The organism is Streptomyces sp. NPDC096040, from assembly GCF_040303265.1.
Taxonomy (GTDB): domain Bacteria; phylum Actinomycetota; class Actinomycetes; order Streptomycetales; family Streptomycetaceae; genus Streptomyces.
This window is the reverse complement of record NZ_JBEOTA010000015.1, coordinates 167,739-224,086: the sequence shown is the minus strand read 5'-3', so window position 1 is coordinate 224,086 and position 56,348 is coordinate 167,739. Positions and strand designations below refer to the sequence as shown.

General features: G+C 70.0%; 51 protein-coding genes, 9 tRNA genes, 3 pseudogenes and 1 riboswitch (1 of these 64 only partly in view). Of the genes and pseudogenes, 29 read left to right on the top strand and 34 right to left on the bottom strand.

From position 1 onward, the window contains the following. Together ABTY98_RS22540 and ABTY98_RS22535 are read right to left on the bottom strand one after the other, a co-directional pair. Positions 1-251: the 5' portion of an AfsR/SARP family transcriptional regulator gene (locus ABTY98_RS22540; protein ID WP_352222700.1), read on the bottom strand. 3,046 nt of this gene lie to the left of the window's left edge; the window shows 251 of its 3,297 coding nt (coding positions 1-251); its start codon is at positions 249-251; its stop codon lies off the left edge, out of view. A gap of 234 nt (positions 252-485) precedes the next feature. Beyond that, positions 486-2,564 carry an asparagine synthase-related protein gene (locus ABTY98_RS22535; protein ID WP_352222699.1) on the bottom strand — a complete coding sequence of 693 codons (2,079 nt, stop codon included), beginning with the start codon at positions 2,562-2,564 and terminating at the stop codon, positions 486-488. Positions 2,565-3,302: 738 nt separating this feature from the next. On the opposite strand from ABTY98_RS22535, the gene ABTY98_RS22530 reads away from it, so the two are divergent. The 4 genes and pseudogenes from ABTY98_RS22530 to ABTY98_RS22515 form a co-directional block, all read left to right on the top strand. After that, positions 3,303-4,727 (top strand): NsdA family TPR-like regulatory protein, encoded by a 1,425-nt coding sequence (locus tag ABTY98_RS22530; RefSeq protein WP_352222697.1) that lies wholly within the window; start codon positions 3,303-3,305, stop codon positions 4,725-4,727. Positions 4,728-4,802: 75 nt separating this feature from the next. Continuing rightward, complete coding sequence (gene lhgD / locus ABTY98_RS22525) at positions 4,803-6,023, top strand: L-2-hydroxyglutarate dehydrogenase (RefSeq protein WP_502994313.1); 1,221 nt, start codon at positions 4,803-4,805, stop codon at positions 6,021-6,023. A 55-nt stretch (positions 6,024-6,078) separates the two neighbouring features. After that, positions 6,079-6,960: a tRNA (guanosine(46)-N7)-methyltransferase TrmB gene (trmB, locus tag ABTY98_RS22520; RefSeq protein ID WP_352222695.1), complete on the top strand. Its 882-nt coding sequence runs from the start codon at positions 6,079-6,081 to the stop codon at positions 6,958-6,960. Between the two features lie 10 nt (positions 6,961-6,970). Continuing rightward, a pseudogene (locus ABTY98_RS22515) lies at positions 6,971-8,302 on the top strand (PrsW family intramembrane metalloprotease); the annotation flags it as partial. Between the two features lie 243 nt (positions 8,303-8,545). On the opposite strand, the gene ABTY98_RS22510 reads toward ABTY98_RS22515, so the two are convergent. From ABTY98_RS22510 to ABTY98_RS22490, 5 genes are all read right to left on the bottom strand, one after another. Then, positions 8,546-9,508 (bottom strand): aldo/keto reductase, encoded by a 963-nt coding sequence (locus tag ABTY98_RS22510; protein WP_352222693.1) that lies wholly within the window; start codon positions 9,506-9,508, stop codon positions 8,546-8,548. Positions 9,509-9,664: 156 nt separating this feature from the next. Then, entirely contained in the window at positions 9,665-10,705 is a 1,041-nt protein-coding gene (locus ABTY98_RS22505) for a M23 family metallopeptidase (RefSeq protein WP_352222692.1), read from the bottom strand. 8 nt (positions 10,706-10,713) lie between these two features. Continuing rightward, positions 10,714-10,872, bottom strand: a riboswitch (cyclic di-AMP (ydaO/yuaA leader). Between the two features lie 245 nt (positions 10,873-11,117). Continuing rightward, positions 11,118-12,227, bottom strand: a complete 1,110-nt coding sequence (locus ABTY98_RS22500; RefSeq protein WP_502994306.1) for a PP2C family protein-serine/threonine phosphatase — start codon at positions 12,225-12,227, stop codon at positions 11,118-11,120. Positions 12,228-12,407: 180 nt separating this feature from the next. Then, positions 12,408-12,481 (bottom strand) — tRNA-Met (locus ABTY98_RS22495). A gap of 56 nt (positions 12,482-12,537) precedes the next feature. Then, positions 12,538-13,668, bottom strand: coding sequence for a dihydrofolate reductase family protein (locus tag ABTY98_RS22490; protein ID WP_352222690.1), 1,131 nt, complete (start codon positions 13,666-13,668; stop codon positions 12,538-12,540). 76 nt (positions 13,669-13,744) lie between these two features. On the opposite strand from ABTY98_RS22490, the gene ABTY98_RS22485 reads away from it, so the two are divergent. Both ABTY98_RS22485 and ABTY98_RS22480 read left to right on the top strand, forming a co-directional pair. After that, a complete protein-coding gene (locus tag ABTY98_RS22485) occupies positions 13,745-14,272 on the top strand; it encodes a MarR family winged helix-turn-helix transcriptional regulator (RefSeq protein WP_352222689.1) in 528 nt (175 codons plus the stop codon). A 148-nt stretch (positions 14,273-14,420) separates the two neighbouring features. Next, entirely contained in the window at positions 14,421-15,062 is a 642-nt protein-coding gene (locus ABTY98_RS22480; protein WP_352222688.1) for a GTP cyclohydrolase II, read from the top strand. Positions 15,063-15,212: 150 nt separating this feature from the next. Here ABTY98_RS22480 and ABTY98_RS22475 read toward each other — a convergent pair whose 3' ends face one another. Beyond that, positions 15,213-17,018: an alkaline phosphatase family protein gene (locus ABTY98_RS22475; RefSeq protein WP_352222687.1), complete on the bottom strand. Its 1,806-nt coding sequence runs from the start codon at positions 17,016-17,018 to the stop codon at positions 15,213-15,215. Between the two features lie 132 nt (positions 17,019-17,150). Next, positions 17,151-17,297, bottom strand: a pseudogene (locus ABTY98_RS22470) (LysR family transcriptional regulator); the annotation flags it as partial. Positions 17,298-17,371: 74 nt separating this feature from the next. On the opposite strand from ABTY98_RS22470, the gene ABTY98_RS22465 reads away from it, so the two are divergent. Continuing rightward, entirely contained in the window at positions 17,372-17,533 is a 162-nt protein-coding gene (locus tag ABTY98_RS22465) for a hypothetical protein (RefSeq protein WP_352222686.1), read from the top strand. Positions 17,534-17,634: 101 nt separating this feature from the next. On the opposite strand, the gene ABTY98_RS22460 is transcribed toward ABTY98_RS22465, so the two are convergent. The 3 genes from ABTY98_RS22460 to ABTY98_RS22450 are packed head-to-tail and all read right to left on the bottom strand — an operon-like array spanning position 17,635 to position 19,237. Then, complete coding sequence (locus tag ABTY98_RS22460) at positions 17,635-18,489, bottom strand: helix-turn-helix domain-containing protein (RefSeq protein WP_352222685.1); 855 nt, start codon at positions 18,487-18,489, stop codon at positions 17,635-17,637. A 6-nt stretch (positions 18,490-18,495) separates the two neighbouring features. After that, the gene (locus ABTY98_RS22455) at positions 18,496-19,011 is read right to left on the bottom strand and encodes a DUF6879 family protein (protein ID WP_352222684.1); all 516 of its coding nucleotides are present in this window, start codon (positions 19,009-19,011) and stop codon (positions 18,496-18,498) included. Beyond that, positions 18,986-19,237, bottom strand: coding sequence for a hypothetical protein (locus tag ABTY98_RS22450; RefSeq protein WP_352222683.1), 252 nt, complete (start codon positions 19,235-19,237; stop codon positions 18,986-18,988). The genes ABTY98_RS22455 and ABTY98_RS22450 overlap by 26 nt, the downstream gene beginning before the upstream one ends. Before the next feature lie 227 nt (positions 19,238-19,464). On the opposite strand from ABTY98_RS22450, the gene ABTY98_RS22445 reads away from it, so the two are divergent. The 3 genes from ABTY98_RS22445 to ABTY98_RS22435 all read left to right on the top strand — a co-directional run bounded on the left by ABTY98_RS22445 (position 19,465) and on the right by ABTY98_RS22435 (position 21,232). Next, a complete protein-coding gene (locus ABTY98_RS22445) occupies positions 19,465-19,860 on the top strand; it encodes a DUF6415 family natural product biosynthesis protein (RefSeq protein ID WP_352222682.1) in 396 nt (131 codons plus the stop codon). 139 nt (positions 19,861-19,999) lie between these two features. Continuing rightward, positions 20,000-20,500 (top strand): glycine-rich domain-containing protein, encoded by a 501-nt coding sequence (locus ABTY98_RS22440; protein WP_352222681.1) that lies wholly within the window; start codon positions 20,000-20,002, stop codon positions 20,498-20,500. Positions 20,501-20,578: 78 nt separating this feature from the next. Further along, positions 20,579-21,232, top strand: coding sequence for a class I SAM-dependent methyltransferase (locus tag ABTY98_RS22435; RefSeq protein ID WP_352222680.1), 654 nt, complete (start codon positions 20,579-20,581; stop codon positions 21,230-21,232). A gap of 161 nt (positions 21,233-21,393) precedes the next feature. Here the strand turns inward: ABTY98_RS22435 and ABTY98_RS22430 are convergent. The 7 genes and pseudogenes from ABTY98_RS22430 to ABTY98_RS22400 all read right to left on the bottom strand — a co-directional run bounded on the left by ABTY98_RS22430 (position 21,394) and on the right by ABTY98_RS22400 (position 27,601). Next, positions 21,394-21,466, bottom strand: a tRNA-Lys gene (locus ABTY98_RS22430). Between the two features lie 109 nt (positions 21,467-21,575). Beyond that, complete coding sequence (locus ABTY98_RS22425; protein WP_352222679.1) at positions 21,576-23,090, bottom strand: amino acid permease; 1,515 nt, start codon at positions 23,088-23,090, stop codon at positions 21,576-21,578. A 48-nt stretch (positions 23,091-23,138) separates the two neighbouring features. Then, entirely contained in the window at positions 23,139-23,381 is a 243-nt protein-coding gene (locus ABTY98_RS22420) for a hypothetical protein (RefSeq protein WP_352222722.1), read from the bottom strand. Positions 23,382-23,544: 163 nt separating this feature from the next. Beyond that, a pseudogene (locus tag ABTY98_RS22415) lies at positions 23,545-24,078 on the bottom strand (FG-GAP repeat domain-containing protein); the annotation flags it as partial. Positions 24,079-24,132: 54 nt separating this feature from the next. After that, positions 24,133-26,361 carry a DEAD/DEAH box helicase gene (locus tag ABTY98_RS22410; protein WP_352222678.1) on the bottom strand — a complete coding sequence of 743 codons (2,229 nt, stop codon included), beginning with the start codon at positions 26,359-26,361 and terminating at the stop codon, positions 24,133-24,135. A 241-nt stretch (positions 26,362-26,602) separates the two neighbouring features. Continuing rightward, entirely contained in the window at positions 26,603-27,127 is a 525-nt protein-coding gene (locus ABTY98_RS22405; protein WP_352222677.1) for a hypothetical protein, read from the bottom strand. Positions 27,128-27,247: 120 nt separating this feature from the next. Continuing rightward, positions 27,248-27,601 carry a metallopeptidase family protein gene (locus ABTY98_RS22400; protein WP_352222676.1) on the bottom strand — a complete coding sequence of 118 codons (354 nt, stop codon included), beginning with the start codon at positions 27,599-27,601 and terminating at the stop codon, positions 27,248-27,250. Between the two features lie 149 nt (positions 27,602-27,750). On the opposite strand from ABTY98_RS22400, the gene ABTY98_RS22395 reads away from it, so the two are divergent. The 8 genes from ABTY98_RS22395 to ABTY98_RS22360 all read left to right on the top strand — a co-directional run bounded on the left by ABTY98_RS22395 (position 27,751) and on the right by ABTY98_RS22360 (position 35,070). Beyond that, a complete protein-coding gene (locus ABTY98_RS22395) occupies positions 27,751-29,331 on the top strand; it encodes a metallophosphoesterase family protein (RefSeq protein WP_352222675.1) in 1,581 nt (526 codons plus the stop codon). A gap of 80 nt (positions 29,332-29,411) precedes the next feature. Beyond that, a tRNA-Glu gene (locus ABTY98_RS22390) sits at positions 29,412-29,484 on the top strand. A gap of 37 nt (positions 29,485-29,521) precedes the next feature. Then, positions 29,522-29,596, top strand: a tRNA-Asp gene (locus ABTY98_RS22385). Positions 29,597-29,620: 24 nt separating this feature from the next. Next, positions 29,621-29,694: transfer RNA gene (locus ABTY98_RS22380), tRNA-Phe, on the top strand. A 134-nt stretch (positions 29,695-29,828) separates the two neighbouring features. Beyond that, a complete protein-coding gene (locus ABTY98_RS22375; protein ID WP_352222674.1) occupies positions 29,829-30,236 on the top strand; it encodes a hypothetical protein in 408 nt (135 codons plus the stop codon). A gap of 74 nt (positions 30,237-30,310) precedes the next feature. Beyond that, positions 30,311-34,255 (top strand): ATP-dependent RNA helicase HrpA, encoded by a 3,945-nt coding sequence (hrpA, locus tag ABTY98_RS22370; RefSeq protein WP_352222673.1) that lies wholly within the window; start codon positions 30,311-30,313, stop codon positions 34,253-34,255. A 93-nt stretch (positions 34,256-34,348) separates the two neighbouring features. Beyond that, a tRNA-Asp gene (locus ABTY98_RS22365) sits at positions 34,349-34,423 on the top strand. 455 nt (positions 34,424-34,878) lie between these two features. Next, positions 34,879-35,070, top strand: a complete 192-nt coding sequence (locus ABTY98_RS22360; RefSeq protein WP_352222672.1) for a DUF6274 family protein — start codon at positions 34,879-34,881, stop codon at positions 35,068-35,070. A 514-nt stretch (positions 35,071-35,584) separates the two neighbouring features. On the opposite strand, the gene bldC is transcribed toward ABTY98_RS22360, so the two are convergent. Then, positions 35,585-35,791 (bottom strand): developmental transcriptional regulator BldC, encoded by a 207-nt coding sequence (gene bldC, locus ABTY98_RS22355; protein ID WP_003949541.1) that lies wholly within the window; start codon positions 35,789-35,791, stop codon positions 35,585-35,587. 619 nt (positions 35,792-36,410) lie between these two features. Continuing rightward, positions 36,411-37,253 carry a DUF8083 family protein gene (locus ABTY98_RS22350; protein ID WP_352222671.1) on the bottom strand — a complete coding sequence of 281 codons (843 nt, stop codon included), beginning with the start codon at positions 37,251-37,253 and terminating at the stop codon, positions 36,411-36,413. Between the two features lie 247 nt (positions 37,254-37,500). Here ABTY98_RS22350 and ABTY98_RS22345 point away from each other — a divergent pair, with 247 nt between their 5' ends. Both ABTY98_RS22345 and ABTY98_RS22340 read left to right on the top strand, forming a co-directional pair. Next, positions 37,501-38,592 carry a Leu/Phe/Val dehydrogenase gene (locus ABTY98_RS22345; protein ID WP_352222670.1) on the top strand — a complete coding sequence of 364 codons (1,092 nt, stop codon included), beginning with the start codon at positions 37,501-37,503 and terminating at the stop codon, positions 38,590-38,592. Between the two features lie 300 nt (positions 38,593-38,892). Then, the gene (locus ABTY98_RS22340) at positions 38,893-39,153 is read left to right on the top strand and encodes a DUF3073 domain-containing protein (protein ID WP_352222669.1); all 261 of its coding nucleotides are present in this window, start codon (positions 38,893-38,895) and stop codon (positions 39,151-39,153) included. A gap of 142 nt (positions 39,154-39,295) precedes the next feature. Here ABTY98_RS22340 and purM read toward each other — a convergent pair whose 3' ends face one another. The 6 genes from purM to ABTY98_RS22310 form a co-directional block, all read right to left on the bottom strand. After that, positions 39,296-40,384 carry a phosphoribosylformylglycinamidine cyclo-ligase gene (gene purM, locus ABTY98_RS22335; RefSeq protein ID WP_352222668.1) on the bottom strand — a complete coding sequence of 363 codons (1,089 nt, stop codon included), beginning with the start codon at positions 40,382-40,384 and terminating at the stop codon, positions 39,296-39,298. Positions 40,385-40,427: 43 nt separating this feature from the next. After that, complete coding sequence (gene purF / locus ABTY98_RS22330) at positions 40,428-41,957, bottom strand: amidophosphoribosyltransferase (RefSeq protein WP_352222667.1); 1,530 nt, start codon at positions 41,955-41,957, stop codon at positions 40,428-40,430. Between the two features lie 221 nt (positions 41,958-42,178). Then, positions 42,179-42,604, bottom strand: coding sequence for an META domain-containing protein (locus ABTY98_RS22325; RefSeq protein ID WP_352222666.1), 426 nt, complete (start codon positions 42,602-42,604; stop codon positions 42,179-42,181). A gap of 66 nt (positions 42,605-42,670) precedes the next feature. Beyond that, on the bottom strand, positions 42,671-43,468 hold the full coding sequence (locus ABTY98_RS22320; protein ID WP_352222665.1) for a maleylpyruvate isomerase family mycothiol-dependent enzyme: 798 nt from the start codon (positions 43,466-43,468) through the stop codon (positions 42,671-42,673). Positions 43,469-43,482: 14 nt separating this feature from the next. Beyond that, entirely contained in the window at positions 43,483-45,504 is a 2,022-nt protein-coding gene (locus ABTY98_RS22315; protein ID WP_352222664.1) for a caspase, EACC1-associated type, read from the bottom strand. After that, the gene (locus ABTY98_RS22310) at positions 45,501-45,878 is read right to left on the bottom strand and encodes an effector-associated constant component EACC1 (protein ID WP_352222663.1); all 378 of its coding nucleotides are present in this window, start codon (positions 45,876-45,878) and stop codon (positions 45,501-45,503) included. The genes ABTY98_RS22315 and ABTY98_RS22310 overlap by 4 nt, the downstream gene beginning before the upstream one ends. 29 nt (positions 45,879-45,907) lie before the next feature. Here ABTY98_RS22310 and ABTY98_RS22305 point away from each other — a divergent pair, with 29 nt between their 5' ends. Then, the gene (locus tag ABTY98_RS22305; RefSeq protein ID WP_352222662.1) at positions 45,908-46,192 is read left to right on the top strand and encodes a hypothetical protein; all 285 of its coding nucleotides are present in this window, start codon (positions 45,908-45,910) and stop codon (positions 46,190-46,192) included. Positions 46,193-46,232: 40 nt separating this feature from the next. Here the strand turns inward: ABTY98_RS22305 and ABTY98_RS22300 are convergent, their stop codons facing one another. The 7 genes from ABTY98_RS22300 to purS all read right to left on the bottom strand — a co-directional run bounded on the left by ABTY98_RS22300 (position 46,233) and on the right by purS (position 51,424). Then, complete coding sequence (locus ABTY98_RS22300) at positions 46,233-46,745, bottom strand: GNAT family N-acetyltransferase (protein ID WP_352222661.1); 513 nt, start codon at positions 46,743-46,745, stop codon at positions 46,233-46,235. 11 nt (positions 46,746-46,756) lie between these two features. Next, positions 46,757-47,353 carry a Uma2 family endonuclease gene (locus ABTY98_RS22295; RefSeq protein WP_352222660.1) on the bottom strand — a complete coding sequence of 199 codons (597 nt, stop codon included), beginning with the start codon at positions 47,351-47,353 and terminating at the stop codon, positions 46,757-46,759. Beyond that, positions 47,350-47,580 (bottom strand): DUF397 domain-containing protein, encoded by a 231-nt coding sequence (locus tag ABTY98_RS22290; protein ID WP_352222659.1) that lies wholly within the window; start codon positions 47,578-47,580, stop codon positions 47,350-47,352. The genes ABTY98_RS22295 and ABTY98_RS22290 overlap by 4 nt, the downstream gene beginning before the upstream one ends. Then, positions 47,577-48,143 (bottom strand): DUF5753 domain-containing protein, encoded by a 567-nt coding sequence (locus ABTY98_RS22285; RefSeq protein ID WP_352222719.1) that lies wholly within the window; start codon positions 48,141-48,143, stop codon positions 47,577-47,579. The genes ABTY98_RS22290 and ABTY98_RS22285 overlap by 4 nt, the downstream gene beginning before the upstream one ends. 85 nt (positions 48,144-48,228) lie before the next feature. Further along, entirely contained in the window at positions 48,229-50,487 is a 2,259-nt protein-coding gene (purL, locus tag ABTY98_RS22280; RefSeq protein WP_352222658.1) for a phosphoribosylformylglycinamidine synthase subunit PurL, read from the bottom strand. Continuing rightward, a complete protein-coding gene (gene purQ / locus ABTY98_RS22275) occupies positions 50,484-51,164 on the bottom strand; it encodes a phosphoribosylformylglycinamidine synthase subunit PurQ (protein WP_352222657.1) in 681 nt (226 codons plus the stop codon). Before purQ ends, purL begins: the two co-directional genes overlap by 4 nt. Continuing rightward, positions 51,161-51,424, bottom strand: a complete 264-nt coding sequence (gene purS, locus ABTY98_RS22270; protein ID WP_093501106.1) for a phosphoribosylformylglycinamidine synthase subunit PurS — start codon at positions 51,422-51,424, stop codon at positions 51,161-51,163. The genes purQ and purS overlap by 4 nt, the downstream gene beginning before the upstream one ends. A gap of 359 nt (positions 51,425-51,783) precedes the next feature. Between purS and ABTY98_RS22265 the strand changes: the two genes are divergently transcribed. From ABTY98_RS22265 to ABTY98_RS22230, 8 genes are all read left to right on the top strand, one after another. Continuing rightward, positions 51,784-52,101, top strand: coding sequence for a histone-like nucleoid-structuring protein Lsr2 (locus ABTY98_RS22265; RefSeq protein ID WP_351695523.1), 318 nt, complete (start codon positions 51,784-51,786; stop codon positions 52,099-52,101). Positions 52,102-52,237: 136 nt separating this feature from the next. Continuing rightward, a tRNA-Gly gene (locus ABTY98_RS22260) sits at positions 52,238-52,309 on the top strand. Positions 52,310-52,390: 81 nt separating this feature from the next. Then, positions 52,391-52,466, top strand: a tRNA-Gly gene (locus ABTY98_RS22255). 165 nt (positions 52,467-52,631) lie between these two features. After that, positions 52,632-53,567, top strand: a complete 936-nt coding sequence (locus ABTY98_RS22250; protein WP_352222656.1) for an ABC transporter ATP-binding protein — start codon at positions 52,632-52,634, stop codon at positions 53,565-53,567. Then, complete coding sequence (locus ABTY98_RS22245) at positions 53,564-54,364, top strand: ABC transporter permease (RefSeq protein ID WP_352222655.1); 801 nt, start codon at positions 53,564-53,566, stop codon at positions 54,362-54,364. The genes ABTY98_RS22250 and ABTY98_RS22245 overlap by 4 nt, the downstream gene beginning before the upstream one ends. 31 nt (positions 54,365-54,395) lie before the next feature. After that, the gene (locus tag ABTY98_RS22240) at positions 54,396-55,637 is read left to right on the top strand and encodes a sensor histidine kinase (RefSeq protein ID WP_352222654.1); all 1,242 of its coding nucleotides are present in this window, start codon (positions 54,396-54,398) and stop codon (positions 55,635-55,637) included. Then, complete coding sequence (locus tag ABTY98_RS22235; protein WP_352222653.1) at positions 55,634-56,248, top strand: response regulator; 615 nt, start codon at positions 55,634-55,636, stop codon at positions 56,246-56,248. Before ABTY98_RS22240 ends, ABTY98_RS22235 begins: the two co-directional genes overlap by 4 nt. A gap of 22 nt (positions 56,249-56,270) precedes the next feature. After that, positions 56,271-56,343, top strand: a tRNA-Gly gene (locus tag ABTY98_RS22230). Positions 56,344-56,348: the final 5 nt, after the last annotated feature.

The window sequence follows — 56,348 nt, the reverse complement described above, 5'->3', positions numbered from 1 at the left end:
GTGGAGACGACGGTGTCCTTGCCGAGGGCACGGCGAAGCCGGCCGACGAGGGCCTGGAGGGCGGCCGGGGCGTCCTGCGGCGGGTTGTCGTCCGCCGCCCAGACCTCCTCGATGAGGGTCTCGGGGGTGAGGGTGCGACCGGGGTGCAGTGCGAGGGCGGTGAGCAGCGCGCGGAGGCGGGGGCCGCCGATGGGTACGGGGGTGCCCTGGTCATCGGTCGCTTGGGTCACACCCAGAATTCGGTACCGCACCGGGTCATTGTCGCCGGGGAGCGGTGGCGTGGCACCGGGATTTCGGGAGCGGGGCTGGAAGGCTGCCCGGGGCGGGGGGTGTCGCTTACCAGCGCCGGCAGGGTGCCGCCGCGCCCCGTGAGGGGCGCGGGGCCGCGTTGGGTGAGCGGCTACCGCCGCGTGGGCGCGACCAGCCCCCACACACCCGCACACGACACCCGACCGGCAGCACGACGGCGGGCCCCGGACGGTTGGTCACGCCCCCGAAGCCAGCGCCCCCCTCATCGGACGTATCCCCGCAGGGACCGCACGTGCGCGTGCCGGTGTCCCCGTCCAGCAGGTGCCCCGGCGGGACAGGAGGCGGCGTAGCCACAGTTCCAGGGCGACCAGGTCGGCCAGGCCGTCCAGGGGGAGAGGTTCACCCGCCGCCGCGGCGCGCAGCGCCTTGCGGACCACCCTCGCCTCCACCAGGCCCGCCTGCGCCAGCAGCGGCGTCGAGAAGAGGGCGATCAGGTCGTCGGCCGCCACGCGCAGCCCCGTGCGGGTGGCGGCCGCGGAGGAGGCGTGGGAGGGGGCGCCCCAGCCCGGGGGGAGGTCGGCGACGCCGGCGCCCTCCAGAACCGTACGGAGGATGGCGGCGCGGGCCCCGGGCTGGACGCGCAGCGCTTCGGGAAGGGCGCGGCAGGCGCGGACCACCTGGTTGTCGAGGAAGGGGGCGTGCAGGCGCTGGGAGCGGATTTCCGCGGCCTGTTCCAGGACGCGGATGTCGGCCGCGTGGCGGGCCAGCACCGCACGCGCGCGATAGTCTCCGGGACGCTGGCCGGGGCCGACCCCGGAGCGGTTCGCCGCCCCCTGGAGCAGAACCGATACTTCAGCCAGTGCCTCGCCCGTCAGCCAGCGCGCCGCCGGGCCGGGTCTCGCCCAGGTGAGCGCGGCGAGGGACGCGCCCACCGCGCCTCCCGGTTCGTCGAAGCGGCGCCGCAGCAGGCGCTCGGCGAGGGTCTCGACGCCCGCGCCGTACGGCGTTCGCGCCAGCCGGCGCGCCGCGCTGTACACGCGCGCGGGGACCATCACCGAGCCGTCGGCCCTGGCGAGCGCGGCGACCGGGCGGACGAGGTGCCGGCGCTTGCGGTCCATCAGCAGGTCTGCGAGGCGCGCGGGGTGCGCGTCCAGGACCTGGCGGGCGCCGTAGCCGGTGAAGTGGTCGGCGCTGCCGGCGGCCAGGCGGGCGCGGTGTCTGGCGGCCTGGACGAGGGACGGCCCCGGTTCGTCGGTCAGCGGGCCCTCCAGGTCGGCGTACGGCAGCATGTCCTCGCCGCCGGCCACCACCACGTGGTGCAGCCGCGGGTTGGCCGCCAGGGTTCCCGCGCGTTCCAGTTCCGCCTCGCGGCCGCCCACCGTGAGGTCGTTGAAGGTGACCGCGAGGAGACGCTCGCCGGCGCCCGTGCCGTGGCCCAGGACCGTGCCGGGCATGCCGGGCAGGCCTGCGGCCAGCAGGGCGAGGGTGCCGGAGGCCGGGCCGCCGGAGAGGTCGGCGCCGATGCCCGGGACCGGCATCCCGCGCGCCGCGCGCCGCTCGGCGGGGCCCATGCCGGGCACCGGACCCGGGTCGATGTCCGGGACGTGCCGGGGCGCCGACAGCCGCGCGCGTACGGCTTCTACGAGCGCGTCCCGTACGGCGTCCACCGCACGGTCCGGGTCGGCGGAGGGTGCCGCGACCGCGAGCGAGGCGACCTGCTCGTAGCCGGCGATCTCGCGCGCCCCGGTGCGCAGGATCAGCGCATGCCCCGGCGGAATGCGCCGTACGCCCTCGTACGGGGTCGAGTCGTGGACCGCGGCCGGTACCTCGGGGGCGGCCAGGAGCGCGGCGAGGTGGCCGTAGTCGAGGTTGGCCTCGATCAGGTCGGCGAGCGGCAGCGCGGCCGTGGCGTAGGCCGTACCGCCTGCCCAGGGGGTGTGGAAGACCGGGCGGGCGCCCGCGAGGTCGCCGCAGACGGTGACCCGGCGGCCGACCTGGACGACGGCGGTGTAGCTGCCGGGCCAGGCGGTCAGATGCCGGAGTGCGCCCCCGCGCGCCGTGAAGAGGCCGAGGCGCAGCTCCTCGTCGGTGGCGCCGCAGGTGCCGAGGACGGCGATACGGTTCTGGGCGTCGGCCCTGATGACGCGTACCTCGTCGGGCCGCCAGTCGCCGACGGCCCAGAGCGGGTCCGGGTCGCCCCACAACAGCTGGGAGCCGACGGGGTGGACGGTCTCGCCGTCGTATCCCATGGCGCCGGCGGAGCCGATCGTGGCGGCACCGGAGGCGGTGCTGCTCCATCCCACCAACCACCGCATCGACGCCTCCACAGGCTGTGGACAACCATGCACGGTACGAACTGGATCCCCATGCTGCCATGAAGGACGCGCTCCGGAGGGGCGGTGGGGCCGCCTTTGATCCCCGGAAGACTTCCGGGAGTTGCCGCAGGACCGGGTACACCCGCGTGCCATGGAAGAGCCGCAGCAGAAGCCAACCGCCGTACGGCACCAGGTGACTGCGACGCGAATGCGCCCCCTGTACGCTCCCCCAGAACGCCCTGCGCGCCCTCAATTCCCATGGTAGGAGCGTTGATCACCCACAGAAGGCGGGGTCGATTTTCGGCCAATTCGGCGAGGTCGGCGTGGCGGTGCGCACGCTCCGTACATGCTTTGCGCACCGCCACGCGCGTGTGCTCGAACGCGCACAGTCCGGGAGGCGGGCATCGCCTCCCGGACCGGTCCGCCACCCGCGGGGATTGAGGTGGCGGTGTCCCCCAGCCCACTGGATCCAGTACAGCGGGCCGACCCACGCACAGACCATGGAACCGCTCCCCCGATGGCCGGAGAAGAGCGCACGGACGGGCGCACGGCCACACGGCGGGGGCACGAAGCGACAGGCCGTGCACGGTGCGTATATGGGCCGCACTCGCGTACGGACCACAATCCCGCCATCCGGAACAATGCCCCTTAACGCTTGGGATGCGGCGAACTACGCTGGGTTTACGAATGCCGCGTGGTTATGCCACTGCGGCAGCCGTCTGTGTCGAGGGGTGGCGCATGTCCAGGGAGCAACGCGGGCCGAACGAAAAACTCGGCACCGTTCTCGCCCTCGCGGGAATCAGCAACGCAGGACTCGCGCGACGCGTCAACGATCTTGGCGCTCAACGCGGGTTGACTCTTCGCTACGACAAGACGTCGGTGGCGCGCTGGGTGTCGAAGGGCATGGTGCCGCAGGGCGCCGCGCCGCATCTCATCGCCGCCGCGATCGGCCAGAAGCTCGGCCGCCCGGTGCCGCTCCACGAGATCGGCCTGGCGGACGCGGATCCCGCGCCCGAAGTGGGCCTCGCCTTTCCCAGGGACGTGGGACAGGCGGTGCGGTCGGCGACCGAGCTGTACCGCCTCGACCTCGCCGGCCGCCGGGCCGGCTCCGGCGGCATCTGGCAGTCGCTGGCCGGATCGTTCGCAGTGAGCGCGTACGCAACGCCCGCCTCGCGCTGGCTGATAACCCCCGCCGACAGTTCGGTCGCGCGCGAGGCGAACACCGCCGAGGCCTCCGGCGCACCGCTCAAAGTCGGCCACAGCGATGTGCAGAAGCTGCGGGAGGCCGCCGAGGACGCCAGGCGCTGGGACTCCAAGTACGGTGGCGGCGACTGGCGTTCGTCGATGGTGCCGGAGTGTTTACGAGTGGAGGCGGCACCGCTGCTGCTCGGCGCGTACTCCGACGAGGTCGGGCGGGCCCTGTTCGGGGCGAGCGCCGAACTGACGCGGCTGGCCGGGTGGATGGCCTTCGACACGGGACAGCAGGAAGCCGCGCAGCGGTACTACATCCAGGCGCTGCGGCTCGCCCGCGCGGCGGCCGATGTGCCGCTCGGCGGGTACGTCCTGGCATCGATGTCGTTGCAGGCGACGTACCGCGGGTTCGGCGACGAGGGCGTCGACCTCGCGCAGGCGGCCGTCGAACGCAACCGGGGGCTGGCCACCGCGCGCACCATGAGCTTCTTCCGGCTGGTCGAGGCACGGGCACACGCGCGTGCGAGTGACGCACAGGCGGCGGGGGCCGCGCTGAAGGCCGCGGAGGGGTGGCTGGAGCGGGCGCGCGAGGGGGACAACGATCCCTCCTGGCTCGGCTTCTACGGATACGACCGGTTCGCCGCCGACGCCGCCGAGTGCTACCGGGACCTGAAGGCGCCACGGCAGGTGCGGCGGTTCACGGAGCAGGCGCTGTCCAAGCCGACGGAGGAGTTCGTACGGTCGCACGGGCTGCGGCTGGTCGTGTCCGCCGTTGCCGAACTGGAGTCCGGGAACCTCGACGCGGCGTGCGAGCAGGGGGTGCGGGCGGTGGAGGTGGCCGGGCGGATCTCGTCGGCCCGGACGACCGAGTACGTGAAGGACCTGCTGCATCGCCTGGAGCCCTACGGGGACGAGCCGAGGGTGGTGGAGCTGCGGGAGCGGGCGCGTCCGCTGTTGATGGCCCCGGCGTGAGGTCTGACGGGGCGCTTCACCGACCCCGCGTTTGAAGTGACTGTCAGTGGCGCAGTGCACTATCGAACGTGGGAGGTGGTGCAGGTGTCTGCTGGGGTTGCTTACGACTGTGACGTGCTCGTCGTCGGGGGTGGGATCGTCGGGCTGTCCACGGCGTATGCGATCAGCCGTACCGCGCCCGGTACCCGGGTCACCGTGCTGGAGAAGGAAGCCGGACCGGCGAGGCACCAGACGGGCCGGAACAGCGGGGTCATCCACAGCGGGATCTACTACCGGCCCGGGTCGCTGAAGGCGCGGTACGCCGTCAAGGGTGCCGCCGAGATGGTCAAGTTCTGTGCGGAGTACGGCATCGCGCACGCCGTCACCGGCAAGCTGATCGTCGCCACCGAGCGGGCGGAGCTGCCCCGGCTGCACGCACTCGTGCAGCGCGGCCGGGAGAACGGGATTCCGGTGCGGGAGCTGGGGGCCGCCCAGATCAGGGAGTACGAGCCCGAGGTGCGGGGGCTGGCCGCCATACACGTCGGGACGACCGGGGTGTGCGACTTCGCGGGGGTCGCCCGGCAGCTCGGAGAGGCCTCGGGCGCGGAGATCCGGTACGGGGCCCGGGTGGAGCGGATCGACCGGCGGCCGGAGCTCGGGGTCGCCGTACGGACGGCCGCCGGAGCCGTCGTACGTGGGCGCGTGCTGGTGAACTGTGCCGGGCTGTACTGCGACGAGATGGCCCGGCTGGCCGGGGACGAGCCGGGGATGCGCATCGTGCCGTTCCGGGGGGAGTACTACGAACTGGCGCGGCGAGAGCTGGTGCGGGGGCTGGTGTACCCGGTGCCGGATCCGGCGTTCCCGTTCCTCGGGGTGCATCTCACGCGCGGGATCGACGGGGGCGTGCACGTCGGGCCCAACGCGGTGCCGGCGCTGGCCCGGGAGGGGTACGGGTGGGGGGTTGTACGGCCCCGGGAGGTCGCGGGGACGCTGGCCTGGCCGGGGGCGTGGGCGCTGGCGCGGCGGCACTGGCGGTACGGGGGCGGGGAGCTGCGTCGGTCGGTGTCGAAGCGGGCGTTCACTACGGCCGTACGGCGGCTGCTGCCGGCCGTGACGGAAGCGGACCTGGTGCCGGCGGCGGCCGGGGTGCGGGCGCAGGCGGTGCTGCGGGACGGGTCGCTGGTCGACGACTTCCTGATCAAGGAGGGCGCGCGGACGGTGCATGTGCTGAACGCGCCCTCGCCCGCGGCGACGGCCTCGCTGCCGATCGGGCGGGAGGTGGCGCGCAGGGCACTGGAGATGCTGGGCTCGGTGTGAGCTCGTCGCGACCCCCGCCGGTCCGTCCCGCACGGGCCGTAAAATCGACTGCACTGTGTCTGACTCGCTCAATGCCCCAGAGACCCCCCGGCCCGCCGAGACCGTCCCCGGCGCGGGCTCCCCGCATGCTCCCGGTGTGTCCGTCCGGCGCACCCGGGCCAAGGGGGAGCCGCGGTTCCCGGACGGGCCCAGCGCCGATCCGGCCGGATCCCACTTCGAGCGGCGGATCCGCAGTTTCCAGCCACGGCGGAGCCGGGTCACCACCGGACAGGCGGACGCACTGCAGCGGCTGTGGCCCAAGTGGGGGCTGGACATCGACGGGCAGCACGTCATCGATCTCGGTGAGCTGTTCGGCAACGGCAATCCCGTCGTCCTGGAGATCGGGTTCGGGATGGGTGAGGCGACCGCGCAGATGGCCGCCGGGGACCCGGGCACCAACATCCTCGCCGTCGACGTGCACACGCCGGGACAGGGGAACCTGCTCAACCTCGCCGACCAGAACGGGCTGTCCCACATCCGCGTCGGCAACGGGGACGCGATCATCCTGCTGCGGGAGATGCTCACACCCGACTCGCTCGACGGGCTGCGGGTGTACTTCCCTGACCCCTGGCCGAAGAAGCGGCACCACAAGCGGCGGCTGATCCAGCCCGAGTTCCTCGACCTCGCCGCGGCCCGGCTGAGGCCGGGGGCGATCGTGCACTGCGCGACGGACTGGGAGCCGTACGCCGAGCAGATGCTGGAAGTACTCGACGCACACCCGGAGTTCGAGAACACGCAGGCCGAGGGTGGTTTCGCGCCACGTCCCGCATACCGGCCGCTGACCCGTTTCGAGGGTCAGGGACTGGACAAGGGACATGTGGTGAACGATCTGCTCTTCCGTCGCGTACAGCATCCGGTGCAGCAGGGCGAACAGCACCGACAGGAGTCACCTCGTTAGGGTCGATGCCGTGGCCACCTCCCCGCCGCCGTACCCGCCGTATCCGTCGCATCCCCCGGACCCCGTCGACGACGGGCTGCGGCATCCCCGCTGGTGGCAGCGGCGCTGGGTACGGTACGGAGCGCTGGGCACCCTGCTCGCCCTCTCCGGCCTGGTCATCCTCGCGCTGGTGCGGGAGCAGACGGGCACGGAGGGTTTTCTGGTCGGGCTCGGGCTCGCCGTGCTGCCCGTGCCGCTGCTCATAGCAGCGTTCCGCTGGCTCGACCGGGTCCAGCCCGGGCCCTGGCGGAACCTGCTGTTCGCCTTCGCCTGGGGGGCGTGCGCGGCCGCGCTGATAGCGATCGTCGCCAACAGCTTCGCGACCCGCTGGATAGCGACGGCGACGGCGGATCCGAGCAGCGCGGACACGCTCGGGGCGACCGTGATAGCGCCGATCGTCGAGGAGTCCGCCAAGGCCGCGGCCGTACTCCTCGTCTTCCTGTTCCGCAGAAGGGACTTCACCGGGATCGTCGACGGGGTGGTGATAGCCGGGGTCACCGCCACCGGCTTCGCGTTCACCGAGAACATCCTCTACCTCGGTACGGCCTTCGGGACCGACCGGTTGACCGGCGGCAGCGGAATCGCCTCCGTCACCGCCGCGACGTTCTTCGTGCGCATCGTCATGTCCCCCTTCGCGCACCCCCTGTTCACCGTCCTCACCGGCATCGGGTTCGGCATCGCCGCGCTCTGCGGGGAACGGCAGCGGACGCGGCGCGTGCTCGTGCCGCTCGCGGGACTGCTGCTCGCGATGAGCATGCACGCGTTCTGGAACGGCTCCTCGACCTTCGGGCAGTACGGGTTCTTCGCCGTGTACGGCATGTTCATGGTGCCGGCGTTCGCGCTGCTGACCTGGCTGGCGATCTGGACGCGGCAGCGGGAGCTGCGGACCGTGCGGGAGGAGTTGCCGGCGTATGCGTACGCCGGGTGGCTGGGGGCGGCCGAGCCGTTCGTCCTCGGATCGATGCGGGCGCGGCAGATGGCCCGGGAGTACGCCGCGTACCACTTCGGCAAGCCGGCGGGGAGGGCGGTCGCCGAGTACCAGGCGTACGCGACGTCGCTGGCGCTGCTGCGGCGCCGGGGACGGCGGGGGCGGGCGGGCGCCGACTTCGTGGTGCGGGAGCGGGAGCTGCTGACGGAGCTGTGGGGCCGACGGGAGCTGGTGCGTCCCGCCCTGGAGTACGCGGCCCGCACCGCTGCGCCGAGGGGCTTGCCGGAATACGGCGGCTATGCGCCGCCGGCTTACGGAGCGCCGGGGTGGCGCGGGCCGGCGGTGCCGTATCCCTCGTACAACCCTTATCGAACGTAGCGGTCAGGGGCCGCGGCCGGTCGGCACCGCCGGAATGCGCCGTTGGCAGAAGGCGAAGGAGGCGGGGGCGGGAAGAGAAGGCGAAGGGGGCTGGAGGCTGGGGGCCGGCAGGCCGGTCGCGACCAGCCCCTCACCACCAAGCGGGGCCTCACCGCCAAGTGGGCCGACGCCACCGCCAGGCACACGCCGCCGAACCCCCGTCACCGTCAGAAGGACGCCGCCGCCGAACCCCCGCTGCCGTCAGGCGGACGCGCTCGTCAAGCGGCCCAGTTCCTCGTCCGTCAGCCTCAGGTCGGCCACGCCCAGCAGGGCCGGGAGTTGGTCCAGGGTGCGGGCCGAGGCGATGGGGGCCGTGATGGTGGGCTGGGCGGCCAGCCAGGCCAGGGCGACCGTGGGGATGGGGGCCTTGTGGGCCTCGGCGATCTCGTCGAGGGCGGTCAGGACGTTCTGGCCTCGCTCGGTCTCCAGGTACTGCGCGGCGCGGCCCGCACGGGCGCTGTCGACCGTCGTACCGGGGCGGTACTTGCCGGTGAGGAAGCCGGACGCCAGCGAGAAGTACGGGACCGCCGCGAGGCCGGTGCGGGAGGCCAGGTCCTGGAGCGGGCCCTCGTAGGTGTCGCGGGAGACCAGGTTGTAGTGGGGCTGGAGGGCGACGTACCGGGCGAGGCCCTCGCGGTCGGAGAGGTCCAGGGACTCCTGGAGCCGCTCGGCGGTGATGTTGGAGGCGGCGATGTGGCGGACCTTGCCCGCCCGCACCAGCTCGTCCAGGGCGCCGATGATCTCCTCGACCGGGATCTCGGGCTTGTCGAAGTGCGTGTAGTACAGGTCGATGTAGTCGGTGCCGAGCCGGCGCAGGGACGCGTCGGCGGCGGCCTTGATGTTGGCGGCCGACAGGCCCTGGTACTCGGGGTGCTGGCTGACCTTCGTCGCGATGACGACGTCGTCGCGGTTGCCGCGTGCCTTGACCCACCTGCCGATGACGGTCTCGGACTCGCCGCCCTTGTGGCCCTCGATCCAGGCCGAGTACGAGTCGGCGGTGTCCACGAAGTTGCCGCCCGCGGCCGTGTACGCGTCGAGGACGGCGAAGGAGGCGGCCTCGTCGGCGGTCCAGCCGAACACGTTGCCGCCGAGGCAGAGCGGGAAGACCTCCAGGTCGGAGGCGCCGAGCTTACGGAAGGAAGAAGAACCGGAAGAAGCAGTCATGCTTCAGTTCAACACCGGTGACCAGGGGTCCCATGCCAGCGCAATACGAAGTTCTCGTAAAAGCGGAAGGCGCCCGGGAGCTCCGTGGGCGCACCGGACCGGCGGCCCTGACGTCGGGGGGGTGTCGTCAGGGCCGCCGGGGATCGGTGGGGTCCGTCAGGGGTTGAGGCCCTTGCCGCGCAGCCAGGTCATCGGGTCGATGGCGGTGGCCTGGCCGTTCGGGTGGACCTCCAGGTGGAGGTGCGGGCCGGTGACGTTGCCGGTGGCGCCCACGCGGCCGATGACGTCACCGGTGGCGACCTTCTGGCCGACCTTGACGCCGATCGATGACTGGTGGCAGAACCACAGCTCGGTGCCGTCGTCGAGGGTGATGATCGTGCGGTAGCCGTACGAGCCGGCCCAGCCGGCCTCCGTGACGGTGCCGCTGTGGACGGCCTTGATCAGCGTGCCGGTGGGGGCGGCGAAGTCGAGGCCGGTGTGGTAGCCGGAGGCCCACATGGAGCCGGCCTGTCCGAAGGTGCCGGTGATCGTGTATGAGACGACCGGCAGCGTGTACTGCTTGGCCAGCTCCGCGAGCCGCTGCTGCTCGGTCTTCTGCTTCTCGGCGGCCTCCGCCTTGTCCTTGGCGTCGGCGGCCTTGGCGGCGGCCGCCTTCTCCGCCTTGGCCTCCGCGTCGGAGACCGCCTTGTCGGCGGCGGCCACGGCCTTGGCACTGGCCTTGACGTCGATCTGGGTCTGCTGCTGTTCGGCCTGGGCGATGATCCGGCTGCGCAGCGCCTCGCCGGCGTCGGAGGAGGAGGACGAGTCCGCGTCGGTGGCGGCCGTCGTGGTGACGCTGCTGAGCGCGGTCTGGGTGGCCTTGTGGCCGCCGTCCTCGCCGAGCAGGGTGCCGACGGAGGACGGCAGGTCGGGCAGGGAGATGGAGACCGGCGGCTTGCCGGTGTTGGCGCTGGCCATGCCGCCCGCGCCGACGGCGGCGATGACGCCGACGCCGAGGACCGTGGAGCTGCGGGCGAGCCCGCCGCCGCGCTGCTTGGCGACCCGGTGCCGGCCGCGTACCGGGGCGAGGGACTCCTCGGTCGGGTTCCACTCCTCCCAAGGGCCCTCGTCGGTGCGGTAGCCGCCATAGCCGTAGGTCTCGGGTTGACGCTGGCTGGGCACGAAGGGGGCTGTCGGAGCAGGCCGGTTGGACGCCACGCGGGCGCACTCCTTTCCTTCCGCCGCCTACCGGGTTAGCTGACGGGTTCGGAGCGGGAAGGTCTCCTACGCGCGTATACCGGCCGTTTTCTACCGGCGGCAGCCGTGCGATTCACCCCAAGGTGGTGGTTCCCCGGTTCCCTTGCGGGATTCGGCGCGTGCGCGCGGAGCCGTCGCGGGTGACGGCTGGGACGACCGCGCTGCGTTATCGAACGTTAATAGACCCGGCTGTCAGAATCCAAGCTGTTCGCCTTGATCATTAAGCTTTCGAAGCATGGACTTACCTGCCACGATCGGTCAAAAACGGTCGAGTTGACCATGCGTTCTGTTCGGCTCAGCAGTCACACACGTTTTGATGGTGACTCAGCCGATACGCGGAGGGCGGTCGTCCGAACACAGGGCGTAACAACGATCAGGGCCGGCGTACGGCGAGCAGCGCCATGTCGTCGGTCATGCCGCCGCCGGTGTGCCGGCGCACCTCGGCCGCGAGCCGGGCCAGCAGCTGCCCGGGGGAGGTGACGGTACGGCCGGTCAGCCGCTGCTTGGGATCGTAGAACCGGCCGTGCGCGTCCCGCGCCTCGGAGAGGCCGTCGGTGTGCAGCAGCAGTGTGGCCCCGCTCGGGAACGGATGCTCGGCGGCCCGGTCGGGCCAGGCCCCCAACTCGCCCATCCCGAGCGGCAGCGCGGCCTCGGGCACCCGTACCGGGGACACCTTGCCGTCGCCGTGCAGCAGCAGGGGCGGCGGATGGCCGCGGTTGACGACCCGCACCGTGCCGTCGCCGTGCGGCAGTTCGGCGAGTACGGCGGTGGTGAACCCCTCGAACGCGTCGACGCCGCCGCGCCGGACGCCCTCGCGGGCCAGCGCCCGCTCCAGCCGTCCCGCCACCGCCTCCAGCGTGGCCTCCTGCTCGGCGGCCTCCCGGAACGCGCCGATGACCACGGCGACGGCGGCGACCGCGCCCATGCCCTTGCCGCGGACGTCGCCGACGACCAGTCGTACGCCGTACGGAGTGTCCTGGACGGCATAGAGGTCGCCGCCGATGAAGGTGCCCTCCTGGGCCGCCTCGTAGCAGGCGGCGATCTCGAAGCCGCCGATCCGCTCGGCGGGCTCGGGCAGAACGGCCCGCTGGGCGGCCTCGGCGATCTCGCGGGCGGAGGCGAGGCGCTGGTCGCCGATGCGGACGACCTGGTTGATGCCGGCGGCGAGGGCGGCGACGGTGGCCACGGTGAGGGCCTCGGTGACCGTGTCGACGTCGGGGCGGAAGGTGTGGCGGACGTGCACGGCGTAGGCGGCGAGGAAGGACGCGAGGCCGGTCAGGACGGTGGTGCGGAGGGAGGAGAGGGGCGCGGCGATCAGCGGGGCGGCCGTGAAGAAGGGGACGGGCGTGAACGCCTGCGGGGTGAGGGCGTCGTAACAGACGCCGACGACGATCAGCAGGGCGGGCAGGAAACGGGCCAGGGTGCGGACGGCTGCGGACCCGTCCTCCTGCGCCTCTGCAGGGCCCACGGTACGACTCCCCATATGTCCCCTGTGTCCAATGTGTGTCCGTCCAGGTTTGCTGCTGCGAGTCAGCGGGGGCGAGTGGTGTGGGCCGGGCGGATGAGTACGGACGGGTGTGATGAGGAACACGCACCGGTATCGTGCCGGTATATGACTCAGGGCCGGAATCCTCGTTCTTGGATTCCGGCCCTGGTCATTCAGTAGCGGGGACAGGATTTGAACCTGCGACCTCTGGGTTATGAGCCCAGCGAGCTACCGAGCTGCTCCACCCCGCGTCGTTGACACCAGCATACGCCATCAGAAGCGTGGGAGTCACACGGGTTAAGAGAGGTCAGCTCAGCAGGTGCGCGTTGGGGGTCTTCGCCAGGTCCTCGTACTCGCCCAGCACCAGCACCGCCACCCCCGCCTCCCGCAGCGTCCCCGTCCCGTCGGCCGCCTCGACGAAGGTGTCCGGCTCGCGCCACGCCGTCACCACCCGCCGTACCCCGGCCCGGAGGATCAGCTCGGCGCAGGGGTGCGGCCGGGAGGAGCGGTGGGTGCAGGGTTCGAGGCTGGTGTAGACCGTGGCCGTGGCCAGCCGGGGGTCGGCCGACGGGATCTTGGCCAGGGCCGCCTCCTCCGCGTGGACGACGGCGTCGCCGGACTCCCGGGAGTGGCCGCGGGCCAGTTCCGTGCCGTCGGCCGCGACCACCACCGCGCCGACGCTGAACGCGGTCCGGGAGGGCGGGCAGTCGGCCGCCAGCTCGCAGGCGAGCCGCAGCCAGTGCCGGTCCGCGGCGGACGCCGACGCACCCGTGCCGGGGCCGGTGGGCTCGTACCGCATCAGGACGACGTCCTCGATACGGCGGCTCTCCAGGAGCCGCAGCCGCCCGGCCTGGTAGCCGCCCGGGCCGAACAGGCGCGGCGCCTTCGGGTCGCCGACGAAGACAGGGGCCAGGACCAGCTGGAGTTCGTCGGCCAGGCCCTGCTGGAGAAGCTGGGTGTGGACGGTACCGCCGCCCTCGACCATCAGTCGGCCGACCCCTCGCGCCTCGTACAGGTCCTTCAGCAGCGCGGGCCAGTCGAGGTCGGTGCCGAGGGAGACGACGTCCGCGGCGACACCGAGGCCGCGGATCCGCTGCGCGCCCGTCTCCGTCGTGTAAACGACCTTCTCGCCGCCGGTGTGCCAGAACTTCGCGTCCGGGTCGAGGTCGCCGGTCGCGGTGACCGTGACCTTGAGGGGGTACTCGGTCTTTCCGGCGGCGACCCGGGCCGCGCGCCGCCCGTGGTCGTTGACCAGGAGCCGCGGGTTGTCCGCGCGGATGGTGCCGGCGCCGATCAGGATCGCGTCGACGGAGGCCCGTACCTCGTCGACCCGGTCGAAGTCGGCCGGGGACGAGAGCAGCAGCCGGTCGGGGCCGGTGTCGTCGAGGTAGCCGTCGAGGGAGACGGCGGCGGACAGCAGGACGTAGGGATACGGCATCGGACGCGCTCACTCTCGGCGGCGGGCTGTGAACTGGACGCTTGGTTAAAGTTTGAAACAAACCTACACTGGTCGTATGAAGACTCGCTGGCTCACTCCGAAGGAGCAGCGCGCCTGGCGCGCGTACATCGCGGCGACGCACCTCCTGGAGGACGCGATCGACCGACAGCTCCAGCAGGACGCCGGCATGCCGCACCTGTACTACTCGATCCTGGCCAACCTCTCCGAGGCTCCGGAGCGCAAGCTGCGCATGACCGACCTCGCCGAGAAGTCGAAGATCACCCGGAGCCGGCTGACCTACGCCGTGACCCGGCTCGAGAAGGACGGGCTGATCCGGCGCGAGGACTGCCAGTGGGACAAGCGCAGCAGCTTCGCGCTGCTGACCGACGAGGGTATGGCGGTGCTGGAGCGCACGGCGCCGGGCCATGTGGAGACGGTACGGGCGGCGGTGTTCGACCATCTCTCCGCGGAGCAGGTCGGCCAGCTGGAGGAGATCGGCTCGGCGATCGTCCGGGCGCTGGAGGGTGACGCGACGACCCCGCGGCCGACGTCCGACGAGGTGCCCTGGCGACGGCGGTCGTCGCCCTGTTCCGGTTCCTCGTAAAGCCCCGGCTCGCTGTAGGGCCTCCTGGTTATTCCCGCACATCCCTGTTGCTTCAAATTTAAAACATGGATAGGGTTCCAGCCGTGGATCTGCTTCAAATCTGAAGCAGAAGCCGCTGCCGTCCTCCACCCGGACACAGGAGAACCCGATGCCCGACTTCCCCGCCGCCACCCAGCGCGCCCGCGTCCGGGTACCGCTGCGCTTCACCGACGGCTACAGCGTCAACGCCGAACTCGTCACTTTCCATGGCCTCACCGACGGCCAGGAACATGTGGCCGTCGTCCTCGGCGACTCCGCCCCCGGCACGCTCCCGCTGGTCCGGCTGCACTCCGAGTGCCTGACCGGCGATGTCTTCGGCTCGGCCCGCTGCGACTGCGGGCCCCAACTGCGCGAGGCGGTCGAGCGGATCGCGGAGCGCGGTGGCGTCCTGCTTTATATGCGTCAGGAAGGCCGCGGCATCGGCCTCTACAACAAGCTCGACGCCTACGCCCTCCAGGACCAGGGCCTCGACACCTACGAGGCGAACGCCGCCCTCGGCCTCCCCGAGGACGGCCGCGACTACACCGCCGCCGCCCAGATGCTGTCCGCTCTGGGCATCGCCGACCTCGACCTGCTCTCCAACAACCCCGACAAGGCCGAGCAGTTGCGCGGCCTCGGCGTCACCGTCCGCGACCGTGTCCCGACCGGTGTCTTCCGCACCGCCCACAACGTCCGCTATCTGCGCGCGAAGGTCCTGCACACCCAGCACACGCTCCCGCTCGGCGAGTTGACGGAGCTCAACGCGGGCTGAGCCCCGGCACGGCCCGACCGGATGTGCTGCAACGAGAGCACGGAGGCCCCGATGACAGGCGGGAGCTGCGGGAGCCGCACCAGCGCACCGTGGCCCCGCGTGCTCGGCTGCCGGGGCCGAGCACGCGGGGCCGGGTCCGGCGGCGGTGGATCAGCCGACGGTCAGGGTGAACGGGCCGGCCAGTACCGAGTAGCCGTCGTTCGCGAGGTAGTACGCGTCGTATGTGCCGTTGCCCTTGAGCTTGCTGGTGGAGAAGGTCAGGGCGCCGCTGGCGTTGGGGGCGTAGGCCCAGGTCAGGGAGGACTGCTGGCCGGGGGTGACACCTGCCGGGTATATGCCGATCCAGTTCTTCGCACTCGCCTGGGACGTGGACGGCACGGAGTACCGGAGGGTGACGTTGCCGCCGTTGGCGACCGCGTTCATGTCGCCGGTGAGGGTCGCAGTCGTGGCGGTGGACGGCGCGAACGCGGTGTTCAGCGGTGTCGCGTAGGTGTCGTTGCCGGTGAGGGCGGGCAGGCCGAGGGCCGACTCGACGGTGCGGGCGATGCCGTAGTGGTCGTAGTGCGTCGGGCTGCTGGTGCCGGCCGATACGGTGCCCCGCGAGCCGAGGACCGTGGTGGCTATGTGGTTGTATGCCTCGCCGCTGCTCTCGTCCCAGGTCAGGATCAGCAGCGAGCGCTGCTGGGTCCAGGCCGGGGAGGCCAGCACCGGAGCGAGAGTCTGCTTCAGCCAGCCGTCCTGCGTCTTCAGGCTGGCGGAACTGCCGTTGCCGGACGCCTCGCCGTCGTAGTAGTCGTCGGCGGCGATCCAGGAGAAGGCCGGGGTGGTCGCGGCCGACCCGAGGTCGGTGGTCAGCTGCGAGGTGTCGAACAGGTGCGCAGCGCAGCGGGAGGCGTTGCCACTGATGTCGGTGTAGTTGATGAACGGCGCGTCGTCGGGCTCGTAGTAGCGGTCGTAGTCGGTGTTGGTGTTGCAGGGGGTGCCCATGCCCTGTTCGTAGGCTTTCCAGCTCTTGCCGGCCGCCTCGATGGTGTCGCCCAGGTTGCGCTGGGGAGAGTTGATGTTGGGCCAGTAGACGGCGCCCTTGGCGTAGGTGTCGCCGCCTGCGACGGCGAGGTAGTTCTCGTCGCTGGGGTGGTACACGCCGTGGAAGTCGGTCAGCGTGGCGCCCTGGTCCATCAGGCTGTGCATGTAGGGCGTGTCCGCCGGGTCGTTCATGATCTGGGAGTAGTCGGTGTTCTCCATCATGACCATGAACACGTGGTCGTAGCCGGGCACGCGTGAGGCGGGCGGGGTGACCGGGGCCGGCGCGGTGACCGGGGTGTTCAGGGTGAGGGAGAGGTTGTCCAGGTAGCCGGTCTCGTTGGACGTCGACAGGAACTGCACCTCGACCTGGACGGACCGGGTCCCGGCGGGAACCGCGCCGGTGGTGCTCCGGGAGAGGAACTTGGTGGCCGACCCCCGGTCGCTCGCGGAGACCGTCGGCAGCTTGGCCGTCGCACCGATCGGGTGGCCGCTCGCGTCCTCGAAGTGCAGGCCGACCGCGACGTAGCCGCTGTAGACGGTCCAGCCGCCGAGCCAGCCCGAGAGGTTGTAGCTCACCCCGCCGCCGTCGATGGCCGCGGCCGCCGAGGAGACGTCCACGGTCTGCGTCATCGCGCCGTCGCCGAAGTTGCCGGGCCCGAAGAAGGCCTTGCCGGGCGTCTTGCCGTCGCTGGGCAGCCCGAAGGACCCGGCGGTGTGGCACATGACGTCCAGTCCGCCTGCCTCGGTGGTCCAGCCGGGCACGGTGGCGGCCGCGCTCCAGTCGTTGGTGCAGTAGCCGCCGGTCTCCGCGTCGCCGTTCACGATCAGATTGCCGCTGCTCGCCGCCGCCTCGGCGGGCGCGGGAGCGGAGACGATCAGTGCGCCGAGGAGGGCGATCAGCCCGCCGAAGGATCTCCAGCGCAGTCTCATTCGTGTACCTCGTCCCGTTGATGAGGGTCCCTGAGGGATGACATGAACGGAACATAGGTACCCGCGGCCATTGTCGGCTGGAAGAACCGCGGCCAAACTTGTTCAGACAAGTTGGGTGTGAGTGCGAGCGGGTCAGGAGAGCCAGTCGGTGTAACGGGTGGGGGCGGGGTGGGCGTTGTTGTCGGTGAGGACATCGTCCTTGACCACGGCGAACATGCCGGCGGTGGGGTCGGTGACGACGGTGCGGTTGTCGCCCTTGTGGAACAGGGTCCCAGCGCCCCGGCGAACGCCACCGCGCCGCCTGGCGACGGCGGAGCCGTCCTCACCTGGTCACCGCCGACCGACAGCGGCGGGTGCTCGCCCGCCGGTGGAAGCCACTCGCCCTCCTCGCCTTCCTGCTGGCCCTCACCGGCGCCGTACTGCTCGTGTACGTGCGCGTCCAGGCCGAGGCTGCACGTGGCGGCCTGCTCGGTATCGCAGCCCTCGCCATGACCGCCTCCTACCGGCGGCTGTAACGAAAGCACGTGACGCGGCCCTGTCCTCCTTCGGGAGGGCGGGGCCGCTTTCGTGCGTTCGGGGACCTCGAGGTGCGTAGCGTTCGCTACGCGTCTCGAGGTCAGCCCAGGGTGTCGATGGCCTTCACGATCAGGGCCCGTGCGTCGGCCCCGTACACGGCAAGCTCGGTGAGCCGGGCGAACGCCCGCAGGTAGATGTCGAGTTCGCCCGGCGCCGTCACGGTCACCTTTGCGGCGAGGAGCTCCACGTGGATCCGCGAGCCGTCGAACACCGTGAACTGCTCCAGCGGCCATATGACGCCCTCGCGTCCAGCCGTGGCAGGAATGATCCCGAGCGACATGGACGGCAGGGACATCGCCGCGAGCAGGTTCCCGAGCTGGCCGGCCATCACGTCCTGGTCGCCGACACGGTGATGGAGGACGTTCTCCTCGACGAGCGTCGCGAACCGGTGGTCGCCCTCATGGATGACCCGCGCGCGGCGCATACGCACCTCCACCGCGTCGGCCACGTCGTCCGGGGTGCCCCGGAAGGCGGCGATCGTGCGCAGGAGCGCCGTGGCGTAGGCGGGGGTCTGCAGGTAGCCCGGTACGACATGGGAGGCGTACACACGGAACTGGCGGGTGCGCTCGTACAGCTTGGCCGAGGTCTCCGCCAGCTGCTTCATGCCCGTCCGCTGGAGCCGCTTCCACTGCAGGTAGGCGGCGTCGGCCTGCCGGTTGGCTGCGATGAGGTCGTCCGCCTGGCCGTCCGCGCGGCAGGCCGTACACCAGGCGCGGATATCGGCGTCCGACGGCGCGGTGACCGCGTTCTCGATCCGGCTGGACTTGGCGACGGACCAGCCGGCGAGTCGGGCGAGCTCCTTGCCTGTGATACCCGCGTCCAGGCGCAGCTCCCGCAGGCGGCCTGCGAGAACTGCGCGCGCTTCCTGCACGCTGGACGTGGGGAATGTGGACATGGACGGTTACTTGACCTCGTACTGGTCGTGGGGGATGGCGCGTTCCCAGATCCGTTCGTATGCGGCGGCATGCTGGGCAATCGTGGCGGGCTCGTCGCAGAGTTCCTTGTCGACCCACTCGCCGGCCCCGGAGAAGTGATGGATGCGCATCAGCCGCCCGTCGAAGATCCACAGGTCGGTGCCGGGGACGAGCAGGTCCCACGCGCGGTGCCGGGGAAGCCAGCGCACTTCCTCACCCGCTTCGACGTTGGCGCGGGTCTGGTAGTGCTCCCACGCGATGTAGTCGGTGACCGGTTCGGACACGATCCGGGTGCGTCGCACGGTTACGCCGCGGGCGACGGCGTCCGCGATCGTCTGGTGGAACGGCCGCCACCAGGAGGCCCGGTCGTCCCAGTCGACGCGGTCTCCGTCCGTCCAGGCCTGAAAGCGCGGGTTGGTGAAGTAGGCGTCCCGCATCTCCAGGTGGACAGCCGAGGTGGTAGCGCCTGCGAGGAGTTCAGCGAACTCCGGGATCGAGCTCATCGCACGCCTTCCTGATGATCGGGATCATTCGCTTCGGGATCCTGATGACGGTCTCGCCGGGCGGGATCGGTGCCCTTGCCGGGGACAGGTTGTCGCATGTCGCGGTCGTTCTGGCGTCGGCCTGGTAGCTCTGGATCAGCAGGTCTTCCGTGCTGGTGTCCACCCAGACCGTGGGGCATCCGTCCTCATCCGTCTCGGGGTCGATCCCAACGAAGTGAATCTCCATGATGGCTGGCCTCCCGCGCTAGTGGGTTACAGCGACTTACACCACTGTCGTGGCCCAAGGGGCGAGTGGTCAAGGTGCCTATTGGCCACGACCAGGCGTTACAACTGTCGTGTAATTCGGTGCAACTTTGTGGCCTGTGTCTCGCCTGGATTCCTACGGTCGGGAAGGCCACAAATCCCGGCGACCGTGCTAACGGCCCCGGGCTTGGCCGACTGCGAGGAGTCGACATGGTGCAACGTACCGCCCCGCCTGCTGGTGCGGCAGACACCGACCAGCTGCCGCCCGACATCGAGACGATGCGCAGAACCGCATCCCGGTTCCTCGCCCCGGACGCCCGCCCCATCCCCGCCGGGGACCTGGTGACACTGCGGGCCACCATGCGCGGGCAGCTCGAGGAACTCATCCCCACCATCGAGGCGATGACCCGCGCCTTCCCGGCCGGCGACATCCCGAGCGCGTGCGCGCTGGCCGGCGTCAGGGAGGCCCTCATGCGGCTCGGCCTGCGCCCCGGCTTCAACAGCCCCGGCCAGATGACGGTCGCGATGAAACTCGCCCGCTCGGTGAACGCCCTGTGCGACCACTACGAGAACCTCGGCGGCCGGCAGGCCGCGCCGCCTCAGTAAGGCGCCTCCAGACTCCCGCCCCGGCTCCCCAGCCCTGGACAGGCCGAGCCGCGGGGCCCGGCCTGAGTTCCCTCCCGCTCCACAAAGCGGGAGGCCAGGCGCCCCGACCAGGGGCGCCCGTCCACAACAGGAGGACAACGTGACCGTCGCGTTAGAACAGCCCGCCACGACCCGCACCCGGGACCCGCAGGAACTCCTCAACGCGGTTGCCCCGCACATCACCGAGCTGACCGTCAACGTCTTCGACTCCGGCATGAGCCTGTGGGACCGCGAGGTCGCCCTGCTCCTGCGTGACCACACCATGGTCCGGGACATGGCCGAACGGATCCTCGCCAACGCCATCATGTACGTCATGGGCTCCATCGAGAACCCCGACCAGCACCTGGGAGTCGGCAAGCTCGTCGACATCGGCGTCCACCAGCTCATCCTCGACACACCCGTCTGGTGGGGCATCTGCCGCCTCTACAACGGCGGCCGGTTCAAGCACCACGCCCCGTTCATTCAGCGCCGCCGCGACGGCCTGTGCCTGCGCACCGGCGACTTCCTCCAGTCCCAGGGCTGGGCGATCGACGAGGAACTCTGGGCCATCGACGGCACGGACTGCTCACCGTGCGACGACAAGGTCCCCGACAGCCACTGAGCCCGGCTACAGTCGCCCCCGCCCTCACGGCTCCCCGAGGGCGGGGGCTCCCGCATCCCGACGACCAAAGGAACGAGTGTGCCCGTACCGCACGACATCGCCGCCGAGACCGAACTGTGGGACGCCTTCGCCGAGTCAGCGTTCAAGGACGACGCCGAGCCGTCATTCTGCTGGACCCAGTACGCCGGCCACGGCCCTGGCCCGGAACTTCTGGGCTCCCCTGAATCCGTGCTGGAGGTCGGATGCGGCACGGGCCGCGCGCTGGCTCACCTTGCGCAGCAGGGAGTGAAGGTTACCGGCGTGGACCTTTCGCCGCGGATGGTGCAGCTGGCGGGCGAGAAGTGGGCGCCGCTCGGGGTGCGGATCGAGCAGGGCGAGATTCTGGACTGGCTCGCCACCGACGGCGGCCGGTACGACGCGGTGTACTCCATCTTCGGCGCTGCCTGGTTCACCGATCCGTCCCGGCTGTTCCCCCTCGTCCGTCAGCGCCTGGCCCCGGGCGGTGTCTTCGTGTTCTCCCAACCGCCGGCCATCCCGGGCGCCTACGGTCCGCAGGGCATGTACAAGGGCGGCTTCGCCGGGAAGGCGATGTTTACCTACCGGTACAGCTACCGGCCGGCGGTGTGGGAGCGGCATCTGCTCCGGGCAGGCTTTGCCACGGCAGAGGCGACGGTGGTGGGCGCACCGAAGGCCGGGCACATCGGGACCCTCATCGTTCAGGCCCGCACCTGAGTCACCTCCTTTGCGCCCCGGCCGGACGCCGACCCGGCCGGGGCTCTTTCGCGTCGTGATCGTTTGCACTTCGTCCGAGCATGGGCCGAGCTAACGATCTCTGAGGCCCTCAAAACGACTGAGCCCCCAGATCAAATCCCTCTGATCTGGGGGCTCTTCCGTAGGCCGTGTGGGACTCGAACCCACAACCAATGGATTAAAAGTCCACTGCTCTGCCAATTGAGCTAACGGCCCAGGCGATGTTGCCTCCCCGAGCATAGCCGGACGGAGCCGTGTCGCCGATCGGGTATCGGGGTCGCGGCCGCGTCGGGTGGCAGAAGTGGTGTGGAACTGGTCCGGAGGGTCAGAGATCGACCAGTTTGGCGGTGTCCTCGTGGCGTGCCCTGTCCGGGTGGAGGAACCAGTGCCGGGCCGAGACCTGCCACCAGAGCGCGGCGAAGCCGAGCACCGCCAGGACGGCCACCGGGGCGTAGTTGAAGTACTCCCAGGTGACCGGGGAGACCTGCGGGAGCATGAAGAGGACGGTGATGACGCCGACCCAGGCCACGGAGATCACGCCGATCACCCCCGACCATCGGCCCAGATGCCACGGCCCGCGTTCGAACGCGGCGCCCTTCCTGACCCGCAGCAGGGTCGGGATCACGTACGCCACGTACAGACCGATCACCGCGATCGACGTCACGGCGGCGTAGGCCGTGTAGTTGATCAGGTACGGGAGGCCCAGGGCGAGCGCGGAGAGGGCCGCGAGCCAGACCGCCGCCACCGGGGTTCGGGTGCGCGGGCTGACCGTGTGCCAGACGCGGGAGAAGGGGAGCGCGCCGTCGCGGGAGAACGCGTAGATCATGCGGCTGTTGGCCGTGACCGACGCCATTCCGCAGAAGAGCTGGGCGCCGATGACGACGAGGAGCAGGAGCTTGCCGGTCGTAGCGCCGAGCGCGTCCAGGAGGATCTGGGCCGGGGGCACGCCCGTCGGGGACTTCAGCTCCTTGTCGTACGACTGGATCGCGAAGGTGAAGCCGAGGAGCAGTACGAAGCCGGCTATCCACGATGTCCAGATCGAGCGGACGATGCCCCGCGGGCCCGCCGTCGACGCGTCGTGGGTCTCCTCCGTCATGTGCGCCGAGGCGTCGTACCCGGTGAAGGTGTACTGGGCCATCAGAAGGCCGATCAGGACGACGTACGGGCCGCTGCTCCACCCCGTCTCGTTCACGAACCGGGTGAAGACGAAGGACGCCGACTGGTGGTGGTCGGGTACGAAGGTCAGCGCGCCGACGATGACCGCGACGCCCAGGACGTGCCACCACACGCTCACGCTGTTGAGCAGAGCGACGATGCGCACGCCGAAGGTGTTCAGCAGGCCGTGCAGGAGCAGGATCGCCGCGAAGAGGAGGATCGTGCGGCCCGGGGTCACCTCGAAATCGAACTGCAGGTTCAGGTAGGCGCCCAGGAAGGACGCTGCGCCGAAGTCGATGCCCGCGGTCACCGCCACCTGGCCGAGCACGTTGAACCAGCCCGTGAACCACGCCCAGGCAGCCGCACTGCGGGGCGGGGCCAGGCGGTGGGCCCAGAAGTAGAGGCCCGCCGAGGTGGGATAGGCGGAGCAGATCTCGGCCATGGAGAGGCCCACGAAGAGGGTCATCAGGCCCACGGCCACCCAGCCCCAGGTGATCACCGCCGGGCCGCCGGTGGTCATGCCGAAGAGGTAGAGGGTGAGGCAGCCGGAGAGGACCGAGATGATCGTGAAGGAGACCGCGTAGTTCGAGAAGGCGGACATCCGGCGGGCGAGAACCTGGGTGTAGCCGAGCTGGGCCAGCCGCTCCTCGTCAGAGGTCGCTTGGCCTGTCGCGTCATCTGTCATGCCCCCAGCGATTCCCTCGCCGAGGGCATGACATGCACCACAACTTGGCTAGAAAAGCCCCTTGTAACCCTGCCAACCGCTCCCGATCAGCACCCGCCCGCCGAAGGAACCATTGCCCTTGCCGCCGTAGCGGTAAAGGTGGCCCGTGGAGTCCCGTGCGACCAGGTCGTTCTTCCCGTCCCCGGTGATGTCGCCGACGCCGACGACCGTGTTGTACGTCGATCCCCAGCCGGTGGAGACCTTTGCGCGGGCCTTGAGACGCCCACCCGCCAGACCGCCGTACCGGCACACTGCCAGACCGCCGTACCGCCAGACCGCCAGACCCCCAGACCCCCAGACCGCCAGACCGCCGTACCGCCGTACCGGTACCGCCGTACCGCCGTACCGCCGTACCGCCGTACCGCCACAGCGTGCCCGCCTTGTCGCGGGCGCGCACGGTCCCGATGCCGTCGCCGTCGAGGTCCCCGGCGTCGACGATCTTCGTGTATCCGCCCCACGCCGACCCGATCTTCTTCGCGGCGGCCAGGGTTCCGTCGCTCTTGGCGGCGAAGAGGTAGACATCTCCCGTCGAGGTCTTCCGCGCCACCGGGTCGGGCCGGCCGTCGCCTGTCAGATCGCCGGGCGAGGCGAGGACGTTGGACGCGTTCCAGCCGCCGCCGAGCTTCGTGTACGGCGTGGCGGGGGTCGGTGCCCTGCCGCACGGCACCTTGTAGTCCCGCAGCGAACCGTCGCTCATCCGCACCAGCACGTCGTCACAGCGATCGCCGTTCAGATCACCGAACGGCACCGCCACCACCTTGGTGGACCAGCCTCCCCCGGAGACCTTCCCGGCGAAGGCGCCCCTGCCGTCGTCCTGTTGGAAGGCGAGCGTGCCGGAGGAGTCGAGGGTGAGCAGGTCGGCGAGACCGTCCTGCCGGAAGCGGTCCCGCCGCACGGCTACGGGAGCATGCCAGTGAGCGCTCCTGGGGCGCCTGGCTTTTCGGGGCATGCGAAAGGGCCCGTACGAACGTGTCGTACGGGCCCTTCGTCACCTCACTCGGTGTCAGCCGTTGCGCTTCCAGCGCGGCTTGTCGTCACGGCGCCCGAAGGAACCGGTGCCGGTACCCGTGCCGGTGGTGCGGTGGTCGTCACGGCGGCCGTACGACGGGCGGTCGTGGCCGCCGGTGCGGAAGCCCGGGCGGTCGTCGCGGCGGTCGCGGTTGAAGGGACGGTCGCTGCCACGGTGGCCGCCACGGTCGTCACGGCGCTCGAAGGAACGGCCGGCCGGACGGTCGTCACGACGGAAGCCACCCGAGGGGCGGTCGTCACGACGCTCGAAGGAACGGCCACCACGGTCACCGTCACGACGGTCGTCGCGGCGGTCGTTGTCCCGGCGGAAGCCCCCCGAGGGGCGGTCGTCACGACGGTCGAAAGAACGGCCACCACGGTCACCGTCACGACGGTCGTCGCGGCGGTCGTTGTCCCGGCGGAAACCGCCCGACGGACGGTCGTCACGACGGAAGCCGCCACGGTCGTTGTCCCGGCGGTCATCTCGACGGAAGCCACCCGAGGGGCGGTCGTCACGACGCTCGAAGGAACGGCCACCACGGTCACCGTCACGACGGTCGTCGCGGCGGAAACCACCGGAGGGGCGGTCGTCGCGACGGTCACGGCGCTCGTAGTTGCCCCGCTCGTCACGCTGCTGGCGCGGACGCTCATAAGAAGAGGAGGAGGAGGAGGAGGAGGACTGCTCGCGCACCGGCGCCTCGGCGGCCGACTGCTCCGGCAGCGACACGGCGGCCTCGGCCACGGCGGCGGCCTCGGCCACCGCCGTCTCCGGGTCCTCGCCCCGCTCGCGAGCGGCACGGGCGACCAGACGGTCGGCCTCCTCGCGCAGCTCGGCCGCACGGCGGGTGGCCCGCTCCAGCTCCTTGGTGAGCTGGGCGACCTCACGCTCCGCCTGCTGCGCCGCGTTGCCCGCGGACTCGGCCTGGACCTCGGTCATCGAACGGGCGCCGGTGATCTCGGCGACCTCGGGCTCGAAGGCCGTACCGGAGTTGATGATGTGCCGGCCGGCGTCGACGCCCGCGTCCTCCATCAGCCGGAAGATCTGCCGGCGCTGGTGCGGGAGGGAGAGGGAGACGACGGTTCCCGTGCGGCCCGCGCGAGCGGTACGGCCCGCGCGGTGCAGGTAGTCCTTGTGGTCGCCGGCCGGGTCGACGTTCAGCACGAGGTCGATGCCGTCGACGTGGATACCGCGGGCGGCGACGTCGGTGGCGACGAGCGCGTTGACGTAACCGTCCTTGAAGTCGGCCAGCGTCCGGGTGCGGGCGCCCTGGGTCATACCGCCGTGCAGCGCGTCGGCCTTCACACCGGCGTCACGCAGCTGCTCGGCGATGCGGTCGGCGCCCAGCTGGGTGCGGACGAAGATGATCGTGCGGCCCTTGCGGGAGGCGATCGCGGCGGTGACCGGCGCCTTGTCCTTGGGCTTCACGATGAGGATGTGGTGGGACATCGTCGTGACGTTGCCCTGGGCGCTGTCGACCTCGTGGGTGACAGGGTCGGTCAGGTAGCGCTTGACCAGCGTGGAGATCTCGTTCTCCATCGTGGCCGAGAACAGCATGCGCTGGCCGCCGGCCGGGATCTGGTCGAGCAGCTCGGTGACCTCGGGCAGGAAGCCCAGGTCAGACATCTGGTCGGCCTCGTCGAGGACGGCGATCTGCACGTCCTCGAGGGAGCAGGCGCCACGGTTGATGATGTCGCGGAGACGGCCGGGCGTGGCGACGAGGATGTCGACGCCGCGCTCCAGGGCGTAGATCTGGTTGCCCATGGACGTACCGCCACAGACGACCTTCATCTTCAGGCCGAGGACGTCGCCGTACGGCTGGAGGGCGTCCGCGACCTGCATGGCCAGCTCACGGGTCGGGGTGAGGATGACGGCGCGGGGCCGCTTCTTCTCGGTGCGTCCGCCGGCCAGCGTGGCCAGGGTGGGCAGACCGAAGGAGAGGGTCTTGCCGGAGCCGGTACGGCCACGGCCGAGGATGTCCTTGCCGGTCAGGGCGTCCGGGATGGTCGCGGCCTGGATCGGGAAGGGGGAGGTCACACCGTTCTGCGCGAGCTTGCGCACGACGCCCTCGGGGAGACCGAGGTCGGTGAAGGTGATCTGAGGGGTGTCAGTGGTGTCGGTGGTGGTGTCAGCGGTCTCCTCGGAGACCTTGGTCACCAGCTCGTGGTCCTCGTTGTTCTCGTTGTTCTCGGACACGACGAACTGATCAGTACTGGACACGGACATGCGAATGCGAAACCTTCCGGAGTCTCTTCGGCACGCGCCCGTCAACTCCGTGATTCGCTCACGACCGCCTCAATGCGGTCCGCCACGGCAAGGGAGAGTACGCGCCACACGGCGCGCTCTGCGGTGGCGCCGGGCAAATGGGATCAAACGATCTACCACCATACGCACCCAACACCCCTCAAGGCAAACCGAGCATCAAACCCGCAGCTCACACGCCGCCGGTGCCCTCGAGGACGCCCTCCTACGCCGGTGTCCCCGCCGCCGGTGCCGGTTCCCGCTGCACCAGCTGCGTCCCCGTGTCCTCGTGCGCGGATGAGGACGGCTCGGCGGACGGCGGGTCGGTCACCGGCGGCGGTGGCGTCGGCGAAGCCGGAGGGGGCGTGGGAGAGGCCGCCGGCGGCGTGGGCGACGCCGGCGCCCCCGTCGGGCCGGCCGGCACCCCGGGTGCCACGCTCTTCCCCGGCTTCGCCGGCGCCACCGGCCCCGCACTCGCGCCCTTCGTCGGCTCGACGGACGCCGACACGGACTCCCCAGGCTTCGGTTTCCCGCCGTGTCCCCGCTTCCCGTCGGCCACCGCACCGCCGTACCCCGCGCCGCCCTCGCCGGACACCCCGGCGCCTCCGCCGGCCTCGCCACCGTCGCGTTGCCCGGCGGAGTGCGACGGCTTGGCCTTCCCCGCGTCGTCCCCGACGTTCACACAGCCGGCGGCGGCCGCGACGGCCATCACGGTGACGGCCAGACGGACGGGTACGTACAAGGGGCGCACGGCGGCCACCTCCGGGGGCGAAGAAAGGAGTCAACCTCCCCAACTCCCGCCGCCCACAAGAGGACACGCAACCGAGCCGTCACCCGCGCCCGAGGACGCACGCCGGACCCGCCGCTACCGTCACCCGTACCCCAGCGCATGCAGCCGCGCGTCGTCGATACCGAAGTGATGGGCGATCTCGTGGACCACGGTCACCTCGGTCTCCGCGACGACCTCCTCGCGCGAGGAGCACATCCGCAGCGTCGGCCCGCGGTAGACGGTGATCCGGTCGGGCAGCACGCCCGCGTACCACTCCCCGCGGTCGGTCAGCGGAGTCCCCTCGTAGAGCCCGAGCAGCTCGGTGTCGGACGGGTCGTCGGGCTCGTCCTCGACGAACACCGCCACGTTGTCCATCAGCCGGGTCAGCTCCGGCGGTATCCGGTCGAGCGCCTCGGCGACCAGTTCCTCGAACTCCTCGCGCGTCATCTCCAGCACAGCCCCATTGTCCGGCACGGAACGCCCGTACGAGAGTCGCGGACCCCACGGAGATGCGGGCCCCACCGCCCGACATGCGGGCCCCACCGCCAGAGACGCGGGCCACGAACCGCCGCATACGCGCCCGCAATCCTGGGCATACGGCACCAATGGCCCGCGTCCGAGCCCGAGCCCAGTCCCCCAGCCCAGCCCCGACCCCGACACAAACCCGAGCCCGCCTCCCCGATCTCGAACTCGCCCCCGATGCGCACGCGCCGCCCGTCTGGATCCGCGTCCTCGGCCTGATAACCGTCGTGCTCGTCGGCGCCTGGCTCGGCCTGCTGGTCGTCGGGAACGTCCGGGCCCAGGTCGGCCCGATGGACACGACGATGACCCTGCGTCCCTCCCTCCACGGCGGCACGAAGATCAACGTCTCCCCGCTGGGCGCCCTCTACCTGGACACCCACGTCGCACCGGTCCGCCTGGACGTCAACGTCGACCAGCTCGACCCGGTCCGCTCCCAGGCGCTCGTCGACCACCCCGAGCGCCTCTCCGGCCTCCAGGACGAGGTCGCCCAGGACGTGGAGCACGGCACCCTCGACGTGGCCGTACGCTCCTGCGTGGCCGTCGTCTCCGGCGCGACCGCCCTCGGCCTCGCCGTCTACCGCCGTCCGAGCCGCGCCCTGACCGCCGGCGGCCTCGCCCTCGCCCTGCTCGCCACGTCCGGCGTGACCGCTTACGCCACCTGGAACCCCAAGTCGGTCCTGGAACCGCGGTTCTCCGGCCTGCTCTCCTCCGCCCCCGCCCTGGTCGGCAACGCGCGCAGCATCGTCACCGAATTCGATGTCTACCAGCAGGAGTTGGCACGCCTGGTGACCAATGTGACCAAGCTGTACGACGTCACCTCCACGCTCCCCGCCTACACGCCGGACCCGACCACCCTGCGTGTCCTGCACGTCTCCGACATCCACCTCAACCCGGCGAGCTGGAAGATCATCGCCTCGCTCGTGGAGCAGTACAAGGTGAATGTGATCGTCGACTCCGGTGACACCATGGACCACGGCACAGCGGCCGAGAACGGCTTCCTGGACCCGGTCGCCGACCTGGGCGTGCCGTACGTCTGGGTCCGGGGCAACCACGACTCGGACGTCACTCAGCGCTATCTGTCCCGGATGAAGAACGTGCACGTCCTGGACGATGGCCGGGCCGAGACGATCGCCGGGCTGCGCTTCGCCGGGATCGGTGATCCCCAGTTCACGCCCGACCGCTCTGCCATGCCGGGCGGGGACACGGCCGAGGTAGAGGCCGGGGACCGCCTGGCCACGGCCCTGCGGGAGCAGCGGGCGGCCGACACCCCGGCGGATGTGGCCATCGCCCATGAACCGACGGCCGCCCGGATGACGGACGGCGAGGTGCCCCTGGTCCTGGCGGGCCATCTCCACCACGAACAGAACGAGCTCCTGCCGCACGGCACCCGCCTTCGTGTGGAGGGCTCCACGGGCGGCAGCGGTCTGCGCGCGGTCGAGGGCAAGTACCCGGACCCCATCGAGGCCTCGATCCTCTACTTCGACCGCGACACCCGCCGGCTCCAGGCCTGGGACGAGATCAAACTCGGCGGTCTGGGCGAGACGACGGCCGAGGTCAGCCGCCACCTCCCCGAAGAGAACCAGCCGGGAGCCACTCCCTCCCCCTCGCAGAGCCCATCATCCTCAGGAGGCACACCGGGCACACCGTCGCCGTCGGGGTCGTAAACCGTTTTGGCGATACTCCCCGCCATCCCATATGCTTCTCACGTCCCCGACGCGCTGAGAAGCGCCCAGGCGGGCCGATAGCCCTCATCGTCTAGCGGCCTAGGACGCCGCCCTTTCAAGGCGGTAGCACGGGTTCGAATCCCGTTGGGGGCACGCAAGATCGTGTGCGACACTGTTGCACGCAAAGCTTGGTCCTGTGGAGCAGTTTGGAGTGCTCGCCACCCTGTCAAGGTGGAGGCCGCGGGTTCAAATCCCGTCAGGACCGCTGGGGTTTCACGTGAAACCTCGTGGCTGGGTAGCTCAGTTGGTACGAGCGATCGCCTGAAAAGCGATAGGTCGCCGGTTCGACCCCGGCCCCAGCCACAACACACAGCCCCTCCGGGATTCCGGAGGGGCTGTTCTTGTGTCGCATTCTGCTAGGGCGCCTGTGTGCAGTGTGGCAGCCTACGTTCGCCGGGTCGGAAGAGCATTCGAACGAGCGCTGAAGGCAGGGGCCGATGAGCCGGGACCAGGACGTCCAGCTGGAGAAGGACCGTGCACGGTACGGGCTCCTCGCTGTCGTCATCAGCAATCTCGCCATCGCCGGGGTGGCGATCTTCGGCGTCTGGCGGCTGAGCGGCAACACGTCGGTGATCATCGGCGTCCTCACCGCGGCCTTCACCGCGGTGAGCAGCATGACCACCGCCTACCTGGGGATCAAGGCCGTATCCAACACGGCGAAGTCCATGGCCGCCGCCTCGGCCCAGGTAGCGGCCCAGGCCACAGCCCCGGCCCAAGCCACAGCCCCCGCCCAAGCCCCCGCCCAAGCCCCGGCCCCGGCCCAAGCCACAGCGCCGGCACCGGCCGCAGCCGCGGCCCCACAGACCTCCTCCACCGCCACCCCGCCCGCCCAGCGGAGCCAGTAGGGCAACCCCGGCCGAACCGCCGGAGGCAAAAGCGTTCGCCACGAATTTCCCCAAGGTGAGATCCTGGGTCGCGTATGTCTACGCATCCAGCCCCCGCCCTCGGCGCTCTCGCCCCCCGCCTGACCGAGCTCTCGCTGCGCGACGCGCACCGGCTCGGGCGCAGGCTGGAAGGTGCACGCAAGATCCGTAAGCCGGAGGCCCGGGCCGCCGTCCTCGCGGAGATCGAGGCCGAGGTGGCCAGGGCCGAGGAACGGATGGCCGGCCGACGCGCCGTCGTGCCCGCCGTGTCGTACCCCGAGCAGCTGCCCGTCAGCCAGAAGAAGGACGAGATCGCCGAGGCGATACGCGATCACCAGGTCGTGATCGTGGCCGGTGAGACCGGGTCCGGTAAGACCACACAGATCCCGAAGATCTGTCTGGAGCTCGGGCGGGGTGTCAGGGGAATGATCGGGCACACCCAGCCCCGCCGGATCGCCGCCCGCACCGTCGCCGAGCGGGTCGCCGAGGAACTGCGCACGCCCCTCGGGGAGGCCGTCGGCTGGAAGGTCCGCTTCACCGACCAGGTGAACCCGGACGCCACGTTCATCAAGCTGATGACCGACGGCATCCTGCTCGCCGAGATCCAGACCGACCGCGAGCTGCGCGCCTACGACACGATCATCATCGACGAGGCCCACGAGCGGTCCCTCAACATCGACTTCCTGCTCGGCTATCTGGCGCAGCTGCTGCCCAAGCGGCCGGATCTGAAGGTGGTCATCACCTCCGCGACCATCGACCCCGAGCGGTTCTCCCGGCACTTCGGCGACGCCCCGATCGTCGAGGTCAGCGGCCGGACGTATCCGGTGGAGGTCCGCTACCGGCCGCTCCTCGAAGAGGAGTCCGAGGACTCCGACCGCGACCAGATCACCGCCATCTGCGACGCGGTGGAGGAGCTCCAGGCCGAGGGCAAGGGCGACATCCTCGTCTTCCTCTCGGGTGAGAGGGAGATCCGGGACACCGCCGACGCCCTCGAGAAGAAGAACTACCGGTTCACCGAAGTGCTGCCGCTCTACGCTCGCCTCTCGCACGCCGAGCAGCATCGCGTCTTCCAGCCGCACACCGGTCGAAGAATCGTCCTGTCGACCAACGTCGCCGAGACCTCACTCACCGTCCCCGGCATCAAGTACGTCATCGACCCCGGCTTCGCCCGGATCAGCCGCTACAGCCATCGCACCAAGGTGCAGCGGCTGCCCATCGAGCCGATCAGCCAGGCCAGCGCCAACCAGCGCAAGGGCCGCTGCGGCCGTACGAGCGACGGTGTCTGCATCCGGCTGTACGACGAGGAGGACTTCCTCGCCCGCCCGGAGTTCACCGACGCGGAGATCCTCCGGACCAACCTCGCCTCCGTCATCCTGCAGATGACCGCGGCCGGCCTCGGCGACATCGAGAAGTTCCCCTTCATCGACCCGCCGGACCACCGCAACATCCGCGACGGTGTGCAGCTGCTCCAGGAGCTGGGCGCGCTGAACCCGGACGAGAAGGACGCCCGCAAGCGGCTCACCGACTCCGGCCGCAAGCTCGCCCAGCTGCCCGTCGACCCGCGCCTGGCCCGCATGGTCCTGGAGGCCGACAAGAACGGCTGTGTCCGCGAGGTCATGGTCATCGCCGCCGCGCTCTCCATCCAGGACCCGCGCGAACGCCCGGCCGACAAGCAGACCCAGGCCGACCAGCAGCACGCCCGCTTCCGCGACGAGACCAGCGACTTCCTCGCCTTCCTCAACCTGTGGAAGTACGTCCGCGAGCAGCAGCGCGAACGCGGATCGTCGTCCTTCCGGCGCATGTGCAAGCAGGAGTTCCTGAACTTCCTGCGCATCCGGGAGTGGCAGGACATCTACACCCAGCTGCGCACGGTCGCCAAGCAGATGGGCATCCACCTCAACGAGGAGGACGCCCCCGGCGACCGCGTACATGTCTCGCTGCTCGCCGGCCTGCTGTCCCACATCGGCATGAAGGACGTGAAGGACGGCGCGAAGAACGAGTATCTGGGGGCGCGGAACGCCAAGTTCGCGATCTTCCCCGGCTCGGCGCTGTTCAAGAAGACACCCCGGTTCGTCATGTCCGCCGAACTCGTGGAGACCTCCCGCCTCTGGGCCCGGGTCAACGCGAAGATCGAGCCGGAGTGGGTGGAACCCCTCGCCGAACACCTCCTGAAGCGGACGTACAGCGAACCGCACTGGGAGAAGGACCAGGCGGCCGTCATGGCATACGAGAAGGTCACGCTGTACGGCGTACCGATCGTCGCCCAGCGGAAGGTCAACTACGGCCGGATCGACCCGCAGACGAGTCGCGAGCTTTTCATTCGCAACGCACTGGTCGAGGGTGACTGGCGGACCCACCACAAGTTCTTCGCCGACAACCGCAGACTCCTCAGCGAGGTCGAGGAGCTGGAGCACCGGGCCCGGCGCCGGGACATCGTCGTGGACGACGACACGCTCTTCGACTTCTACGACCAGCGGGTGCCCGAAGACGTCGTCTCCGGCGCCCACTTCGACTCCTGGTGGAAGCGGAAGCGCCAGGAGCAGCCGGAGTACCTCGACTTCGAGCGCGAGATGCTGATCCGGGAGTCGGCGGAGGCGGTCACCAAGGCCGACTATCCGGACTCCTGGCGGCAGGGGCAGCTCAAGTTCCGGGTGACGTACCAGTTCGAGCCGGGCGCGGACGCCGACGGTGTGACCGTCCACATCCCGCTCCAGGTCCTCAACCAGGTCAAGGACGAGGGCTTCGACTGGCAGATCCCGGGGCTCAGGGAAGAGGTCGTCACGGAGCTGATCCGGTCCCTCCCCAAGCCCATCCGCCGCAACTACGTCCCGGCACCGAACTTCGCCAAGCGCTTCCTGGACGCGGCCGTGCCGCTGCAGGAGCCGCTGCCCACCACCATGGCCCGCGAGCTGAAGCGCATGGTCGGCGTGCCCTTCGAGGCCGAGGACTTCGACTGGGCGAAGGTCCCGGACCATCTGAAGATCACCTTCCGGATCGTCGACGAGCGGCGCCGGAAGCTGGCCGAGGACAAGGACCTGGAGGCGCTGAAGCTCCGGCTGAAGCCGAAGGCCCGCCAGGCCATCTCGCAGGCCGCCGCGGCCACCGCGGAGCGCGAGGGCGGCGAGTCCCTGGAGCGCAATGGCCTCACGGACTGGACGATCGGTGCGCTCACGCGTGTCTTCGAGACCCGCCGGGCCGGCCAGCCGGTCAAGGCGTACCCGGCGCTCGTCGACGACGGCGACACGGTCTCGGTCCGCCTCTTCGACACCGAGGAGGAACAGGCCGAGGCGATGTGGAAGGGCACGCGAAGGCTGATCCTCCGCAACATCCCCGTCAATCCCGCGAAGTTCGCCTCGGAGAAGCTCACCAACGCGCAGAAGCTGGCCCTGTCCGCCAACCCGCACGGCACGATCCAGGCCCTGTTCGACGACTGCGCGATGGCGGCCGCGGACAAGCTGATCGGCGACTTCGGGGGGCCGGCGTGGGACGAGGAGTCGTACCGGAAGCTGTACGACAAGGTGCGCGCCGAGATCGTCGACACGACGGTCCGTACGGTCGGGCAGGTGCAGCAGGTGCTGGCCGCCTGGCAGGCCTGTGAGCGCCGTCTGAAGGCCGTACGGAGCCCCGCGCTGCTGGCAAACCTGACGGACGTCCGCAAGCAGCTGGACGCCCTCGTGAAGCCGGGCTTCGTGACGTGGGCCGGTATACGACGGCTCCCCGACCTCATGCGCTATCTGGTGGCCGCCGACCGGCGCCTCCAGCAGATGCCGACCAACGTCCAGCGGGACACCACCCGCATGGAGAAGGTCCACGAGATGCAGGACGAGTACGCCTGGCTCCTGGAGCAGCTTCCCCAGGGCCGGCCGGTGCCGCAGCAGGTCCTGGACATCCGCTGGATGCTGGAGGAGCTGCGGGTCAGCTACTTCGCGCACGCGCTGGGCACGGCGTACCCGATCTCCGACAAGCGGATCGTGAAGGCGATCGACTCGGCTGTCCAGTAACAGACCGGGTACGCGGAGTGAGTTCGACCAGGACCCACACCCTCCTGTACAGTCCTTCTCGCAGCACAGCGCAGACAAAGTGCCGCAAAACCTGGTCCTGTGGAGCAGTTTGGAGTGCTCGCCACCCTGTCAAGGTGGAGGCCGCGGGTTCAAATCCCGTCAGGACCGCACAATGCCGAGGCCCGCATCCCCCTAGGGGAAGCGGGCCTCCCGCATGTCACGGCCGACAACCCCGCCCCTCCCCACCCCGCCAAGGCGGAGACCGCGCCCACGGCACAGCCGCGATCAGATGCAGCAAACCCCGCCAGGACCGCATGACGCGGAGGCCCGCACCCCTAAGGAAAGCGGGCCTCCCGCATGTCACGGCCGGCAACTCCGCCCCACCCCACACGAGGCCGCGCCCACGGCGCAGGCGCGATCGGATACGGCACATCCCGCCAGGACCGGATGACGAAGAGGCCCGCACCCCCGTGGGAAGCGGGCCTCTTCTTCGTCCCAGGCGCCAGGGCATGCCTCTCACACTGTTGGCCGGGGAGCGGGGGTGGGCTCTTGACGGGGTCACATTCCCTCGCTACCCAGAAGACAGGGCTCGCTTCCCCTCGGCCCCCTTCTGGAGGTGGCGTATGGCGGCTTCGGTGCGGCATGAGACGCGAGCCCTGTTGCGGGCCCATCTGGCGGCCGCCTCGTCGTACCGGCACCGGACCCGGCACTGCCCGGTCTGCCATCAGCTGCTGCGGCTGGCCATGGACTCCGCCCCGCTCCCCACGGAGGCCCCCGAGGACACCGCGGAGGACGAGGGTCCCGTCGGCGTGTGACCGACGCGGGGCCCAACGGCCGTTCTCCCGTGGGACGGTGGAGGCTCCAGCTCCATTAGCGCACGGGTGGCAGCACAAACAACCCGTGCGGTATGTGACGGGAGTCACCGCATAAGTTCCTGAAACGGCGGTACTTACACCCCGCCTACAACAAGTCAATTTAATATGTGCAATTGCACCACCCTGGGACCTCTCCCGCAGCGTCCCGCCGGCGTCCCCCCGACCTCCTTCTGGGCGCATCCACAGCAGATCCGACAGGCCTCCTCAGACTCCGACAAGGCTGCTCACAAGGCCGCCCGTCACGGTCGGGCCAAGCCCCACGGACGCACAAAAAAGATCGCGCTGGACCCGGCGGAGTCCAGCGCGATCTACGACGCACCCTGTGTCGCTGCCTGAGAGGTTCTGTCAGCCTGGGCGTGGGCCCTGTTGGGGCAGGTCCCGCGTCGCTTGGAGCTAGGGTGTCGGGCGCCTCGGCCAGTTGGGGGACCGGTCGGTTTGCCCGCTATTCAGTTGGTCAGGCCTCGCTGCGCTGCTGCGGGATACCCGCGAGCAGAGCGCGGACCTCAGCCTCGCGGTAGCGTCGATGCCCGCCCAGCGTGCGGATCGACGTGAGCTTGCCGGCCTTCGCCCACCGCGTGACCGTCTTGGGGTCGACACGGAACATGGTGGCGACCTCAGCCGGGGTCAGCAGCGGCTCGGCATCAGGGGTGCGAGCGGTCATGAGCGGCCTCCTCGGGAGAACCGAACCTTCTCGGTTCTTTCCTCTAAATTCTGCACCTTGACCCGCGTTGCCCGAAATGGCGGACGCGAGTCGAGTCGGTTATAGGACGAACGGCTTGTCCTCGGCACTACAACTACACCATCCGTCCAGCCGCGTCGGCCAAACCGATGGAATTGCCCTCCCAGGTAGTCATCAGCCGCGGAAGCCGATGGACCATGCCATAGCGGACAGTCACGCCACTGTGACGATCAGTCACATGACGATCAGGAGTCACCAGACCCCCCAAAGCGCGTGCAATGCTGAGATTCCGCCCACAGTGCACCACACATGGACGGAAGGAGCCCTCCCCGGGCTCCTTGTCCTATTTTGGCACGAGGAGTGGCAAGAGGCGCAAGAGCCGTGTAAGTGCGGTCCGTCACCCTTGACGCAAAAGCCCGGATCGGGACCAACGTCCCGTGCGTTCACTGAAGTGCCGTCAACGTACGTTGTTTCATGGCATCTGGGCCGTGACGTACATCACTCACCACTCATACGTCACCCAGGTGTCATCCGACCGTCACACCATCACACAACCCGGCACTCAGTACGGCGCGGTCGGTATCGGCACTCACACCGGCGCTCAGTTCGCGGACCGCCGGTCCCGCACCGCCCGCCACCGCTCCACCAGCCGCCCGTAGGCCTCCCCGGCCGAGGCCCCGTCGCCCTGCCGCAGCGCCTCGATGCCGGCCGCCACGTCGGCCGCCGAATGGTCGTCCTCCAGGTCACCGGCCGGCAGGGCGTGCACCAGACCGCCGTAGTCCAGTTCGACCACCGAGCGCGGATGGAACTCCTCCAGCCAGCGGCCCACGTCCACCAGGCCGTCGATCAGCGGCCCTTCCTCGATGGTGTCCTTGAGCGTGCGCAGTGCCCGGGCCACCCGGCGCCGGGCCTGCACCATCGGCGTGCGGTAGCGCAGCATCGGCGGGATCTCGCCGGTGCCCTTCTCGTAGCGGCGCTCCTCGTCGGAGACCAGCACGAACCAGTTCAGCGGCACCTGCCAGGTCGCCGTACGGATCCAGGGCCGGGAGTCGGGGTTGCGGACCAGCCACCGCTCGTAGTCCATCGTGGCCTGCCGGCGGACGACCGGGGGCAGCATCGCGTCCAGGACCGTCTTCGGCAGTTCGTCGGGCAGCTCCTGCAGGGCCTGCCAGCCGCGCAGCCGGGTCCGCCACGGACACACGCACACGACACCGTCGACCTCGAGCACGAAGGCGTCACTGCTCTCCTGCACCGGCACCGGGACCGGCGGTGTGGGCAGCAAGTCGGCCAGGGCCCGCCGGAGTTCGTCCTGGTAGGAGGGCCGGTCGGGGCGGCGGGCGTAGCGCGACCAGTGGCCGCGCTCGGGCTCCGGGAAGGCGGCCAGCGGCTCGTACACACGCAGGTACGTCGCGTAGGGGACGATCACCGAGGACACCTTGGGCACGCCTGCTCCCTCCCCATCGGACCGGGCTCGAAACCAGCGGAACCCCACCGCGGGGTCAGCCGCAGTCAGCCGCGAAAACCACAGCAAATCGTCCCACGCTCATACGTGCGCACACGACGCGGGAGAGTGATCCTGAACACGGCGCGGATGGTGGACGGGCAATAGCTCTACGCTCATGCCAGGCCCCCGCCACCTGTACGGGAGCCCCCCGCTCCACTCGCCGCGAACACAACCGGGAGTCACCACAGTGGCCGACGTTTCCACCGGCGTCCTGCACACCCTGTTCCACTCGGACCAGGGCGGTCACGAGCAGGTCGTGCTCTGCCAGGACCGCAAGAGCGGCCTCAAGGCCGTCATCGCCATCCACTCCACCGCGCTGGGCCCCGCCCTGGGCGGCACCCGCTTCTACCCGTACGCGAACGAGGCGGAGGCCGTCGCCGACGCCCTCAACCTCGCGCGCGGGATGTCGTACAAGAACGCCATGGCCGGTCTCGACCACGGCGGCGGCAAGGCCGTGATCATCGGGGACCCCGAGCGCGACAAGACCGAGGAGCTGCTGCTCGCCTACGGGCGGTTCGTGGCCTCGCTCGGCGGCCGGTACGTCACCGCCTGCGACGTCGGTACGTATGTCGCCGACATGGACGTCGTCGCCCGTGAGTGCCGGTGGACCACCGGCCGCTCCCCGGAGAACGGCGGCGCCGGCGACTCCTCCGTGCTCACCGCGTACGGCGTCTACCAGGGCATGCGGGCCAGCGCCCAGCACCTGTGGGGCGACCCCTCGCTCCGCGGCCGTACCGTCGGAATCGCGGGAGTCGGCAAGGTCGGCCACCACCTGGTGGAGCACCTGCTGGTGGAGGGCGCCCGGGTGGTCGTCACGGACGTGCGCCGGGAGGCCGTCGGCCGGATCTCCGACCGGCACCCCCAGGTCCAGGTCGCCACCGACACCGAAGCCCTGATCCGCGTCGAGGGCCTCGACATCTACGCGCCCTGCGCGCTCGGCGGCGCCCTCAGCGACGAGTCGGTGCCGGCGCTGACCGCCAGGGTGGTGTGCGGGGCGGCCAACAACCAGCTCGCGCACCCGGGTGTCGAGAAGGACCTCGCCGACCGCGGGATCCTCTACGCGCCGGACTACGTGGTGAACGCCGGCGGGGTCATCCAGGTCGCCGACGAGCTACACGGGTTCGACTTCGACCGGTGCAAGGCCAAGGCGGCGAAGATCTTCGACACCACGCTGGCCATATTCGCTCGTGCGAAGGATGACGGAATTCCGCCTGCCGCGGCGGCCGACCGGATCGCCGAACAGCGGATGCACGAAGCGTCAACGGCCGGTGGACGCTGACCGAACACCGGGTTTCCGCACGGATTTCCGGTACCCGCCGGCGGACAGTTGGAGAGAACTCTCACGTTCGTCGGCGGGTCGCTCGCCAGGAAGTGGTTAAAATCGTCGTTGACCAGCGAGGACGGGGCGCCTCGCGGGTCGTGCAGCCAGGCGCGTGGTGCGGGCGACGTACCGTATGGGCGCGGGCTCAGGTACCGTGGAAGCCCTACGGACCGGTCTCTCCGAGGAGAGTCCGTTCCGGATCATGAACGCGTGTCAGACTCTGGGGCCGTCGAGCCCCGTCACCGAGGGGGTCGAGCCATGGGGCGCGGCCGGGCCAAGGCCAAGCAGACGAAGGTCGCCCGCCAGCTGAAGTACAACAGCGGTGGGACTGACCTGTCACGTCTGGCCAGCGAGCTGGGCGCTTCGACTTCGAGCCAGCCGCCGAATGGCGAGCCGTTCGAGGACGACGACGAGGATGATGACCCGTACGCCCAGTACGCGGATCTCTACAATGACGTTGACGACGAGGACGAGGACGACCAGTCCGGTCCCCAGTCCCAACATCGTCGCGGTGCGTGATGCCTGCGGCTGCTTAGCCGCGTACACACCCGGTCCGGGGTTTCCAACGCCGGACCGGGTTTTGTGCTGGCCTCGCGGCCGGTCGGCCCCTGTGCCCCGTACGTAGTGCTCCTATGCCGTAGCGGTGCTATGCGTAGTGGTCCTATGCGTAGTCGCCGACCAGCTCCGCGCCACTGGTGTGCTCGCCGCGCTCGGTGATCTCGCCGGCCACCCATGCCTCGACCCCGCGGTCGGCCAGTGTGGCCAGCGCCACGTCCACCGATTCCTGCGGGACCATCGCGATCATGCCGACACCCATGTTGAGCGTCTTCTCCAGTTCGAGCCGCTCGACCTCGCCGGTGCGCCCGACCAGGTCGAAGATCGCGCCGGGGGTCCAGGTGGAGCGGTCGACGCTCGCGTGCAGGTGGTCCGGGATCACCCGGGCCAGGTTCGCGGCGAGTCCACCGCCGGTCACATGGCTGAACGCGTGCACCTCGGCGGTGCGGATCAGGGCCAGGCAGTCCAGCGAATAGATCTTGGTCGGCTCCAGGAGTTCCTCGCCGAGGGTGCGGCCGAGCTCCTCGATGTGGGCGTCGAGCGCGAGGCCCGCCTGGTTCAGCAGAACATGCCGGACCAGGGAGTACCCGTTCGAGTGAAGCCCGGAGGACGCCATGGCGATCACCGCGTCACCCGTACGGATACGATCCGCGCCGAGCAGCCGGTCGGCCTCCACCACGCCCGTACCGGCGCCGGCCACATCGAAGTCGTCCGCGCCGAGCAGGCCCGGGTGCTCGGCGGTCTCGCCGCCCACCAGGGCGCAGCCGGCCAGCACACAGCCCTCGGCGATGCCCTTGACGATCGCCGCGACCCGCTCGGGGTGGACCTTGCCGACACAGATGTAGTCGGTCATGAACAGCGGCTCGGCACCGCACACCACGATGTCGTCCATGACCATGGCGACCAGGTCGTGACCGATGGTGTCGTACACGCCCAACTGGCGGGCGATGTCGACCTTGGTACCCACGCCGTCCGTCGCGGAGGCGAGCAGCGGGCGCTCGAAGCGCTTGAGGGCGGAGGCGTCGAAGAGGCCGGCGAAACCGCCGAGGCCGCCCAGCACCTCGGGGCGCCGGGTCTTCTTCACCCACTCCTTCATCAGCTCTACGGCGCGGTCGCCCGCTTCGATGTCGACGCCGGCAGCCGCGTAGGAAGCACCGGTGGACAGGCCCGTCGCCGGAGGCGACTGATCAGACACATCAGACATTGCCTGGGATCTTTCGGGTTGGTTTCTACGAGGCTTACGGGCGACGGATCGCGTCGGCCGCGGCCGTGGCTGCCGGACCGGCGGCCAGTTCGGTCTCCAGGAGCTGCTTGCCCAGCAGCTCGGGGTCCGGGAGCTCCATCGGGTACTCGCCGTCGAAGCAGGCACGGCAGAGGTTCGGCTTGGCGATGGTGGTCGCCTCGATCATGCCGTCGATGGAGATGTACGCCAGGGAGTCGGCGCCGAGCGAGGTGCCGATCTCGTCGATGGTCATGCCGTTGGCGATGAGCTCGGCGCGGGTGGCGAAGTCGATGCCGAAGAAGCAGGGCCACTTCACGGGCGGCGAGGAGATCCGGATGTGGACCTCGGCCGCGCCGGCCTCGCGCAGCATGCGCACCAGGGCCCGCTGGGTGTTGCCGCGCACGATCGAGTCGTCGACGACGACCAGCCGCTTGCCCTTGATGACTTCCTTCAGCGGGTTCAGCTTCAGGCGGATGCCGAGCTGCCGGATGGTCTGCGAGGGCTGGATGAAGGTCCGGCCGACGTAGGCGTTCTTGACCAGACCGTTGCCGAACGGGATACCGGAGGCCTCCGCGTAGCCGATGGCGGCCGGGGTGCCGGACTCCGGGGTCGCTATCACCAGGTCGGCGTCGGCCGGGGCTTCCTTGGCGAGCTTGCGGCCCATCTCCACTCGGGAGAGGTAGACGTTCCGGCCGGCGATGTCGGTGTCGGGGCGGGCCAGGTACACATACTCGAAGACACAGCCCTTGGGCTTCGCATCCGCGAATCGCGAGGAACGCAGACCGTTCTCGTCGACGGCGACGAACTCGCCCGGCTCGATCTCGCGGACGTAGCTCGCGCCGCAGATGTCGAGGGCGGCGGACTCGGAGGCGATGACCCAGCCACGCTCCAGGCGGCCGAGGACCAGCGGGCGAATGCCCTGCGGGTCGCGGGCGGCGTAGAGGGTGTGCTCGTCCATGAAGACGAGGGAGAAGGCGCCCCGGACCTTCGGCAGGACCGCGTGCGCGGCCTCCTCGATGGTCAGCGGCTTGCCGTCGGCGTCGACCTGGGCCGCGAGGAGCGCGGTGAGCAGGTCGGTGTCGTTGGTGGCGGCGACCCGGGTGGACCGGCCGTGGGTGTCCTTCGGGAGGTCGGCGACCATCTCGGCGAGCTGCGCCGTGTTGACGAGGTTGCCGTTGTGGCCGAGCGCGATCGAGCCGTGCGCGGTGGCGCGGAACGTCGGCTGGGCGTTCTCCCACACGGAGGCGCCGGTGGTCGAGTAGCGGGCGTGACCGACCGCGATATGACCCTGGAGCGACCCGAGCGAAGTCTCGTCGAAGACCTGGGAGACAAGCCCCATGTCCTTGAAGACGAGGATCTGGGAGCCGTTGCTGACCGCGATACCCGCGGATTCCTGGCCCCGATGCTGGAGGGCGTACAGCCCGAAGTACGTGAGCTTGGCGACCTCTTCACCCGGAGCCCAGACACCGAAGACGCCGCAAGCGTCCTGGGGGCCCTTCTCACCGGGGAGCAGATCGTGATTGAGGAGACCGTCACCACGTGGCACGCCACCGAGTGTAGGCGAGATCGACCACTGGTCCGAATTGGGGATACCCGGCCGTAATGGATCTACGACCGTGGACGCGGTTGTGGCTTTCTCCATTTCCGCTGGTCAACGCGGTGGGAGGATTCTCCAGCCGAGGCCCGTTCGTGCGGTCCGGTGTCCGCGCAAGCCCCTCACACCGTATCCCTGAGTGAGGTGTCGCACATCATTCGGGGGCCCGGAGGTCACTTCCTCGACAGCTGGACCCGGTCGCCGGCGGCGGTGCCGAGGGTGAGTTTCCTGCCTTCGGCCTGGGTGGTGAGCGGCCCCGCGGTGAGGGTGCGGGCGAGGGCGCGCTCGAAGGTCATGCGGGTGTTGCCGCAGGCCATACGGGTGGTGCGGGGGTTGCTCAGCCGGATCCTGTCGTCCGTGACCTTCGCCGTGGCGCTGAACTGGTTGCACCCGAAGCTGCCGGCGGCCTGGCCGTCCTCGATCTTCATATGGGCCTGTGCCGGGGCGCGCCGGGTGGTGCCGTCGACGGTCACGCTGTCGACGGTCCACTCGATTCCGGTCACCGGTGGCTGAGTCCCCACGGAGACTCCGGCTTTCTCACCGCCGCAGGCCACCGCCAGCGGGACGAGCACGGCGGCCGCCGTCATGGTCAGGGTCATACGCTGCGTGCGCTGCTTGTACCCGTACATGCCGATTCGACGGAACGCACCGGGTGATCGGTTCCCTCAGCTCATGAGGGGCAGCAGGGCCCCGATGTCCGCCCGCTCGCCGCTGGCGCTGACCTTGGCGTCCGCCACGGCCTCCTTCCATTCCAGCCGTCCGGTGGCCAGCCGCGCCCAGGTGAGCGGATCGGTCTCGACGACGTTCGGCGGGGTGCCGCGGGTGTGCCGGGGCCCTTCGACGCACTGCACCACGGCGTACGGCGGCACGCGCACCTCGGTGGAGCCGCCGGGCGCCTTGACGGCGAGCGCGTCGGCCAGCAGCCGGGTGCAGGCGGCCAGGGCCTGCCGGTCGTACGGCACCTCCAGTCCCGGGACGGCCGCGTTGAGGTCGTCAGTGTGGACGACGAGCTCGACGGTCCGGGTGACCAGGTAGTCGTCGAGGGACATCGCGCCGGCGCTGGTGGCGAGCGGCCGGGTGCCGGGGTGTGCGGCGAGGAGGGCGTGGAGGCCGTCGTCGGCGTCGGCGAGGTAGGCGTCGAGGTCGGGGTGACCGCCGGCGAGCCGCCGGGTGAAGTCGGAGATCGCCGAGGAGTTGACGCCGGTCCGGAAGGGCCAGTCGAGAAGGGCCGCGTCCGCCGTGGCCGGCTCGGGCTCGTCCAGGCCCCGTTGGACGGCGGTGACGGCCATGCCGATGTGGGCGACGAGCTCCCGTACGGTCCACTCGCCGAGCCGGGTGGGGAGCGCGAGCTGCTCGGGGGTGAGCGTGCGGACGGCATCCCTCACGTTCGTGAACTGGGCGAAAACCGCCGTACGGACCTTGCCGGGGTCGTACGTCCTGGTGCGTTTCTTGGCCGGTGGCATGGCGGTGAGCCTATTCAGGGGCGCAGCTTGACCGCGAGCGAGTAAAGGCGGGTGATCTGGGTTTCGCTGTCGTTGTCGTCGGAGACCAGGTAGAGCGGGTACCAGCCCTTGTACCGGCCTGACTTCCAGGGGTCGCCGAGGGCCATGCCCTCCACGTTGTCCAGGAGCGGGTGCTGCGGGGTGGCGGCCGGGACGGCGACCGCGCCGGGGCCGCCCGCTGGGCAGGTCGCCATGTCGACGACGAGTTCGTCGGCGGCGAAGATGTGCGCGGACTGGTGCCACAGGGAGGTGAGCTTGGTCACGTCCTGTGCCTTGCCGAGGGAGAGCTCGGCGATCCGGATCTCCGAGCCGAGGCCGGCGGTGTACTGGCGTTCCAGCGCGAGGAGGTTGCCGTTGTCGTCGATGGCGCTCAGCTCGGACAGGTACATGCCGTCGTCGGCGAGGAACGCGTACTGCCCGTCCGAGGTGTAGCTGCCACCGGGCGTTCCCGTGTAGCGCTGGATGCGGATGATGCCCCGGCCGCGGGTGTCGCCGTCATCGGCCAGGGGTGCCTCCCAGCCGGCGTAGAGATGACGGCCGTCCGGCGAGACGGCGAGGGACTCGATACTGCGGCCGGTCTGCGCGGACCCCTCGGGCGCGTAGCGCAGTTTCTGCGGAATGGGGAAGTCCTTGCCGATCTGCCGCCCGGTCGCGATGTCGAAGCGGCGGATGGCCGGGCCGGTCTCGGAGGCGATCAGCATGGTCCTGCCGCCCTTCTCGATGACCATGGCCTCGCCGTCGTACCAGTCGCCGTCGATCGGGAACTTCGTGCCGTCCGCGCGACGCAGCGGCACCGCCGTGGCGGCGCTGGGGCTCAGCTTGAACGGCGACCCGAGGGTGACCGGCCACACCCGGCCCGGCGAGTTGTCGGCGAGCGCGAGCGCCTTGACGTCCTTGCCCTGCGAGACGAGGGCGAGGGCGGACAGGCCCGCGATCTTCTCGTAGTCGACGCTCTGCTTGTTCAGCGCGTCGGAGTGGTCGAGCAGTACGGCGCGCGGCGCCGCCGCGTCGGCCGGCGAGGGGACCGCGCAGGGGCCGGCGGCGGCCGCCGGGTGCGTGTCGTGCCACCAGTGGACGAGGGGCTGGGTGCCGAGGCCGAGGGCGAGACCGAGGGCACCGGCGGTGAGGGAGAGGACGGAGGTGCGGATCTTCTGCCAGCGGGTGGGAGGGGGCGGGGCGGCCGGGTACAGCGGGGGCACTACAGCGGCGTTGTGGACGAAACCGAGTCCGCCGGTGTTGTTGCGGTCCTGGTCCTGCGGTTCCTGCGGTATCTCGGGTTTGAGAGCACGGATGCGTTCCTTCACTTCCAGGAACAGGTCGCGCAGGCCCAGCATCTCGGGGCCGCCGGGCAGCCCCTGGCGCATGACGTCGACCAGGGCGCCGGTGAACAGGGTGCAGCGCTTGGGGTCGGGGGCGTGCGAGGGCCGGTCGCGCGGAGCGGAGGCCATGACGTAGGAACCGTTGACGTCCTTCAGCGTGCGCACGGCCGTCTCGACGCTCTGTCGGTGGCCGTCCGTCATCTCCGTCAGAACCCGGCCGCTGAAACAGCAGTCGAGGATCAGGACACGGCGCAGTGCGGCGCCCTTGTTGTGGATGGCGAGGCGGACGTCGCTGGAGCGGACGCAGGTGTCCGGATGGTCCTCGGCCGACTCGGGCAGGGTGAGCAGCAGTTGTTGCTGATCATCATGGCGGTCGATGAGCCCGTGCCCGGCGTAGTAGACGATCAACGCGTCCTCGGCGAGCTCGGCGGCGTCCCGGATCGGGCCGACCAGCGCGGCCGGTGTGGTCGGGTTGGCGACCGTACGGATCCGGTCCTCGGGGATGCCCCAGATCTGCGGGTCCGTGAGCACGGCCCGTAGCTCCGTGAGGTTGTACTTGACGCTGCGCAGCGAGTCCAGGTGCTCGTAGTCGTCCACGCCGATCAGTACGCAGGCGGAACGCTCGGGGTCGATCCGACCGAAACTCTCGACCGTACGGGTCTGCGCGGTGTCCGTCACCGCGGCTCTCCGTCCTGCCCGTCGGCGCCGTCGTCCTGCCCGTCCGCGTCGTCCGCCTGCCCGAATCCGCGCAGTAGCTCCGCCACCTGGTCGGGGTCGATTCCGGTGATGTCGATGGTGACCCGGGCCTGTGGCCGGAGGCCCTGCCGCCAGGCCAGATAGGACAGTTGGAGCTGTCCCAGGCTGCTCACGGTGGACAGCACCGCGAGGACGAGGTCGACACCCGGCCCCATCCGCCCGGTGCCGGTGTCGGTGTCGGCCACCCGCGTCACCCGGGCGTGGCCGCGCAGGGCGCGGTCGGCCGCCAGCCAGTCGTACAGGGACTGAAGTTCCTTCTCGCGGGTGGATCCCGCCGCTTCGAACCTGATCTCCATCCGACCGCTCCCCCGGCTCGTTCACGGATGTGTCCGACTCCAACTACCTCATTGGCACCGCCAGTTGGCGAGTCACATTTTCCCGGAGGTGCGCGGAGACACGCCTGCTGTCGGAAGAGGCTGAACCAAACCTTCACGGCGAAGCCCTCCAGCCCCTCCTCGACCAGATCGAAGGCGGCGCGGGCGCGTTCCGGGGCGTCGGCGGCGATGCGGTCGACGCCCTCGCCCTCGCCCTCGGCGAGCCGGCGGTGGCGCTGGTGCTGCTGGCGGTACGGCTGCCGAGGGCGCGGGCACGGGTGGCGGTACCGGCGTGAGGTACGGCCACCGACGCGGCGATGAGCGACCCCGGGGCTGTCAGGACGCAAGGTCCTGGCTGGGGCTGATCACCCAGTGGTTGCTGTGGATGACGCGGTCGGCGAAGTCGACGTCGGTTTCGCCGAGGAGGCGGAAGCCGAGGGATCTGCAGATGCCGTTCGAGGGGGCGTTGCTCGTGGCCGGGAAGGCGTGGATGTCGCCCCAGCGGTCCTTATCCCGGGCCTGTTCGAGGAGCGCACGGGCGGCGAGCCTGCCGAGGCCGCGGCCCTGGAACTCGGGGAGGACCATCCAGCCGATCTCCGACATCGGCTCCTCGTCGGACTCGTGCGACCAGACGCAGACATGGCCCGCGACGATGTCGGGGGCGCCGGGATCAGGGACGATCATCTTGATCCACGACGTGTCGGCCGCAGCTTCCGCCGCGTCCCGGCGCACCTTCTCCTTCATCCCCTCGCTGGGCAACGGTCCGCCGAGGTCCCTCATCATCACGGGGTCGCAGCGCATGCGGAGGTAGGCGTCGACGTCGTCCGGGGTGACGTCACGCAAGTACACGGGCTCCTCCTTCAGAAGGACGTGGTGTCCAGCTCGAACCCGAAGGGTTCCGGGAGGGTGACGGGCTTGCCGAACGGCAGGGTGTGCCGGTCGACGTAGTCTCCGTCCTCCGGGTCGCTGAAGAGTGAGACGGCCTCTCGTTCGCGGTCGACGAGGAGATAGAGAGGGATCCCTGCTCGGGCGTAGCAGCGTCGTTTGCCTTCGCGGTCGGTCTGTGGCCTTCCATTGGTGATCTCACAGACGAGCTCAAGGCCGGCGGGGTTCATCCAGCCGGGGGCATCACGGAAGAGATCGGCGTCCTCGGGTGCGACGGCGAGGTCGGGAACGACATGGTCCTTGGGACTGCCGCCACCGACGGGAACCTGCACGCCTTTGTGGCCGCTGATGTCCATCTCGACGGCGGAGCGGCGGGCGATCTGGGTGTTGATGCGGGACGCGATGTGTTCGTGGTGTCCCTCCGGAACGCCGCTGATGAAGATCTCCCCCTCGATGAGTTCCAGCGTGAGGTCTTCGGGAGCCTCCCTCTCGGCGACCGCGAAGACGGTTTCGATCCATGCGCCGTCACCGCCTACGGACGAGAGCAGCCGGGCTGTGGGTGCGATGGTCACGGGCGATCACCTCCTTCGTCAGCACGGTAAGGGCGGCCACGGCCCACATGACCGACGAACGCGGCGAATGCCTCCGGCGGGACGGCGAGGGTGGGGCCGTTCGGGAGTTTGGAGTCGCGGACGGCGACCAGGGTGTGGGTGGGGATGAGGTTGGCTATCTCGACGCAGCTGCTGCCGTTGTCGCCGCTGTAGGAGGACTTGAACCAGGCGTGCTCTGGGACGTTCATGGCTGTTCCAACTCTTCTGCTACTCGGTGCAGGAATGCCTGTGTCTCGCGGGGCGGGGCCGCTTCAGCACGCATGGCGTCGAACCTGCGCGCGTACTTCCAGATCTCCGTGTCCTTATCCGTGACACTCACTCCCTCCAGAACGTCCACGCTCACCACCCTGGGCAACGGCGGCTCGAAGTCCATCAGGATGAAGTTGTCCCGCGCCCGGTAGACCGGTTGAGACATGGGGAGGATCTGCACGGTCACGTGATCGAGAGTGGCCAACTCGGCCAGGTGCTCGTACTGTTCACGCATGATGTCGTGACTGCCGATCACACGACGCACAGCGGCCTCGTCAAGGATCGCATGGATCTCGACCGGGCAGTCGCTCCGGGTGATGGCCTCCTTGCGCCTCATGCGGATCTCGATGTTCCGCTCCACGAACTCCGTTGTGCGCTCATCGATCGGCTTGGCGGTCTCGAACTGCGCGCGAGCGTACGCCTCCGTCTGGAACAGCCCGAAGATCACGTCCGGCAGGTAGACGCGGAGGATCTTGGCGTCGCCCTCTAACCCGACACTCATCCTCAAGAACCACGTCCGCTGAGCCGACCGGACGACAAGGCCCCGCCTGTGGAAACAGACGGGGCCTACGACGTCGTACGACCGCTTACGCCAGCAGCGCCTCGATCGTGCCCTCGTGGGCCTCGCGGAGTTCCGCCAGCGAGAGCTCGAACTCGCCCTGTACGTCCACCGAGTCGCCGTCCACGACACCGATGCGCGTCACCGGCAGGCCCCGCGCGCCGCACATGTCGTTGAAGCGGACCTCCTCGGAGCGGGGGACGGCCACGATCGCCCGCCCTGCCGACTCGGAGAGGAGGAAGGTGAACGCGTCCAGGCCGTCGGGGACGACGAGTCGCGCGCCCTTCCGACCCAGCAGCGCCGACTCCACGACCGCCTGGATCAGACCGCCGTCGGACAGGTCGTGCGCCGAGTCGATCATGCCGTCGCGGGAGGCGGAGATCAGGATCTCGGCCAGGAGGCGCTCGCGCTCCAGGTCGACCTTCGGGGGCAGGCCGCCCAGGTGGTCGTGGACGACCTGGGACCAGGCCGAGCCGCCGAACTCCTCACGCGTGTCGCCGAGGAGGTAGAGCAGCTGGCCCTCCTCCTGGAAGGCGACCGGCGTACGGCGGGCCACGTCGTCGATCACGCCGAGGACGGCGACGACCGGGGTGGGGTGGATGGCCACCTCGCCGGTCTGGTTGTAGAGCGAGACGTTGCCGCCGGTCACCGGGGTACCCAGCTGCCGGCAGGCGTCGGCCAGACCGCGTACCGCCTCGGCGAACTGCCACATCACCGCCGGGTCCTCCGGCGAACCGAAGTTCAGGCAGTCCGAGACCGCCAGCGGCTTGGCGCCCGTCGTGGCCACGTTCCGGTAGGCCTCGGCCAGCGCCAGCTGCGCGCCCGCGTACGGGTCCAGCTTGGCGTAGCGGCCGTTGCCGTCCGTCGCGATGGCGACACCGAGGCCGGTCTCCTCGTCCACGCGGATCATGCCGGAGTCCTCCGGCTGGGCGAGGACGGTGTTGCCCTGCACGAAGTGGTCGTACTGCGAGGTGATCCACTTCTTGGAGGCCTGGTTCGGAGACGCCACCAGCCTGAGGATCTGATCGCGAAGCTCCTCGCTCGACGCCGGCCGCGGCAGCTCGTTCGCGTCGTCCGCCTGGAGCTGGTCCTGCCAGGACGGACGGGCGTACGGACGCTCGTAGACCGGGCCGTCGTGCGCGACCGTGCGCGGGTCGACGTCGACGATCTTCTCGCCGTGCCAGAAGATCTCAAGGCGGTCGCCGTCGGTCACTTCACCAATGACCGTCGCGATGACGTCCCACTTGGCGCAGATCTCCAGGAAGCGGTCGACCTTCTCCGGCTCCACGACCGCGCACATGCGTTCCTGCGACTCGCTCATGAGGATTTCCTCGGGCGAGAGGGTCGAGTCGCGCAGGGGGACGTCGTCCAGCGTCACGGTCATGCCGCCGGAGCCGTTCGACGCCAGTTCGCTGGTCGCGCAGGACAGGCCCGCCGCGCCCAGGTCCTGGATGCCGACGACCAGCTTCTCCGCGAAGGCCTCCAGGGTGCACTCGATGAGGAGCTTCTCCTGGAAGGGGTCGCCGACCTGGACGGCCGGCCGCTTGGAGGGCTTGGCGTCGTCGAAGGTCTCGGACGCGAGGATCGAGGCACCACCGATGCCGTCACCACCCGTACGAGCCCCGTACAGGATGACCTTGTTGCCGGCGCCGGAAGCCTTGGCGAGGTGGATGTCCTCGTGCCGCATCACGCCGATCGCGCCCGCGTTGACCAGCGGGTTGCCCTGGTAGCAGGCGTCGAAGACGACCTCGCCACCGATGTTGGGCAGGCCCAGGCAGTTGCCGTAGCCGCCGATGCCGGCGACGACGCCCGGGAGGACGCGCTTGGTGTCCGGGTGGTCGGCCGCGCCGAAGCGCAGCGGGTCGACCACGGCCACCGGGCGTGCGCCCATCGCGATGATGTCGCGGACGATGCCGCCGACACCGGTCGCCGCGCCCTGATAGGGCTCGACGTACGACGGGTGGTTGTGCGACTCGACCTTGAAGGTGACGGCGTAGCCCTGGCCCACGTCCACCACGCCCGCGTTCTCGCCGATGCCGACAAGGAGCGCGTCGCTCTGCGGGGCCTTCTCGCCGAACTGGCGGAGATGGACCTTGGAGGACTTGTACGAGCAGTGCTCGGACCACATCACCGAGTACATGGCGAGCTCGGCGCCGGTCGGGCGGCGGCCGAGGATCTCCACCACCCGCTCGTACTCGTCCTTCTTCAGGCCGAGTTCGGCCCAGGGCAGCTCGACGTCGGGGGTCGCGGCCGCGTGCTCGACCGTGTCCAGAGGCGTCCGGCTCATGCGTTGACCAGCTTCTTGAGGATCGAGGTGAAGAAGGGGAGACCGTCGGTACGGCCGCTGCCGATGAGCGGCTCGACGGCGTGCTCCGGGTGCGGCATCAGGCCTACGACGTTTCCGGCCTCGTTGGTGATGCCGGCGATGTCACGGAGCGAGCCGTTCGGATTCATGCCGAGGTACCGGAAGACCACCCGCCCCTCGGCCTCCAGCTTGTCGAGCGTGTACTCGTCGGCGACGTACCGGCCGTCCATGTTCTTCAGCGGGATGTGGATCTCCTGGCCCTCGCGGTAGTCACCGGTCCAGGCAGTGCCCGCGTTCTCCACCCGCAGCTTCTGGTCGCGGCAGATGAAGTGGAGGTGGTTGTTGCCGAGCATCGCGCCCGGGAGCAGATGCGCCTCGGTGAGGATCTGGAAGCCGTTGCAGATACCGAGGACCGGAAGGCCGGCCTTCGCCTGCTCGATGACGGACTCCATCACCGGCGAGAAACGCGAGATGGCACCGGCCCGCAGATAGTCGCCGTAGGAGAAACCGCCCGGGAGGACCACCGCGTCGACCTGGTGAAGGTCCTTGTCCTTGTGCCAGAGGGCCACCGGTTCGGCACCCGCGAGCCGGATCGCACGCTGGGTGTCCCGGTCGTCCAGACTTCCCGGGAAAGTGACGACGCCAATACGAGCGGTCACTTGGCCGCCTCCGCCACTTCATCGACGCGAACGGTGAAGTCCTCGATCACGGTGTTGGCGAGGAAGGATTCCGCAAGATCGTGGATGCGGGCGAGCGCGGCCTCGTCGACCGGCCCGTCAACTTCCAGTTCGAATCGCTTTCCCTGACGGACGTCGGAGATGCCTTCGAAACCCAGGCGCGGCAGCGCACGCTGGACCGCCTGGCCCTGGGGGTCGAGGATCTCCGGCTTGAGCATGACGTCGACTACGACGCGTGCCACTGGCACTCCCGGTGTTGTGGTGCTGGCTGCTGAGCAGATACCCGCCGGTGCTCCGACAGGCATCTTCAGACTACCCGCACAAAATTTCTACGCGGGTAGAGTTGGAGGAAACTACGTGAGCCGCATCACGATCGGGTGACAGTGGGGGATCCACACGAAAAGTTCTGGGAAAGTTCCCCGGGTTCGCCCACGACATCTATTGCGCTGGGGACACGCGGACGGATTTAGTCGGGCTTCACTTTGTATTGCCAGGCACTGTACAAATGAATTGGCAATAGCCGATACTCGGCACGTCATCTCCGCCATCGCGTCATCGCTGATGAGCTGTATAGACGTGCCACACGAAGGGACCGATATTCGTGGCGCAGAAGGTCGTGGTCACTCTCTTTGACGACATCGACGGCTCGGAAGCGGCGGAAACGATCGCCTTCGGACTCGACGGCAAGTCGTACGAGATCGATCTGAATCAAGCCAACGCCAAGGAACTGCGTAAGGCCCTGGAGCCGTACGTGACGGCCGGCCGCAAGCGGTCGAAGTCGGGCAAGGCGTACAAGCAGACGGAGGTCGCCCCCGACCCGGCGGCCGTACGCGCCTGGGCACAGGCGAACAAGATGGATGTCCCGGCGCGCGGTCGTATCCCGAAGAAGGTCTACGAGGCGTTCAGCGCCGCGCAGTGAGACGCGGCTCGGGCTGTCCTCAGGGACCGTCACCGGCCCCCGAGGGCAGCCGACTTGCGCTACCCCCCTGCTGATCAGCTAATGTCTGGAGCACGCCGAGGGGCGCAGCCGAAAGGCCGAAACCCACGGAGTACATGCGGGTGTAGTTCAGTAGCAGAACATCCCCCTTCCAGGGGGAAGGCGCAGTGTGCAATTCCTGTCACCCGCTCTGCACCGCCGGTCCTGAGCATGCTTGTGGATCAGGTAGGCTGGTGCTCGCACCGATCGGTGGGAGCCGGTCGGGAGCAGTGCGGACGTAGCTCAGTTGGTAGAGCGCAACCTTGCCAAGGTTGAGGTCGCGAGTTCGAGCCTCGTCGTCCGCTCCAGCTCGTAGGAGAAACCCCAGTCACATGACTGGGGTTTTTTCATGCGCCCTCATGTCCCACGACCATGTCCCACGACCATGTCCCACGACACGCTCTGACATTTGTCATGGCGAGTGATGACACCGCGCACTGCTGCCGGAACCGCTCCCCGGGGACGCTCGTCCTATGGAAGCCACGGAAGACAACGAACACGTGATTGAGGTCACAGACCTCCGGCGTGTCTACGGGGGCGGGTTCGAGGCGGTCCGCGGAGTCACCTTCTCCGTGAGCCGTGGGGAGATCTTCGCCCTCCTCGGCACCAACGGCGCCGGAAAGACCTCGACCGTCGAGCTCCTCGAGGGCCTCGCACCGCCGAGCGGGGGCCGGGTGCGGGTGCTGGGCCACGATCCGCACCGGGAGCGGGCCGCCGTACGGCCGCGCACCGGCGTGATGCTCCAGGAGGGCGGCTTCCCGTCCGAGCTGACCGTCGGGGAGACGACCCGGATGTGGGCCGGCTGTACGACCGGAGCCCGGCCCTCGGCCGAGGCACTCGGCATGGTCGGGCTCGCCGGCAAGGCGGACGTCCGGGTCAAGCAGCTCTCCGGCGGTGAACGGCGCCGCCTCGATCTGGCGCTCGCGCTGCTCGGCCGGCCCGAGGTGCTGTTCCTGGACGAGCCGACGACCGGCCTCGACGCCGAAGGGCGCCGGGACACCTGGGAGTTGGTAAGCGCCCTGCGCGACGCCGGCACCACCGTCCTGCTCACCACGCACCATCTGGAAGAGGCCGAGGAACTCGCCGACCGGCTAGGGATCCTGCACGAGGGGCGGATCGCGGCCGCCGGTACGCCGGGCGAGGTGACCGCGGGCCGGCCCGCACGGATCTCCTTCGAGCTGCCGCTCGGGTACTTCGTGGGGGACCTGCCGCCGCTCGCCGCCCTGGGCGTGTGCGGGCACGAGACCCACGGCAGGGCCGTACGGCTGCGGACCCGCGAGGTGCAGCGGACCGCCACCGAGGTGCTGGCCTGGGCCCAGCGGGCCGGGGTCGAGCTGGACCGGCTGGAGGTGCGGTCGGCCTCGCTGGAGGAGGCCTTCCTGGGGATCGCGAAGGAGGCGGTCGTATGAGCACGACGGTCATCGGCGGGCGCCGGGCGGTCGGCGCCGCGGCCCGGCGCCGGCTGGGTGCCCTCGCCCGCGCCGAGTTGCTGCTCCTCGGCCGCAATCGCGGTGCGGTGCTCACCGCGCTGCTGGTGCCGCTCGCACTGCCGTTCAGTGTGCGGCCCGCGATCGACCAGATCGACCTCAAGACCCAGGGGCTGAACGTCGGCACACTGATGCTGACCGCGGCAATCGGGTTCTCCTTCCTCTTCGCCGTGTACACGTCCCTGGTGAGTGCGTACGTGGCCCGCCGGGAGGAACTCGTCCTCAAACGGCTGCGCACCGGCGAGCCGGCCGACGTGGAGATCCTGGCCGGCACCGCCCTGCCCGCCCTCTGTCTCGGCCTGGCGCAGGCCCTGGTGCTCACCGTCGGCTGCGCGGTGCTGCTCCACGCGGGTGCGCCCAAGGCGCCGTATCTCACCCTGCTCGGGATGCTCCTGGGCCTGCTGCTCAGTGCCGCGCTCGCCGCGCTCACCTCGGCCTTCACCCGGACCACCGAGAGCGCCCAGGTCACCGCGCTGCCGCTGGTCTTCGTCTCCATGCTGGGCTCGGGCATCGCCGTCCCCACGGACGTCCTGCCCCACCGGGTCGCCTCGGTCTGTGAACTCCTCCCGCTCTCCCCGGCCGTCCGGCTGGTCCGCGCCGGCTGGACCGGCGAACTCAGCGCCTACGAGGCAATGGGCACGATCCTCACCGCGCTGGCCTGGGCCGTGGTCGCGGTGTTTGCTGTACGGCGGTGGTTCCGCTGGGAACCGCGGCGTTGAGTGGCGAGTGCTCAGTGGGGACGGGACCGGGATGAGCGGGGCAGGCGGCTGGTGGCGGGCGAAGACCACTCCCGCCAAGGTCGAGACGTACACACGCTGGTCGTTCCACTTCTTCGCGGTGATCGAGGTCACCGCGATCGGACTCCCGGTGTTCGGGGAGGCGGGGGCGACGCTCTCGGGCTGGATGACCGCGATGGTCGTCGTCCACGCCATGCTCTGCGCGCTCACCGCCTCCCGGGCGCTGGACTGGACGCGGGGCCGCCGGGAGCAGCCGGTGCGGCTGCTGTGGGCGCTCGGCGCGGCCACGTACGTCTTCGCCGTAACGACCCTGGTGCTGCGCAGGTACGGCGGGCCGGGCGACGACATGCGCAGTGCCGCGGCCACCGTCTTCGTGGGGATCCTGACCTTCGGGGCCGGCACCATGGCGCTCGGCGTCCGCGACCAGCGGCGGGCGGTGGCGTTGATCGCGGGCTTCGCGTTCGGGGCGGGCGTGGTCTCCTTCCCGCTGGGCGTGCGCGGCATCACCGCGCTGGTCACGGCGGGCGTGGTGTTCACGGCCGGCGGCTTCCTCGCCGCCACCTCGGCCTTCTCCGTCTGGCTGCTGAACGCCGTCTACGAGCTCGACGAGGCTCGTGAGACCCGTGCCCGGCTCGCCGTCGCCGAGGAACGGCTGCGGTTCGGCCGCGATCTGCACGACGTGCTCGGCCGGAACCTCGCCGTCATCGCCCTCAAGAGCGAGCTGGCCGTGCAGCTGGCCCGCCGTGAACGGCCCGAGGCGGTGGAGCAGATGATCGAGGTGCAGCGGATCGCGCAGGAGTCGCAGAAGGAGGTACGGGCCGTCGTACGGGGGTACCGGAACGCCGACCTCGCGGCCGAACTCGCCGGCGCACAGGGCGTGTTGGCAGCCGCGGGCATCGACTGCACGGTGACCGGCGACACCGCCGGACTGCCCGCCGAGGTGCAGTCAGCACTCGGATGGGTGGTCCGGGAAGCGACCACCAATGTCCTCCGGCACGGGGACGCGGGACAGTGCACGGTGGGACTACAGGTGCTGGATGGGCGCGTGGTGCTGACGGTGGAGAACGACGGGGTCGCGGTACGAGCCGGAGGTGGGGGCGGCGGGTCCGGGATTGCCGGGCTGCGGGAGCGGCTCGCGGTGGTGGAGGGGACGTTGGAGGCGGGACCGGTGGGGGCGGACGGGTTCCGGGTGGTGGCCTCGGTGCCGCTGGCCGGTCGTACAGCCGATGTGAATGTGAGCGGAGTCACCCCATGACCTCTCCGGTACGGCTGTTGCTCGCCGACGACGAGCATCTGATCCGGGGTGCGCTCGCCGCACTGCTCGGCCTCGAGGACGATCTCGTCGTGGTCGCGGAGGCGGCCACCGGGCCGGAGGCGCTCGCCATGGCACGGGCCCATCGGCCCGACGTGGCGGTGCTTGATCTGCAGATGCCGGGGGCCGACGGTGTGAAGGTCGCCACATCGCTGCGGACCGAACTGCCCGGCTGTCAGGTGATGATCGTGACCGGCCACGGCCGCCCGGGGCATCTGAAACGGGCCCTGGCCGCCGGTGTGCGGGGGTTCGTCCCGAAGACGGTCAGTGCGCAGCGGCTCGCGGAGATCATCCGTACGGTGCACGCGGGAAACAGGTATGTCGACCCCGAGTTGGCCGCCGACGCGATCTCCGCCGGGGACTCGCCGCTGACCGCGCGGGAGGCCGAGGTACTGGAACTGGCGGCCGACGGGGCGCCGGTCGCGGAGATCGCCGAGCGGGCCGCGCTGTCGCCGGGAACCGTACGGAACTACCTCTCCTCGGCCGTCACCAAACTCGGTGCGGAGAACCGTCATACGGCAGTGCGTCTCGCGCGGGAGCGAGGTTGGGTATAGTTGCTCTCGCGCTACGGCGCATGCGGACGTAGCTCAGTTGGTAGAGCGCAACCTTGCCAAGGTTGAGGTCGCGAGTTCGAGCCTCGTCGTCCGCTCCGGA

Bases quoted from the DNA above. Each gene is read 5' to 3' on its own strand.
- ABTY98_RS22535 (WP_352222699.1), bottom strand. From the start codon at position 2,564: ATGCGGTGGTTGGTGGGATGGAGCAGCACCGCCTCCGGTGCCGCCACG.
- ABTY98_RS22530 (WP_352222697.1), top strand. From the start codon at position 3,303: ATGTCCAGGGAGCAACGCGGGCCGAACGAAAAACTCGGCACCGTTCTC.
- ABTY98_RS22510 (WP_352222693.1), bottom strand. From the start codon at position 9,508: ATGACTGCTTCTTCCGGTTCTTCTTCCTTCCGTAAGCTCGGCGCCTCC.
- ABTY98_RS22500 (WP_502994306.1), bottom strand. From the start codon at position 12,227: ATGGGGAGTCGTACCGTGGGCCCTGCAGAGGCGCAGGAGGACGGGTCC.
- ABTY98_RS22490 (WP_352222690.1), bottom strand. From the start codon at position 13,668: ATGCCGTATCCCTACGTCCTGCTGTCCGCCGCCGTCTCCCTCGACGGC.
- ABTY98_RS22485 (WP_352222689.1), top strand. From the start codon at position 13,745: ATGAAGACTCGCTGGCTCACTCCGAAGGAGCAGCGCGCCTGGCGCGCG.
- ABTY98_RS22480 (WP_352222688.1), top strand. From the start codon at position 14,421: ATGCCCGACTTCCCCGCCGCCACCCAGCGCGCCCGCGTCCGGGTACCG.
- ABTY98_RS22475 (WP_352222687.1), bottom strand. From the start codon at position 17,018: ATGAGACTGCGCTGGAGATCCTTCGGCGGGCTGATCGCCCTCCTCGGC.
- ABTY98_RS22460 (WP_352222685.1), bottom strand. From the start codon at position 18,489: ATGTCCACATTCCCCACGTCCAGCGTGCAGGAAGCGCGCGCAGTTCTC.
- ABTY98_RS22455 (WP_352222684.1), bottom strand. From the start codon at position 19,011: ATGAGCTCGATCCCGGAGTTCGCTGAACTCCTCGCAGGCGCTACCACC.
- ABTY98_RS22450 (WP_352222683.1), bottom strand. From the start codon at position 19,237: ATGGAGATTCACTTCGTTGGGATCGACCCCGAGACGGATGAGGACGGA.
- ABTY98_RS22445 (WP_352222682.1), top strand. From the start codon at position 19,465: ATGGTGCAACGTACCGCCCCGCCTGCTGGTGCGGCAGACACCGACCAG.
- ABTY98_RS22425 (WP_352222679.1), bottom strand. From the start codon at position 23,090: ATGACAGATGACGCGACAGGCCAAGCGACCTCTGACGAGGAGCGGCTG.
- ABTY98_RS22410 (WP_352222678.1), bottom strand. From the start codon at position 26,361: ATGTCCGTGTCCAGTACTGATCAGTTCGTCGTGTCCGAGAACAACGAG.
- ABTY98_RS22395 (WP_352222675.1), top strand. From the start codon at position 27,751: ATGGCCCGCGTCCGAGCCCGAGCCCAGTCCCCCAGCCCAGCCCCGACC.
- ABTY98_RS22375 (WP_352222674.1), top strand. From the start codon at position 29,829: ATGAGCCGGGACCAGGACGTCCAGCTGGAGAAGGACCGTGCACGGTAC.
- hrpA (WP_352222673.1), top strand. From the start codon at position 30,311: ATGTCTACGCATCCAGCCCCCGCCCTCGGCGCTCTCGCCCCCCGCCTG.
- ABTY98_RS22360 (WP_352222672.1), top strand. From the start codon at position 34,879: ATGGCGGCTTCGGTGCGGCATGAGACGCGAGCCCTGTTGCGGGCCCAT.
- bldC (WP_003949541.1), bottom strand. From the start codon at position 35,791: ATGACCGCTCGCACCCCTGATGCCGAGCCGCTGCTGACCCCGGCTGAG.
- ABTY98_RS22340 (WP_352222669.1), top strand. From the start codon at position 38,893: ATGGGGCGCGGCCGGGCCAAGGCCAAGCAGACGAAGGTCGCCCGCCAG.
- ABTY98_RS22325 (WP_352222666.1), bottom strand. From the start codon at position 42,604: ATGACCCTGACCATGACGGCGGCCGCCGTGCTCGTCCCGCTGGCGGTG.
- ABTY98_RS22320 (WP_352222665.1), bottom strand. From the start codon at position 43,468: ATGCCACCGGCCAAGAAACGCACCAGGACGTACGACCCCGGCAAGGTC.
- ABTY98_RS22310 (WP_352222663.1), bottom strand. From the start codon at position 45,878: ATGGAGATCAGGTTCGAAGCGGCGGGATCCACCCGCGAGAAGGAACTT.
- ABTY98_RS22290 (WP_352222659.1), bottom strand. From the start codon at position 47,580: ATGAACGTCCCAGAGCACGCCTGGTTCAAGTCCTCCTACAGCGGCGAC.
- ABTY98_RS22285 (WP_352222719.1), bottom strand. From the start codon at position 48,143: ATGAGTGTCGGGTTAGAGGGCGACGCCAAGATCCTCCGCGTCTACCTG.
- purL (WP_352222658.1), bottom strand. From the start codon at position 50,487: ATGAGCCGGACGCCTCTGGACACGGTCGAGCACGCGGCCGCGACCCCC.
- ABTY98_RS22250 (WP_352222656.1), top strand. From the start codon at position 52,632: ATGGAAGCCACGGAAGACAACGAACACGTGATTGAGGTCACAGACCTC.
- ABTY98_RS22245 (WP_352222655.1), top strand. From the start codon at position 53,564: ATGAGCACGACGGTCATCGGCGGGCGCCGGGCGGTCGGCGCCGCGGCC.
- ABTY98_RS22240 (WP_352222654.1), top strand. From the start codon at position 54,396: ATGAGCGGGGCAGGCGGCTGGTGGCGGGCGAAGACCACTCCCGCCAAG.
- ABTY98_RS22235 (WP_352222653.1), top strand. From the start codon at position 55,634: ATGACCTCTCCGGTACGGCTGTTGCTCGCCGACGACGAGCATCTGATC.